34 protein-coding genes and 3 pseudogenes (1 of these 37 running past the window's edge) are annotated in these 57,671 nt (G+C 63.2%); 18 read left to right on the top strand and 19 right to left on the bottom strand.

Translation table 11 applies throughout. The features are described from left to right. A protein-coding gene (locus tag GV818_RS22585; protein WP_161759027.1) for a thioesterase II family protein crosses the window boundary here: on the top strand, positions 1 to 67 show its 3' end. Its footprint begins 677 nt before the window's first position; the window shows 67 of its 744 coding nt (coding positions 678–744); its start codon lies beyond the left edge, outside the window; the stop codon is at positions 65 to 67. A gap of 37 nt (positions 68 to 104) precedes the next feature. Here GV818_RS22585 and GV818_RS22580 read toward each other — a convergent pair whose 3' ends face one another. Next, positions 105 to 1,067, bottom strand: coding sequence for a siderophore-interacting protein (locus GV818_RS22580; protein ID WP_161777570.1), 963 nt, complete (start codon positions 1,065 to 1,067; stop codon positions 105 to 107). Between the two features lie 173 nt (positions 1,068 to 1,240). Here GV818_RS22580 and GV818_RS35320 point away from each other — a divergent pair. Further along, a pseudogene (locus GV818_RS35320) lies at positions 1,241 to 21,451 on the top strand (non-ribosomal peptide synthase/polyketide synthase); the annotation flags it as partial. Here the strand turns inward: GV818_RS35320 and GV818_RS34525 are convergent. From GV818_RS34525 to GV818_RS22555, 3 genes and pseudogenes are all read right to left on the bottom strand, one after another. Further along, positions 21,339 to 22,291, bottom strand: a pseudogene (locus tag GV818_RS34525) (transposase). The pseudogenes GV818_RS35320 and GV818_RS34525 overlap by 113 nt on opposite strands. Further along, positions 22,272 to 22,820, bottom strand: a complete 549-nt coding sequence (locus tag GV818_RS22560; protein ID WP_161759023.1) for an N-acetyltransferase — start codon at positions 22,818 to 22,820, stop codon at positions 22,272 to 22,274. The pseudogene GV818_RS34525 and the gene GV818_RS22560 overlap by 20 nt, the downstream one beginning before the upstream one ends. Before the next feature lie 28 nt (positions 22,821 to 22,848). Beyond that, positions 22,849 to 23,217, bottom strand: coding sequence for a hypothetical protein (locus GV818_RS22555; RefSeq protein ID WP_161777565.1), 369 nt, complete (start codon positions 23,215 to 23,217; stop codon positions 22,849 to 22,851). Positions 23,218 to 23,572: 355 nt separating this feature from the next. Here GV818_RS22555 and GV818_RS34145 point away from each other — a divergent pair, with 355 nt between their 5' ends. Further along, positions 23,573 to 23,812 (top strand): hypothetical protein, encoded by a 240-nt coding sequence (locus tag GV818_RS34145; protein WP_178125070.1) that lies wholly within the window; start codon positions 23,573 to 23,575, stop codon positions 23,810 to 23,812. A 34-nt stretch (positions 23,813 to 23,846) separates the two neighbouring features. Continuing rightward, entirely contained in the window at positions 23,847 to 24,278 is a 432-nt protein-coding gene (locus GV818_RS35110; protein ID WP_372242117.1) for a DUF6392 family protein, read from the top strand. 167 nt (positions 24,279 to 24,445) lie between these two features. On the opposite strand, the gene GV818_RS22545 is transcribed toward GV818_RS35110, so the two are convergent. After that, entirely contained in the window at positions 24,446 to 24,661 is a 216-nt protein-coding gene (locus GV818_RS22545) for a hypothetical protein (protein WP_161777564.1), read from the bottom strand. A gap of 66 nt (positions 24,662 to 24,727) precedes the next feature. Here GV818_RS22545 and GV818_RS22540 point away from each other — a divergent pair, with 66 nt between their 5' ends. Beyond that, on the top strand, positions 24,728 to 24,991 hold the full coding sequence (locus GV818_RS22540; protein ID WP_161777563.1) for a bacteriocin immunity protein: 264 nt from the start codon (positions 24,728 to 24,730) through the stop codon (positions 24,989 to 24,991). A 132-nt stretch (positions 24,992 to 25,123) separates the two neighbouring features. Then, positions 25,124 to 25,399, top strand: a complete 276-nt coding sequence (locus tag GV818_RS22535) for a bacteriocin immunity protein (RefSeq protein ID WP_161777562.1) — start codon at positions 25,124 to 25,126, stop codon at positions 25,397 to 25,399. Between the two features lie 219 nt (positions 25,400 to 25,618). Here GV818_RS22535 and GV818_RS22530 read toward each other — a convergent pair. The 3 genes and pseudogenes from GV818_RS22530 to GV818_RS22520 form a co-directional block, all read right to left on the bottom strand. Beyond that, positions 25,619 to 26,144: pseudogene (locus tag GV818_RS22530) on the bottom strand (transposase); the annotation flags it as partial. 95 nt (positions 26,145 to 26,239) lie between these two features. Next, entirely contained in the window at positions 26,240 to 28,606 is a 2,367-nt protein-coding gene (locus GV818_RS22525) for a TonB-dependent siderophore receptor (protein WP_161777561.1), read from the bottom strand. A gap of 153 nt (positions 28,607 to 28,759) precedes the next feature. After that, complete coding sequence (locus GV818_RS22520) at positions 28,760 to 30,418, bottom strand: cyclic peptide export ABC transporter (protein WP_161759019.1); 1,659 nt, start codon at positions 30,416 to 30,418, stop codon at positions 28,760 to 28,762. Positions 30,419 to 30,640: 222 nt separating this feature from the next. On the opposite strand from GV818_RS22520, the gene GV818_RS22515 reads away from it, so the two are divergent. After that, the gene (locus tag GV818_RS22515) at positions 30,641 to 31,468 is read left to right on the top strand and encodes a N(5)-hydroxyornithine transformylase PvdF (protein ID WP_161759018.1); all 828 of its coding nucleotides are present in this window, start codon (positions 30,641 to 30,643) and stop codon (positions 31,466 to 31,468) included. 42 nt (positions 31,469 to 31,510) lie between these two features. Here the strand turns inward: GV818_RS22515 and pvdO are convergent, their stop codons facing one another. From pvdO to pvdM, 3 genes are read right to left on the bottom strand one after another with little or no spacing between them, the layout of a single operon-like run. Continuing rightward, the gene (pvdO, locus tag GV818_RS22510; protein ID WP_161759017.1) at positions 31,511 to 32,401 is read right to left on the bottom strand and encodes a dihydropyoverdine dehydrogenase; all 891 of its coding nucleotides are present in this window, start codon (positions 32,399 to 32,401) and stop codon (positions 31,511 to 31,513) included. Between the two features lie 47 nt (positions 32,402 to 32,448). After that, a complete protein-coding gene (gene pvdN, locus GV818_RS22505) occupies positions 32,449 to 33,741 on the bottom strand; it encodes a pyoverdine-tailoring periplasmic protein PvdN (RefSeq protein ID WP_161777560.1) in 1,293 nt (430 codons plus the stop codon). A gap of 33 nt (positions 33,742 to 33,774) precedes the next feature. Then, positions 33,775 to 35,124, bottom strand: a complete 1,350-nt coding sequence (gene pvdM / locus GV818_RS22500) for a pyoverdine-tailoring dipeptidase-like protein PvdM (RefSeq protein ID WP_161777558.1) — start codon at positions 35,122 to 35,124, stop codon at positions 33,775 to 33,777. 174 nt (positions 35,125 to 35,298) lie between these two features. Here pvdM and pvdP point away from each other — a divergent pair, with 174 nt between their 5' ends. Beyond that, on the top strand, positions 35,299 to 36,930 hold the full coding sequence (pvdP, locus tag GV818_RS22495) for a pyoverdine maturation tyrosinase PvdP (protein WP_161759014.1): 1,632 nt from the start codon (positions 35,299 to 35,301) through the stop codon (positions 36,928 to 36,930). 51 nt (positions 36,931 to 36,981) lie between these two features. On the opposite strand, the gene GV818_RS22490 is transcribed toward pvdP, so the two are convergent. From GV818_RS22490 to GV818_RS22470, 5 genes are all read right to left on the bottom strand, one after another. Continuing rightward, positions 36,982 to 37,419, bottom strand: a complete 438-nt coding sequence (locus tag GV818_RS22490; RefSeq protein ID WP_161759013.1) for an SMI1/KNR4 family protein — start codon at positions 37,417 to 37,419, stop codon at positions 36,982 to 36,984. Positions 37,420 to 37,553: 134 nt separating this feature from the next. Beyond that, positions 37,554 to 37,892, bottom strand: coding sequence for a DUF7668 domain-containing protein (locus tag GV818_RS22485; protein ID WP_161777556.1), 339 nt, complete (start codon positions 37,890 to 37,892; stop codon positions 37,554 to 37,556). Between the two features lie 75 nt (positions 37,893 to 37,967). Continuing rightward, a complete protein-coding gene (locus GV818_RS22480; RefSeq protein WP_161777554.1) occupies positions 37,968 to 39,389 on the bottom strand; it encodes an efflux transporter outer membrane subunit in 1,422 nt (473 codons plus the stop codon). Between the two features lie 7 nt (positions 39,390 to 39,396). After that, a complete protein-coding gene (locus tag GV818_RS22475) occupies positions 39,397 to 41,370 on the bottom strand; it encodes a MacB family efflux pump subunit (RefSeq protein ID WP_161759010.1) in 1,974 nt (657 codons plus the stop codon). Continuing rightward, positions 41,371 to 42,543: an efflux RND transporter periplasmic adaptor subunit gene (locus tag GV818_RS22470; protein WP_161777552.1), complete on the bottom strand. Its 1,173-nt coding sequence runs from the start codon at positions 42,541 to 42,543 to the stop codon at positions 41,371 to 41,373. A gap of 327 nt (positions 42,544 to 42,870) precedes the next feature. Here GV818_RS22470 and GV818_RS22465 point away from each other — a divergent pair, with 327 nt between their 5' ends. From GV818_RS22465 to GV818_RS22445, 5 genes are all read left to right on the top strand, one after another. Further along, positions 42,871 to 43,353: a sigma-70 family RNA polymerase sigma factor gene (locus GV818_RS22465; RefSeq protein WP_161759008.1), complete on the top strand. Its 483-nt coding sequence runs from the start codon at positions 42,871 to 42,873 to the stop codon at positions 43,351 to 43,353. 135 nt (positions 43,354 to 43,488) lie between these two features. Then, positions 43,489 to 44,826 (top strand): lysine N(6)-hydroxylase/L-ornithine N(5)-oxygenase family protein, encoded by a 1,338-nt coding sequence (locus tag GV818_RS22460; RefSeq protein WP_161777550.1) that lies wholly within the window; start codon positions 43,489 to 43,491, stop codon positions 44,824 to 44,826. A 707-nt stretch (positions 44,827 to 45,533) separates the two neighbouring features. Further along, positions 45,534 to 48,299, top strand: a complete 2,766-nt coding sequence (mgtA, locus tag GV818_RS22455; protein ID WP_161759006.1) for a magnesium-translocating P-type ATPase — start codon at positions 45,534 to 45,536, stop codon at positions 48,297 to 48,299. Between the two features lie 171 nt (positions 48,300 to 48,470). Then, complete coding sequence (locus GV818_RS22450; RefSeq protein WP_161759005.1) at positions 48,471 to 49,187, top strand: MgtC/SapB family protein; 717 nt, start codon at positions 48,471 to 48,473, stop codon at positions 49,185 to 49,187. A gap of 405 nt (positions 49,188 to 49,592) precedes the next feature. Next, the gene (locus tag GV818_RS22445) at positions 49,593 to 50,045 is read left to right on the top strand and encodes a response regulator (RefSeq protein WP_161759004.1); all 453 of its coding nucleotides are present in this window, start codon (positions 49,593 to 49,595) and stop codon (positions 50,043 to 50,045) included. 72 nt (positions 50,046 to 50,117) lie between these two features. Here GV818_RS22445 and dkgB read toward each other — a convergent pair whose 3' ends face one another. Then, a complete protein-coding gene (dkgB, locus tag GV818_RS22440; protein WP_161759003.1) occupies positions 50,118 to 50,921 on the bottom strand; it encodes a 2,5-didehydrogluconate reductase DkgB in 804 nt (267 codons plus the stop codon). Between the two features lie 196 nt (positions 50,922 to 51,117). Beyond that, positions 51,118 to 52,026 (bottom strand): LysR family transcriptional regulator, encoded by a 909-nt coding sequence (locus tag GV818_RS22435; RefSeq protein ID WP_161759063.1) that lies wholly within the window; start codon positions 52,024 to 52,026, stop codon positions 51,118 to 51,120. Positions 52,027 to 52,122: 96 nt separating this feature from the next. On the opposite strand from GV818_RS22435, the gene GV818_RS22430 reads away from it, so the two are divergent. From GV818_RS22430 to GV818_RS22415, 4 genes are all read left to right on the top strand, one after another. Beyond that, positions 52,123 to 52,998: a pirin family protein gene (locus tag GV818_RS22430; protein ID WP_161759002.1), complete on the top strand. Its 876-nt coding sequence runs from the start codon at positions 52,123 to 52,125 to the stop codon at positions 52,996 to 52,998. Between the two features lie 145 nt (positions 52,999 to 53,143). Next, entirely contained in the window at positions 53,144 to 53,770 is a 627-nt protein-coding gene (gene ycaC / locus GV818_RS22425) for an isochorismate family cysteine hydrolase YcaC (protein WP_161777548.1), read from the top strand. Between the two features lie 246 nt (positions 53,771 to 54,016). Next, the gene (locus tag GV818_RS22420) at positions 54,017 to 55,459 is read left to right on the top strand and encodes a mechanosensitive ion channel family protein (protein ID WP_161777546.1); all 1,443 of its coding nucleotides are present in this window, start codon (positions 54,017 to 54,019) and stop codon (positions 55,457 to 55,459) included. Positions 55,460 to 55,585: 126 nt separating this feature from the next. Then, positions 55,586 to 56,026: a carboxymuconolactone decarboxylase family protein gene (locus tag GV818_RS22415; protein WP_161777544.1), complete on the top strand. Its 441-nt coding sequence runs from the start codon at positions 55,586 to 55,588 to the stop codon at positions 56,024 to 56,026. 12 nt (positions 56,027 to 56,038) lie between these two features. On the opposite strand, the gene GV818_RS22410 is transcribed toward GV818_RS22415, so the two are convergent. Continuing rightward, complete coding sequence (locus GV818_RS22410; protein WP_161777542.1) at positions 56,039 to 56,803, bottom strand: AraC family transcriptional regulator; 765 nt, start codon at positions 56,801 to 56,803, stop codon at positions 56,039 to 56,041. A 100-nt stretch (positions 56,804 to 56,903) separates the two neighbouring features. On the opposite strand from GV818_RS22410, the gene GV818_RS22405 reads away from it, so the two are divergent. Further along, positions 56,904 to 57,671, top strand: a 768-nt coding sequence (locus tag GV818_RS22405) for an MFS transporter (RefSeq protein ID WP_161777541.1), incomplete at its 3' end; no start/stop codon positions are given.

The raw sequence follows: 57,671 nt of genomic DNA, 5'->3' as shown, positions 1-57,671 counted from the left end.
GATCAAGGGGCACCTGGACGTGCATCGGCGGCGCCACCAGATACCGCTGGCTGCGGCAACCTGGTAGTCGCTGCCGCAGGTTCGGAGCGTGTTGCGTAGCCCTTTCAGCCCAGGGAGGTGCCCAGGCGCCAGTAGCCCATCAGGGTCAGGTTGCGGCGCTCCTGGCCGCGTTCGTTGATCAGGTAGCGGCGGATGCTCATCACCGTGGCGGATTCGCCGGCGACCCAGGCATAGAAACTGTTGTCCGCAGGTTTGGCGGTTTCCCACGGGCGCTGTTCCTCATGGCGTTCGGAGACCTTGATCGGCCGGCGTTCGGTGTTGGCCGGCGGCAGTTCCGCCAGCTCCCGGGCGGCATGGATCAGGGTTTCGCCGTGGCGCGCATTGAGCACGTCACGTGGCAGCCAGTTGACCCGGGTCTGCGGGTGGCAGCGCAGGTCGATACAGTCGCTTTCGTGGGGCACTTCGATGAATACCTGCACATCCGGATGGTCCGGGTATTCCTGCAGGTCTTCGAGAATCCCGGCAATTGCCGGCAAGGCGGTTTCGTCGCCGATCAGCAGCACTTTGCGAATCCCCGCCGGCGGCAGCCATTCATAACCGCCCGGGTCGCCGCTGAAGGCCTTGTTCGGCACCACCATCTGCAATCGATCGCCGGGTTGCGCGTGGGTGGCCCAGGACGAGGCGGGGCCATTGACCCCATGCAGCACGAAATCCACGTCCAGTTCCGCCGGCTGCATGCGCAGGGCGCGGATGGTGTAGGTGCGCATCGGCGGTTGCTGCTGCGTCGGCAATTTGCGCCGGGCGGCGTGCCAGTCGCCTTCCACCGGAAGTTGCGGCGGTGTGCCGTCGGCGCCGGGGAACAACAATTTGATGCGCTGGTCCGGGGCCAGGGTGCGGGCCTGGGCGATGTCCTCGCCGCCGAACACCAAGCGCACCATGGACGGGCTGAGGTCGATGCGTTGCTTGAGTTCGACGTTGATCACCCGGTAGGCCCGCGGCTTGTCCGCGCCCACCAGCTTGCGTAGGCCGTTGGCCAGGGAGAGGGTCAGGGATGTGGCTGATGACATGATCGCGACCTTATAAAAAAGCAGGTTCTGATTTGACGAGTCGCCACCCCGGGAATTTACCGTTGCAGCCCTGATCCGCGGCGCTGCGCGCAGTTAATTTTTCTCCTGGCCCATCCGTTTCGTAGGGATAGCCGAGCCAAAGCTCGATACCCAACATGTACGGATGAACCCAGATGAACGCTGAAAAGTCCCTGAAACTTGCTCGTCGGTTTATCGAGCTGCCGCTGGAAAAACGGCGGCTGTTCCTCGATAGCCTGCGGGCGGAAAACATCGACTTTGGGTTATTTCCGATTCCTCTCGACGTGGCTGCCGATGACCGTCAGGCCCTGTCGTATGCCCAGCGCCGCATGTGGTTTCTCTGGCAGCTCGACCCCCAGAGCGGTGCCTACAACCTGCCGGGAGCGGTGCGCCTGACGGGCGCGCTGGACCGTGTTGCACTGGAACAGGCCTTCGCCGCCCTGGTGGCGCGCCATGAAACCCTGCGCACGGTGTTCAAGCGCCATGCCGACGACCGCCTCGAGCAGGCGGCGGCGCAGGCCACGCTGGCGGTGGAACACCAGGATCTCAGCCAGCTGGCCGCACCGGCGCGCGAGCAAGCGGTGGCCGAAGAGGCCCAGCGCCAGTCGTTGCTGCCATTCGACCTGGGCACGGGCCCACTGTTGCGGGTCAAGCTGCTCAAGCTCGATGCCCAGGAACACGTACTGCTGCTGACCCTGCACCACATCGTCTCCGATGGCTGGTCGATGAACGTGCTGATCGACGAATTCATTCGCTGCTACGACGCTTTCGAACGGGGCGAGGCGCCGCAGCTGGCGGCATTGCCGATCCAGTACAGCGACTACGCCTTGTGGCAGCGGCGCTGGCTGGAAGCCGGCGAGCAGGCGCGGCAGCTGGAGTACTGGCAGGCACGCCTGGGCGATGAGCACCCGGTGCTGGAGTTGCCCACCGATCACTCGCGCCCGGCGATGCCCAGCTACCGTGGCCGCCGTCATGAGTTCGCTGTAGAGCCGGCCCTGGCCGAACAACTGCGGAGCTTGGCGAAAGCCCACAACGTCACCCTGTTCATGCTCTTGCTCGGTGCTTTCAATGTGCTGCTGCATCGCTATACCGGGCAGGGCGATATCCGCGTCGGCGTGCCCATCGCCAACCGCAACCGCGCAGAAGTCGAAGGGCTGATCGGCTTCTTCGTCAACACCCAGGTGTTGCGTACCGAGCTCACCGGCCAGACCCGGATCAGCGAGTTGCTGCAGGCGGTCAAGGAGGCGGCCCTGGGCGCCCAGGCCCATCAGGACCTGCCGTTCGAGCAACTGGTGGAAGCCTTCAAGCTGGAACGCAGCCTGAGCCACACGCCACTGTTCCAGGTGATGTACAACCACCAGCCCCAGGTCGCCGACATCAGTTCGGTGAAGACCGCATCGGGGCTGGAGCTGGGCATGGTCGAGTGGCAGAGCCGCACCACCCAGTTCGACCTGACCCTGGACACCTACGAGAAGTCCGGCAAGCTGCATGCCGCGCTGACCTACGCGGTCGACTTGTTCGATGCCCAGACCATCGCCCGCATGGCCCGGCACTGGACTGCGCTGTTGCAGGGAATGATCAGTGACCCGCAGCAGCGTCTCGGCGAATTGCCGATGCTCGATGCCCAGGAGCAGCAGACCCTGGTTCACCGCTGGAACCAGACTCAGGTGCAGACCTACCCGACCCAGCAGTGCATGCATCAGTTGATCGAGGCCCAGGCCTTGCGTACGCCGCAAGCCAGTGCCCTGGTGTTCGGCGAGCAGGTCCTCAGCTACCGCGTGCTGGATGCCCGGGCCAACCAGCTGGCGCGCCTGCTGCGTGAGCAGGGTGTCGGGCCGGACGTGCTGGTGGGCATCTGCATCGAGCGCTCCGTCGAAATGGTGGTCGGCCTGTTGGCGATCCTCAAGGCCGGCGGTGCCTATGTGCCGCTGGACCCGGAATACCCCCTGGACCGCCTGGCCTACATGATCGAAGACAGCGGCATCGGGCTGCTGCTCAGCCAGCGCTCGCTGTTGCCATTGCTGCCGGCTGATGCGGTCAAGGTCATCACCCTGGATCAACCGCCGGGCTGGCTCGACGCCTACAGCGACAGCCCGCTGGCGCTGTTGGGCGGGCCGTTGAACCTGGCCTATGTGATCTACACCTCGGGCTCCACTGGCAAGCCCAAGGGTGCCGGCAACAGTCATGCGGCGCTGGTCAACCGCCTGTGCTGGATGCAGGAGGCCTATGGCCTGGAGGCCAGCGACGCGGTGCTGCAGAAAACCCCCTTCAGCTTCGACGTCTCGGTCTGGGAGTTCTTCTGGCCGCTGATGACCGGTGCCCGCCTGGTGGTGGCCGCGCCCGGGGCACACCGTGAACCGGCGCAACTGATCGCCACCATCACCGCGCAACAGGTCAGTACCTTGCACTTCGTGCCGTCCATGCTCCAGGCGTTTATCCGCGACAGCGGCGTCGCTGCCTGCATCAGCCTCAAGCGCATTGTCTGCAGTGGCGAGGCCTTGCCGCTGGATGCTCAGCAGCAGGTGTTCGCCCAACTGCCGGGCGTCGGCCTGTACAACCTCTACGGGCCGACCGAAGCGGCCATCGATGTCACTCACTGGACCTGCGTCGACGAAGGCGCCGACAGCGTGCCTATCGGCCGACCGATCGCCAACCTGCGCACCCATGTCCTGGATGCCCAGTTGCTGCCCGTGCCGGCCGGGGTCGCCGGCGAGCTGTACCTGGGCGGTGCCGGCCTGGCGCGCAGTTACCACCGCCGTCCGGCACTGACCGCCGAGCGTTTCGTGCCGTGCCCGTTTCATCATGGCGAACGCCTGTACCGCACCGGTGACCGTGTGCGCCAGCGTGCCGACGGGGTCATCGAATACCTCGGGCGCCTCGATCACCAGGTCAAGCTGCGCGGCCTGCGTATCGAGTTGGGCGAGATCGAGACGCGCCTGCTGGAGCACCCGCAGGTTCGCGAAGCCACGGTGCTGGTGATCGACGGCAAGCAACTGGTGGCGTACCTGGTGCTGCAGGACGCCGCCGATGACTGGTCGGACGTGCTGGTGGCGCATCTGGGTCGCAGCCTGCCGGAGTACATGGTGCCGGCGCAGTGGGTGCCGCTGCAGCGGATGCCGCTGACGCCCAACGGCAAGCTCGACCGCAAGGCCCTGCTGAGCCAGGTCGGTGAAGTCCAGCAAGCGCCTTACAGCGCACCCCGTGAGGGCGTCGAGCAGACCCTGGCCGAGATCTGGCGCGGGGTGCTGACGGTGGAGCAGGTGGGGCTGGACGACAATTTCTTTGCCCTGGGCGGTGACTCGATCATTTCCATCCAGGTGGTCAGTCGCGCGCGGCAGGCCGGCCTGCTGCTGAGCCCGCGGGACCTGTTCCAGCATCAGACCCTGCGCAGCCTGGCCCAGGTGGCCAAGGCAGTGGCCGCCGAGCGTGTGGACAGCGGCCCGGCCAGCGGTGAGGTGGCGCTGACCCCGGTGCAGCACTGGTTCATGGAGCAGCCGGTGCCCCAGCGTCACCACTGGAACCAGTCATTGTTGCTGCAGGCCCGCCAGCCTCTGGATGCTGAGCGCCTGGGCCTGGCCCTGAGCCGCCTGGCGGCCCATCACGATGCCCTGCGCTTGCGGGTCCGGCAGACCAGCGACGGTTGGCAGCAGGCTTACAGCGAGGACATCGGCGAGTTGCTGTGGTTGCGCAACGCCGAGAATGCACAGCAACTGGGCGAGCTCTGTGAAGCCGCGCAACGCAGCCTGGACCTGCAACACGGCCCATTGCTGCGCGGCCTGTTGGTCAACCTGGCGGATGGCAGCCAGCGCCTGCTGCTGGTGATCCATCACTGGGCGGTGGACGGCGTGTCCTGGCGCGTGCTGCTGGAGGACCTGCAACAGCTCTACACCCAGCCGCAAGCGCCATTGGCGCCGCGCACCAGTTCCTACCAGGCCTGGTCCGAGCACTTGCAACTGGTAGCGGGCGAACGTGCTGCCGAGCTGGAGTATTGGCAGGCACAGATTCCGGCCCAACTGGCCGACCTGCCGGCTGACCGTCCGGCGGGCGCCCTGGAAAACCGTCATGAGCAAAAGATCACCCTGACCCTGGATGCCCAGCGCACCGGGCAGTTGCTGCAGCAGGCCGCTGGTGCCTATCGCACGCAGATCAACGACCTGCTGCTCACCGCCCTGGCGCGCACCCTGGGCCGCTGGACCGGCACCGAAGGCACTCTGCTGCAGTTGGAAGGCCACGGCCGTGAAACCCTGGGCAGCGACCTTGACCTGAGCCGCAGCGTCGGCTGGTTCACCAGCCTGTTCCCGGTGTACCTGCGTCCGGCCGGCGAGCCCGGCGCGGCGATCAAGGCGATCAAGGAACAACTGCGCGCCGTACCGGACAAGGGCCTGGGCTATGGCCTGTTGCGCTACCTGGGCGCTGACGCCACGCGCCAGGCCCTGGCGCATCTGGCGCAGCCCCGGGTCACCTTCAACTACCTGGGCCAGTTCGATCGTCAGTTCGATGCCGAGGCCCTGCTGGTGCCGGCGACCGAGAAGGCCGGGCAGACCCAGGACCCGCTGGCGCCACTGGCCAACTGGCTGGTGATCGAAGGCCAGGTCTACGGCGGCGAGCTGAGCCTGAGCTGGGGCTTCAGCCGCGAGATGTTCGATAGCGCGACCATCCAGCGCCTGGTGGATGATTACCAACAGGAACTGCTGGCGCTGATCGAGCATTGCATCGATACGCAGCACGGTGGCTTCACGCCTTCCGATGTGACCCTGGCACGCCTGAGCCAACAGCAACTGGATGACCTGGCGCTGCCGTCCCGGCAGGTGCAGGACCTGTATCCACTGTCGCCGATGCAGCAGGGCATGCTGTTCCACAGCCTGTACCAGCAAGGCCAGGACGAGGTCTATGTCAGCCAGTTGCGCGCGGACGTGCAAGGCCTGGACGTGGTGCAGTTCCAGCGGGCCTGGGAGCAGGTGCTGGCGCGCCACGACATGCTGCGTACCGGGTTTGTCTGGCAGGACGAGCAGGGTCAGGCCCTGCAAGTGGTCTATCGCCAGGTCACGCTGCCGTTGATCGAACACGACTGGCGCGGTCGCCAAGATCTCGAGGCGGCGCTCGACAGCCTGGCCGAAGAACAGCATCGACAGGGCTTCGAACTGGCCCGGCCGCCGCTGCTGCGGGTGGCCCTGGTACGCACCGGCGAAGACCGTTGGCACTTGCTCTACACCAGCCACCACATCCTGATGGACGGCTGGAGCAATGCGCTGGTCCTCAACGAGGTCCTGCAAGCCAGCAAAGGCCAGCCTTTGGGGCCGGTGGGCGCCGGCTTCGCCCAGCACATCGCCTGGCTGCAACAGCAGGACCCGGTGGTTGGCGAACGCTTCTGGCGCGAGCGTCTGGGGCAGCTGGACGAGCCGTCGTACCTGGCTCGCAGCGTTGCCAAGGCGGCGCAGTCCGTGGGGCAGGGCGAATACGGCGAGCTGCTGTGCCAGCTTGATGAAGCCCAGACCCGGGACTTGAGTGCCTTCGCCCGGGCCCATCAGGTGACTCTCAACACCCTGGTGCAATCGGCATGGCTGTTGCTGTTGCAGCGCTACACCGGGCAAGCCGCAGTCGCCTGCGGGGTGACTGTTTCCGGGCGGCCGGCGGAGTTGGCGGACGTCGAGCAGCAGGTCGGTCTGTTCATCAACACCTTGCCGCTGATTGTCGGCGCTGAACCGGCACAAAGTGTCAGCGACTGGGTCCGCACGGTGCAGGCGCTGAACCTGGAAATGCGCGAGCATGAACACACCCCGCTGTTCGATATCCAGCGCTGGGCCGGTTCGGCTGGCGAGGCATTGTTCGACACCCTGGTGGTGTTCGAGAACTTCCCGGTGGCGCAGAGCCTGGAGCAGGCCGGCGGTGCCGGGCTGCAGTTCAGCAACGTGCGCAGCCAGGAACGCACCAACTACCCGCTGACCCTGACCGTCCACGGCGGGCAGCGCTTGAGCCTGAACCTGGAATACCTGCAGGCGGATTTCGATGCCGTCACGGTGCAGCGCCTGGGTGCCTACCTGCAGGCGCTGCTGCAGCGTTTCGTCGAGTCCCCCGAGTCGGCGCTGGGCGCCTTGCCGTTGCTCCTGGAGCCAGAACAGCAACGCTTGCTCAGCGATTGGAATCCGGCCCATGCCACGCAACCGGCCAAGGCCAGTGTGCTGAGCCGCTTCGAGCAGCAGGTGCTGGCGCAGCCGGACCAGGTGGCGCTGATTCTCGATCAGCGCCGCATGAGTTATGCCGAACTCAACCGCCGGGCCAACCGCCTGGCCCATCACCTGATGGAGCAGGGCGTTACTGCCGACACCCTGGTGGGGATCGCGGTGGACCGCTCGCTGGAAATGATTGTTGGCCTGTTGGCGGTGCTCAAGGCCGGGGGCGCCTATGTGCCGCTGGACCCGCAATACCCTCAGGACCGCCTGCAATGCATGATTGAAGACAGCGGGCTGCAGCTGTTGCTGACCCAGCATGCGCTGCTGGAGCGCCTGTCGATCGCGCCCGGGTTGCCGCGCATCTGCCTGGACGACGATCCACAGTGGCTGGCCGGATACTCGGCGCAGAACCCCGTAGCCCGTGCGCAACCGGGCAACCTGGCCTATGTGATGTTTACCTCCGGTTCCACCGGCCGGCCCAAGGGCGTGGGCATCGACCACGCCGCGCTGGCCCGTCACGTCGAGGTGTTCACCGAGCTGTTCGAACTGACCGCCAGTGACCGGGTGCTGCAGTTCGGCACCTTCAACTTCGACGGTTTCGTCGAGCAGCTGTACCCGGCCCTGTGCTGCGGTGCCGGGGTGGTGGTGCGCGGTGGCGAGCTGTGGGACAGCGACACCTTCTATGAGCAACTGATCGAGCACCAGATCTCGGTGGTGGACCTGACCACCGCCTACTGGTACCTGCTGGTGCGCGACTTTGCCGACCGTGGCCCGCGTGACTACGGGCGCCTGCGCCAGGTGCATGCCGGTGGCGAGGCGATGCCGCCCGAGGGCTTGAGTGCCTGGCGTGAAGCCGGCCTGGCGCATGTGCGCCTGCTCAATACCTATGGCCCCACCGAAGCCACGGTGACCGCCACGGCATTGGACTGCGGCGGCTACGTCGACGGCAGCGAGGCGGTGCCGGCGATCATGCCGATTGGCCGGGTCCTCGATGGCCGTGCCATCTACCTGCTGGACGCCAGCCTCAACCCGGTACCGGTCGGTGTCGCCGGTGAGCTGGTGATCGGTGGGCCGCTGCTGGCCCGGGGTTACTTCAACCGTCCCGAACTGACCGCCGAGCGTTTCATTCCCGATCCGTTCGCGGTGGCTGGCCCGGGCCGCCTGTACCGCACCGGTGACCTGGCGCGCTACCGCGCCGATGGGGTGATCGAGTACATCGGGCGCATCGACCATCAGGTCAAGGTCCGTGGTTTCCGCATCGAGCTGGGGGAAATCGAAGCCCGCCTGCTGGCCCAGGCCAGCCTGCGCGAAGCCTTGGTGATTGCCGCCGACAACCAGTTGCTCAGCTACGTGGTGGCCAACGAGCCGCTGACGCCAGCCGGGCAGCTGGCATTGCGCGAGCAAATCAAGTCGGCCCTGCGCGACGCGCTGCCGGACTACATGGTGCCGGCGCATATCCTGTTCCTTGAACACCTGCCGCTGAGCCCCAACGGCAAGCTGGACCGCTCGGCGCTGCCCAAGCCCGATGCCAGCCAGTCCCTGGACAGCTGGATCGCCCCGGTCACCGAGCGTGAGCAGCAGATCGCGGACATCTGGTCCCAGGTGCTGGGGGCTGAACGCGTGGGCCTCAGCGACCAGTTCTTCGAGATGGGCGGGCATTCGCTGCTGGCCACCCAGATGGTCTCCCGGGTGCGCCACAAGCTGGGCATCGACGTGAGCCTCAGGACCCTGTTCGAGCACCCGGTGCTGGGCGATTTCGTCCAGGCCCTGGGCCAGTCCGGGATACCGGCCCCGGTGATCCAGCCGGTCGATCGGCAACAGCCGTTGAGCCTGTCCTACGCCCAGGAGCGGCAGTGGTTCCTCTGGCAACTGGACCCTGAAAGCGCCGCCTACCATGTGCCCAGCGCCCTGCGCCTGAAGGGCCGGTTGGATGTGACGGCGCTGCAACGCAGCTTCGACACCCTGGTGGCGCGCCACGAAAGCCTGCGCACGCACCTGCTGCAGGACGGTGAGCGCACGCTGCAAGTGATCAGTGCCCAGGCGCGGATCGAGGTGGTCCTGGCCGAGGCCGACGAGGCGCGGCTCAAGACCCTTGTGGAAGCCGAAATCGCCCAGCCGTTCGATCTCAAGCAAGGGCCGCTGTTGCGGGTCAAGCTGCTGCGCCTGTCGGAGGATGAGCACGTGCTGGTGCTGGTGCAGCACCACATTGTTTCCGATGGCTGGTCGATGCAGGTGATGGTCGATGAGCTGGTGCAACTCTATGCCGCCTACAGCCAGGGCCAGACGCTGCAACTGCCGGCCATGCCGATCCAGTACGCCGACTATGCCCTGTGGCAGCGTGACTGGATGGAGGCCGGGGAGAAGGTGCGTCAGCTGCACTATTGGTGCGGCCTGCTGGGCGGCGAACAGCCCGTACTGGAGCTGCCGTTCGACCATCAACGCCCGGCCCTGCAAAGTCACCGCGGTGCTCGCCTGAACATCGATCTGGCACCGTCCCTGGTGGCAGACCTCAAGGCCTTGGCCCAGCGCCAGGGCGTGACCCTGTTCATGCTGTTGCTGGCCTCCTACCAGACCCTGTTGCACCGCTACAGCGGCCAGCAGGACATCCGCGTCGGGGTGCCGATCGCCAACCGCAACCGGGTCGAGACCGAGCGCCTGATCGGCTTCTTCGTCAACACCCAGGTGCTCAAGGCCGACATCGACGGGCAGATGAACGTGGCCCAGCTGTTGCAACAGGTCAAGCAGCGGGCCCTGGAGGCCCAGGCTCATCAGGACCTGCCGTTCGAACAGTTGGTCGAGGCCTTGCAGCCCGAGCGCAGCCTGAGCCTGAGCCCGTTGTTCCAAGTGGTGTTCAACCACCACATCACCTTGGCCGACAGCCATCTGCAGCGCTTGGCGCAGTTGGACATGGCGCTGGTGACCTGGGATGAAGGGGTGGCGCAGTTCGACCTGACCCTGGATATCGAGGAGTCGGCCGCCGCAGTGCGTGCGTCCCTGAGCTATGCCACCGATCTGTTCCAGGCCTCGACCATCGAGCGCATGGCCCGGCATTGGCAGAACTTGCTGCGCGGCATGGTTGCCGACCCGCAGCAGAGCATCGGCCAGCTGAACCTGCTGGATGTCGACGAACAGCAGCACATCCGCCAGCTGTGGAACCGTACGGATTCGGGTTTTTCTGCCCAGCGCCTGGTACATGAGCGGGTGGCCGACCGTGCAAGGGAAACCCCCGAGGCCGTGGCGGTGATCTTCGACGATCAGCAGCTGACCTATGGCGAGCTGGAGCGCAGTGCCAACCGCCTGGCCCGGGCCTTGATCGCCCGTGGCGTGGGCCCGGAAGTGCGGGTGGCGATTGCCATGCCGCGCAGCGCCGAAATCATGGTGGCGTTCCTTGCGGTGCTCAAGGCCGGCGGCGTGTATGTGCCGCTGGACGTGGAGTATCCACAGGACCGCCTGCTGTACATGATGCAGGACAGCCGCGCCAAGCTGCTGCTGACCCACAGTGCGGTCCAGCAACAACTGCCGATCCCCGCTGGCCTGGATAGCCTGGCAGTCGACCAGGCCCAGGATTGGGCCGGCTACGCAGAGACGGCGCCACCGGTGACCCTGGACGGCGACAACCTGGCCTACGTGATCTACACCTCGGGTTCCACTGGCATGCCCAAGGGCGTGGCGGTGTCCCACGGACCGTTGGTGGCGCACATCATCGCCACCGGCGAGCGCTATGAAATGACCGCGGCCGATTGCGAACTGCACTTCATGTCCTTCGCTTTCGACGGCTCTCACGAAGGCTGGATGCACCCGCTGATCAACGGCGCCCGAGTGCTGATCCGCGACGACAACCTGTGGTTGCCGGAATACACCTACGCACAGATGCACCGCCATGGCGTAACCGTCGGGGTGTTCCCGCCGGTGTACCTGCAACAGTTGGCCGAGCATGCCGAGCGCGACGGCAATCCGCCGCCGGTGCGGGTGTATTGCTTCGGCGGCGATGCGGTGGCCCAGTCCAGCTACGATCTGGCCTGGCGTGCGTTGCGTCCGACCTATCTGTTCAACGGTTATGGCCCGACCGAAACCGTGGTCACGCCATTGTTGTGGAAAGCCGCTAAAGGCACTCCGTGTGGCGCGGCGTATATGCCCATCGGCACCTTGCTGGGCAACCGCAGCGGCTACGTGCTGGACGCCGAACTCAACCTGCAACCAATTGGCGTGGCCGGTGAGCTGTACCTGGGCGGCGAGGGCGTGGCCCGCGGTTATCTGGAGCGTCCGGCGCTGACTGCCGAACGTTTTGTGCCCGATCCTTACGGCGCCCCGGGCAGCCGTGCCTACCGCAGTGGCGACCTGACCCGTGGCCGCCCCGACGGCGTGGTGGATTACCTGGGGCGGGTTGACCATCAGGTGAAGATCCGTGGTTTCCGCATCGAACTGGGCGAGATCGAAGCCCGCCTGCGTGAGCAGGATTCGGTGCGCGAAGCGGTGGTGGTGGCCCAGGAAGGGCCGACCGGCAAACAGCTGGTGGGTTACCTGGTGATGCTCGATCCGAGCGTGGCCGGCGACCTGGCGCAGCAAGCGAGCTACCGCGACACCCTGCGCCGTGCCCTGCGCAGCCACCTGCCGGATTACATGGTGCCGGCGCACGTGCTGTTCCTCGAACAGATGCCGCTGACTCCCAACGGCAAGCTCGATCGCAAGGGCTTGCCGCAACCGGACGCGAGCCAGATGCAGCAAGCCTATGTGGCGCCCGAGAGCGAGCTGGAGCAACAGATCGCGGCCATCTGGGCCGAGGTGCTGCGCCTGCCGCGGGTGGGTTTGAACGACAACTTCTTCGAGGTGGGCGGCCATTCCCTGCTGGCGATCCAGATCACTTCCCGGGTTCAGGCCGAACTGGGGCTGGAAGTACCGCTGGCGGAGCTGTTCCAGACCGATTCGCTGCAGACCTATGCCCAGGCCGCAAGCGCTTGCCATGTCGGCACGGCGGCTGATTTTGATGATCTTCGTGAATTCATGAGCGAACTAGAGGCGATTTGAATAATGCTTTCCAACCCTAATATCGATCTGGTCTCGCGCTTTCTCCGACTGCCTCTGGAGCAGCGCCAGCAGTTCTATCAGCGCCTGCAAGCGCGGGGCATGAGTTTCGCTCAACTGCCCATCGCCCCGACCCGGCAAGACGCGCCAAGCCTGCCGTTGTCCTACGCCCAGGAGCGTCAGTGGTTTCTCTGGCAACTGGATCCGGACAGTGCTGCCTACCACGTACCGGCGGCGCTGCGCCTGAGCGGGCGCCTGGACAAGGGCGCCCTGCAGCGCAGTTTCGACACCCTGGTGGCCCGCCATGAAAGCCTGCGCACCCACCTGCATCTGGATGGCGAGCGCATGTCCCAGGTGGTGCTGGCCGAGACCGAGACCCGGATCAGCGAAGCGCAGATCGATGAGCCACAGCTGATGGCCCGGGTGGAGGAAGAAATTGCCCGGCCTTTCGATCTGCAGCGCGGTCCGCTGCTACGGGTCAGCCTGTTGCAACTCGATGCCGACGAGCACGTGCTGGTGCTGGTTCAGCACCACATCGTGTCTGACGGCTGGTCGATGCAAGTGATGGTCGAAGAGTTGGTGCAACTGTATGGCGCCTATAGCCAGGGGCAGGCGTTGCAACTGCCGGCCCTGCCGATCCAGTACGCCGACTACGCCCTCTGGCAGCGCAGCTGGATGGAAGCCGGAGAGAAGGCGCGTCAGCTGGGGTATTGGCGTGAACTGCTGGCCGGTGAGCAGCCGGTGCTGGAGTTGCCGCTCGATCATCCACGCCCGGCAGTCCAGAGCTTTCGCGGGGCGCGCCTGGACATGGCCCTGGAGCCGGCCCTGGTGTCGGGGCTCAAGGCTCTGGCCCAGCGCGAAGGCGCGACCCTGTTCATGGTGCTGCTGGCGTCTTTCCAGGCCTTTGTGTATCGCTACAGTGGCCAGCAGGACCTGCGGATCGGGGTGCCGATTGCCAACCGTAACCGGGTCGAGACCGAGCGCCTGATCGGCTTCTTCGTCAATACTCAGGTGTTCAAGGCCGATCTCGACGGGCAGATGACCTTCGCCCAGCTGTTGCAACAAGCCAAGCTCCGTTCCCTGGAAGCCCAGGCTCACCAGGACTTGCCCTTCGAGCAATTGGTGGAGGCCTTGCAGCCCGAGCGCAGCCTGAGCCACAACCCGTTGTTCCAGGTGATGTTCAACCACCAGGCCAATGCCTCGCCAGGTGGCGCAGAGAAGCAGTTGCCCGGCCTGCGGGTCGCCGGCCTGGAATGGGAGAACCAAACCGCCCAGTTCGACTTGAGCCTGGATACCCAGGAAGCCGGCGAAGGGATCTGGGCGTCCCTGACCTACGCCACCGACTTGTTCAGTGCCGCAACTGCGCAGCGCATGACCCGTCACTGGCTGAACCTGTTGCGGGTGGCGGTCGGGGACAGTGCCCTGGCACTGGATGACCTGCCGCTGCTGGATGCCCAGGAGCGGCAGCAGATCGTCTATCAATGGAACGCCACCGAACGCGATTACCCACTGCACGCCAGCGTGCAGCAGTTGATCGAAGCGCAGGTGATACGGGCTCCGGATGCACCGGCCCTGGTCTTTGCCGGGCAGTGCCTGAGCTATGCCGAGCTGAACCGCCGGGCCAACCGCCTGGCCCATCGCCTGATCGCGGCCGGAGTCGGCCCGGATGTGCTGGTGGGGCTGGCAGTTGAGCGCTCCATCGAAATGGTCGTGGGCCTGCTGGCGGTGCTCAAGGCCGGCGGCGCTTATGTACCGCTGGACCCTGAGTACCCTCGCGAACGCCTGGCCTACATGCTTGAGGACAGCGGCGTGAAACTGTTGCTGACCCAGGCGCACCTGCTGGAGCAACTGCCGATTCCCCAAGGGCTGCAAAGCCTGGTGCTGGAGCCGGGCGAGTCCTGGCTGCAAGGCCATGGCGAGCACAACCCTGGGGTCGAGGTGGTCGGCGAGAACCTGGCTTACGTGATCTACACCTCAGGTTCCACCGGGCAACCCAAGGGTGCCGGTAACCGCCATTCGGCCCTGAGCAACCGCCTGTGCTGGATGCAGGAGGCTTACCGGCTGGATGCCAGCGACACCGTATTGCAGAAGACCCCGTTCAGTTTCGACGTATCGGTGTGGGAATTCTTCTGGCCGCTGATGACCGGCTCGCGCCTGGTAGTCGCGGCGCCGGGGGATCATCGTGAGCCGGCCAAACTGGTGAGCCTGATCAATGCCGAGCAGGTCACCACGCTGCACTTTGTGCCATCGATGCTGCAGGTGTTCCTGCAGGATTCGAACGTGTCTTCCTGCCAGAGCCTGAAGCGAATCGTCTGCAGTGGCGAGGCGTTGCCGGTGGATGCCCAGCAGCAAGTGTTCGCCAAGCTGCCCCAGGCGGGTTTGTACAATCTCTACGGACCCACTGAGGCGGCCATCGACGTCACCCATTGGACCTGTGTCGACGAAGGGCGCGATGCGGTGCCGATCGGCGAACCGATCGCCAACCTGGGCTGCTACATCCTCGACCGCAACTTCGAGCCGGTACCGGTAGGTGTGCTGGGCGAGTTGTATCTGGGGGGCGAGGGCCTGGCCCGTGGTTATCACCGTCGCCCGGCCCTCACGGCCGAGCGTTTCGTGGCCCATCCATTCGTGGCCGGGGAGCGCCTGTACCGTACCGGCGACCTGGCGCGCTATCGCGAAAACGGCGTGATCGAGTACGCCGGGCGTATCGACCATCAGGTCAAGCTGCGCGGCCTGCGGGTCGAGCTGGGAGAAATCGAGGCTCGTCTGCTGGAGCATGACTGGGTATGCGAGACCGCGGTCCTGGCCGTGGATGGCCAATACCTGGTGGGCTACCTGGTGCTGCAAGGCGAGGGCGATGACTGGCGCGATGTGCTGAGTGCACACCTGGCGGCTCATTTGCCGGACTACATGGTCCCGGCGCTGTGGCGGGTGCTGGAGCAGATGCCCTTGAGCCCCAATGGCAAGCTGGACCGCAGGGCCCTGCCCAAACCGGATGCCAGCCAGTTGCAGGCGCAGTGGGTGGCGCCGGTCAGTGCCATCGAGCAACAGGTGGCGGCTATCTGGGCTGACATTCTCGGGGTCGAGCGGATCGGCCTGACGGATCATTTCTTTGAATTGGGTGGCCACTCGCTGTTGGCCATGCAGGTGGTCTCACGCCTGCGCCAGGGCCTGGAACTGGAGGTGCCGTTACGCGTCCTCTTCGAGCAACCGCGACTGGGCGGTTTCGCTGCGGCCTTGCAGGCGCTGGACGCCAGTGCCGGCCAAGCGGTGCCGGAGATTGTCGCGGTGTCCCGGGACCAGCCCCTGGCCTTGTCCTACGCCCAGGAGCGGCAATGGTTTCTCTGGCAACTGGAGCCCGAAAGCACGGCCTATCACGTACCGGGTGCCTTGCGCTTGAAGGGAAACCTGGACCAGGCGGCCCTGCAGCGCAGTTTCGACACCCTGGTGGCGCGCCACGAAAGCCTGCGCACCCATCTGCGGCAGGACGCCGAGCGCGCGGTCCAGGTGATCTGTGGGCCTCAGGCATTGCCGATCCCGTGTGTCGACATTACCGAGGACCGGCTCAAGGCCGAGGTGCAAGCGCAGATCGGCCGTCCTTTCAACCTGGAGCAAGGGCCGTTGTTGCGGGTCCAACTGCTGCGCCTGGCGGCCGATGATCACGTGTTGGTGCTGGTGCAGCACCACATTGTTTCCGATGGCTGGTCGATGCGGGTGATGGTCGATGAGCTGGTGCAGTTGTATGTCGCCTACAGCCAGGGCCAGGACCTGCAATTGCCGGCCCTGGCGATTCAGTATGCCGACTACGCCTTGTGGCAGCGCAACTGGATGGAGGCTGGGGAAAAACAGCGTCAGCTCGATTATTGGGTGCAACTGCTGGGCGGTGAACAGCCGGTGCTGGAGTTGCCCCTGGACCACTTGCGTCCGGCCGCGCAAAGCCATCGCGGGGCGCGTTTGAATGTGCCACTGCCAGCGCCGCTGACCGAGGATCTCAAGGCCCTGGCCCAGGCTCAGGGCATGACTCTGTTCATGCTGTTGCTGGCTTCGTTCCAGACCCTGTTGCACCGCTACAGTGGCCAGCAGGACGTGCGGGTCGGGGTGCCGGTGGCCAACCGCAACCGCATGGAAACCGAGCGTCTGATCGGCTTTTTCGTCAATACCCAGGTGTTCAAGGCCGATATCGACGGGCAGATGACCGTGGCCCAGTTGCTGGTCCAGGTGAAGCAGCGGGCCTTGGAGGCCCAGGCGCACCAGGACCTGCCTTTCGAACAACTGGTGGAGGCCCTGCAGCCGGAGCGCAGCCTGAGCCTCAACCCGCTGTTCCAGGTGATGTTCAACCACCAGACCGACAACCAGCGCAAGGAGTCCGGGCAACCGCTCAGCGACCTGCGGGTGGAAGGCCTGGAATGGGACAGCCAGACCGTGCACTTCGATCTGGACCTGGATGTACATGAGTCGGCCGATGGTCTCTTGGCTTCGCTGGGCTATGCCACCGATCTGTTCGAGGCCTCGACCATCCAGCGCATGGCCCGTCACTGGCAGAATCTGTTGCAGGCCATGGTGGCCGATCAGCAGCAGAGCATTGGCCAGTTGAACCTGTTGGATGTCGATGAGCAGCAGCACATCCGTCAACTCTGGGACCGCAGCCAGTCGGGCTTCCCGGCCGGGCGCCTGGTGCACCAGCTGGTGGAAGACAGTGCCCGGCGTACCCCGGACGCGGTGGCGGTGATCTTCGATGACCAGCACCTGACCTACGATCAGCTCAACAGCAGCGCCAACCGCCTGGCCCGGGCCCTGATCGCCCGTGGCGTGGGACCGGAAGTGCGGGTGGCGATCGCCATGCCGCGCAGCGCCGAGATCATGGTGGCGTTCCTGGCGGTGCTCAAGGCTGGCGGCGTGTATGTGCCGCTGGACGTGGAATACCCCGAGGACCGCCTGCTGTACATGATGCAGGACAGCCGTGCCCGGCTGCTGCTGACCCATACCGCCGTGGCGCACAAACTGCCGATCCCCGAGGGACTGGCGAGCCTGGCGGTGGATCGCCGCGAGGACTGGGACGGTTACAGCGACACGACCCCGGCAGTGGCCCTGGACGGCGACAACCTGGCCTACGTGATCTACACCTCCGGCTCCACTGGCATGCCCAAGGGCGTGGCGGTGTCCCACGGGCCGCTGGTGGCGCACATCATCGCCACTGGCGAACGCTATGAAATGACCCCGGCGGACTGCGAGCTGCACTTCATGTCCTTCGCCTTCGACGGTTCCCACGAAGGCTGGATGCACCCGCTGATCAACGGTGCGCGGGTGCTGATCCGCGATGACAGCCTGTGGCTGCCGGAATACACCTACGCGCAGATGCACCGTCACGGGGTGACCGTGGGCGTGTTCCCGCCGGTGTACCTGCAACAGCTGGCCGAGCATGCCGAGCGCGACGGCAACCCGCCGGCGGTGCGGGTGTACTGCTTCGGTGGTGATGCGGTGGCGCAATCGAGCTATGACCTGGCTTGGCGCGCCTTGCGTCCGACCTACCTGTTCAACGGCTACGGCCCCACCGAAACCGTGGTCACGCCGCTGTTGTGGAAAGCCCGTGCCGGCGATCGCTGTGGCGCGGTCTACATGCCGATCGGCACCTTGCTGGGCAACCGCAGCGGCTATGTGCTGGACGCCGAACTCAACCTGCAGCCGATTGGCGTGGCCGGCGAGCTGTACCTGGGGGGCGAGGGTGTGGCCCGCGGTTACCTGGAGCGTCCGGCGCTGACTGCCGAGCGTTTTGTGCCCGATCCGCATGGCGCCCCGGGCAGCCGCGCCTATCGCAGCGGCGACCTGACCCGTGGCCGTGCCGACGGTGTAGTGGATTACCTGGGCCGGGTCGACCACCAGGTGAAGATCCGCGGTTTCCGCATCGAACTGGGCGAAATCGAAGCCCGTCTGCGTGAGCAGGAATCGGTGCGCGAAGCGGTGGTAGTGGCCCAGGAAGGGCCGAGCGGTAAACAGTTGGTGGCTTACCTGGTGCCCCTGGACCCCACTCAGGTCGATGACCTGCAGGCCCAGGCCGATTGCCGTGAAGTGGTACGCCAGGCATTGAGAGCGCGGCTGCCGGATTACATGGTGCCGGTGCACTTGCTGTTCCTGGCGCAGATGCCGCTGACGCCTAACGGCAAGCTGGACCGCAAGGGCCTGCCGCAGCCGGATGCAAGCCTGATGCAGCAAGCCTATGTGGCGCCGCAGAGTGAGTTGGAGCAGCAGATCGCGGCGATTTGGGCCGAAGTCCTGCGCTTGCCCCAAGTGGGCTTGAACGACAACTTCTTCGAGCTGGGCGGGGACTCGATCATTTCCATCCAGGCGGTCAGCCGGGCTCGTCAGGCGGGTATCCGCTTCAGCCCCAAGGACCTGTTCCAGCACCAGACCGTGCACAGCCTGGCGGCTGTGGCCCGCCAGGGCGAGGAGGGGCTGGTGATCGATCAGTCGCCGTTGAACGGCGAATTGCTGTTGTTGCCGATCCAGCAAGCGTTCTTCGAGGACGATATCGTCGAGCGTCATCACTGGAACCAGTCGGTGGTGCTGCGGGCCCATGAGCGCCTGGACCCGCTGTTGCTGGCGCAGGCACTGCAGGCGTTGATCGTGCACCACGACGCCTTGCGTTCGCAGTACATCCAGCAAGACGGCACCTGGCAGGCCAGTTATCGTCCAGCCCAGCAGCACCAGGCCGAGCAGGTGTTGTGGTGCCGGACATTGGGCGATGCCGAGGAACTCGCGGTGCTGGGCGAGGCCGCCCAGCGCAGCCTTGATCTTGGCCAGGGCCCGTTGCTGCGGGCGGTCCTGGTGGACCTGGCGGACGGTTCCCAGCGCTTGCTGTTGGCGATTCACCACTTGGTGGTGGATGGCGTGTCCTGGCGGATCCTGCTGGAAGACTTGCAGAGCGCTTATCGCCAACTGGCCCAGAGCCGCCCGGCGGTATTGCCGGCCAAGACCAGCTCGACCCGGGCCTGGGCCCAGCGCTTGCAGAGCCATGCCCAGGGCGAGGCCCTGCAACGGCAACTGGGGTGGTGGCAAACGCAGCTGCACGGGGCCGAGGCCGATCTGCCGGGAGTCAATCCGGCGGCCAGCCTGAGCAACCGCTACGCCTTGAACGTCACCACGCACCTGGATCAGGCCTATACCCGCAAGTTGCTGCAAGAGGTGCCGGCGGCGTATCGCACGCAGATCAACGATGTGCTGCTGACCGCCCTGGCGCGGGTCATGGGGCGCTGGACCGGCCACGCCTCGACCCTGATTCGCCTGGAAGGCCACGGCCGTGAAGACCTGTTCGATGACGTCGACCTGACTCGCACCGTGGGCTGGTTCACCAGCATCTATCCGGTGCAGCTGGTGCCCGCCTCGACGCTGGCGGACTCGCTCAAGGGGATCAAGGAACAGCTGCGCAGGATTCCCGATAAAGGCATCGGCTTTGGCGCCCTGCGCTACCTGGGCAGCGCCGAGATCCGTGAGGCCCTGAGTCGGTTGCCACGTCCGCGTATCACCTTCAACTACCTGGGGCAGTTCGACGGCAGTTTCGACGATGGGCAAAGCGCAGGCTTGTTTGCGCCCTCTGGTGACTACAGCGGGGCGGACCAGAGTCCTGATGCGGACTTGGGCAACTGGCTGGAAATCAACGGCCAGATCTACGCCGGCGAATTGAACCTGAACTGGAGCTTCAGCCAGCAGATGTTCGACGAGGCAAGCATCCAGCACCTGGCCGATGACTACGCCCGGGAACTCAAGTTGCTGATCGAGCACTGCTGCCAACCGCAGCACCACGGTGCGACCCCGTCCGACTTCGCCCTGGCCGGATTGCCTCAGGAACAACTGGATGCCTTGCCGCTGGCGCTGGAGCAGGTCGAGGATCTGTACCCGCTGGCGCCGATGCAGCGGAGCATGCTCAATCAGGTGGTGCACAAACCGCGCGCCGGTGACTACATCAACCAGATGCGCATCGATGTCCAGGGCCTGGACGTCGAGCGTTTTTGCGGGGCCTGGCAGGCCGCCATGGACCAGCATGCAATTCTGCGTACGGGGTTCCTCTGGCAGACCGGCCAGCAGCCGCTGCAAGTGGTCTACAAACATCGGCAACTGCCTTGGGTCGAGCATGACTGGCAGGATCGGGCCGATCAGGTACAAGCCCTGGAAACCCTGGCCCAGGCCACCCGCATCCAGGGCTTCGCGCTCGACCAGGCGCCGCTGTTGAGTCTGGTGGCGGTGCGTACCGGTGCCAACCGCCATCATCTGATCTACACCAGCCACCACTTGCTGCTGGATGGCTGGAGCGGTTCGCAACTGTTTGGCGAGGTGCTGCAGCACTACGCGGGTGAGAGCTTGCCGGCGCGCATCAGCAGCTATCGCGATTACATCGCCTGGCTGCAACGCCAGGACCGTGACGCCAACCAGGCCTTCTGGACCGAGCACCTGGCGCCATTGCACGAGCCGACGCGCTTGCCGGGCAGCGCCGTGGTCGTGTCCGGGCAAGCGCGTACGGCCAATGCTGATCACCGCTTGACGTTCGACCTCAAGCAGACGGCCTGGCTCAAGGCTTCGGCGCAGCGCCACAAGGTCACCCTCAACACCCTGGTACAGAGTGCCTGGCTGTTGTTGCTGCAGCGCCACAGCGGGCAGGACAGCGTGGCCTTTGGGGCCACTGTGTCGGGTCGCCCGGTGGAGTTGCCTGGGATCGAACAGCAGGTCGGGCTGTTCATCAACACCCTGCCGGTGGTGGCTTCACCCCGTGGGCACATGGCCGTGGGCGACTGGCTGCAGCAGGTACAGGAACAGAACGTACGCTTGCGCGAGCAGGAACAGACTGCGCTCTCGGACATCCAGCGTTGGGCCGGTCGGGCCGGCCAGGAACTGTTCGACAGCGTGCTGGTGTTCGAGAACTACCCGGTGTCCGAAGCGCTGGAGCAAGGGGCACCTTCGGGCCTGCAGTTCGTTGACGTGCAGAGTCTGGAGCAGACCCACTATCCATTGACCGTCATGCTCTGGTCTGCGGACACCCTGCGGCTGGAGTTCAACTATGACCGCGAGGTCTTCACGGCGGCGGACATGGGCTACCTGGCCGGGGATTTCCAGCAGTTGCTGCTGGCCCTGGCCGACGAGACGCTGCAACGCCTTGGCGATCTGCCTGCAGCGGAGAGCGTCGAGCCTGAGCCGCTGCTGCAGGTGTAAGGTCGCAAGCGGCGCCGGCGGATGTTCGCCTGGCGTCGGCTGCGGCGATGATGCACAAGCCCCCGGTCACGGACAGTGACCGGGGGCATAACGAGCAACTGTCTTGCCAGTCAAGCCGTGTGGATGGGTTCATCCCACGGCTTTCCTGTTTTGCGACGGCGTTGAGAATGGTCACCAGCTTTCGCATACAGGCAACCAGAACAACTTTGTTCGGCTTACCTGTGGCGACGAGTCGTTGATAGAAGGCCCCGATTACTGGGTTGAAGCGAACAGCCGCTAACGTCGCCATATGCAGCATGCGCCTGACCGCTGCATATCTACCGAAGATCATTCGCTTGCCGCGAAACGTTCCTGAGTCGCGGTTAAAGGGGCTACCCCGATCAACGCATTGACCTTCCGTCGTATCAGTTTGCCAAGCTGCGGCAAGTCGGCGATCTCCGGGCACTTGACACTGTGCACCGGGTTGCCACCGGCGATGGCATTGTTCTCCAGGAGGTGATCGAACACGCTGGCCAGTGCCGCCAGTTTGCGGCGGATGGTGGCCCCGGCCAGGCTGGGGTTTTCGAGCTGGGCGCACCAAGCCAAGACGTGGGCCCGGGTCACGGCACGAAACTCATCGGCGCCGGTGAGCCCGACAAAACCGCAAAAGTCCTCCAGGTCGTTTGGATAGGCGCGCCGAGTGCGCGGGTTGTCGATATTTACTAACCACTCCACCGCTGCCGGCACGACGGCCAGTTGCTGAAACTGGGATGCGGTTAGACGGTGCTCAGCGGCGTCGCCTGCGGTATTAGCTGATTCATGATTGCTCCCGGGCAGCCCACGCGCTCTGGATGGCTGGCCATTCGGGTGATGCCTCGATTTCCCGAATCTTGGCCAGGTGTTCGGGCTCGGGAATCAGGTGCCTCCAGCGGTCTTGCTCGGCGTCCTGATCGCCGGTACGGATATCGCGCGTGAGCTCGACGCCGGCGCCGGCGAAGCGCCTGCGGACCTTGTCCCAAAAATCGACCGAGGTAGCAACTTCGTGCATGGGCGTCAGCGGTACCTGGTACAGACACCAGATCCGCCACAGCGCGGCCTGGCCACTGCCCTGCCGGCGCTGTGTGTCGCTGATCTTGAAGTCGCTGATGTAGACCCGATCCTGGAGCGGGCTTTGGCCGTAGCGGATGGAGCCGACAGGTTGGCCATCACGCAGGATCGAAGCGGTAATGGTGGGCCCGGGGAAAAAGAAATTGTCCCGCACTACTGCGTTGTGCTCGATCTGGATCTGCAGGCCCAGGGCGGACTGATCGAGCTTGGCCGCCTTGCGGCGCTGGAAGAAGTCGCGGAGGGGGTCGAACAGGGGCATGGGGCTATCCGTTGGCTGGGTCATGGTGTTAGGGCACGCGGTTGAAATAGCGATCGGGCTCGACGGTCATACTGCCGAAGCCCTGCAGGCCCAGGTACCACTTGTTGCCTTTGCCCATGGCTTTGTTGGAGCCCATTACCCGCAGGACGCCGCCGTCCAGGTCATGCTCTTGGTAGATGTAGTCGCCGGGTTCCAGGTGTTGGGCCTGGTAACGCACCACCAGGGCGGTATTGCCGGCGTCGTCGGCCAGAGCGATCAGCACGGGGTGGCCGCAGGCAGAGCACGTCCAGTCGCGTTCGTTGAGGTCCTGGTCGAAATCGAGGTTTTCGGTGTCGCAGGTGCTGCAGGCGTAGGACTGGTCGAATCCGGTGGTGATACGAGGGGTGCGGGGGGCCATCAGTCATCCTTGGTTGAAAGTGGTAATAACGGCTTTATCACCAAGTTATAACAAAATGAGCAGCGCGAGGTGATTTGTTGTTTAGTGACCAGGAATCTAACGTTGTTCACAATACGATCAAGTCTGTTGAGTAACTCCGGTTGATCAATGTGACGCCGGCAAACGCAGGAATGCCTCCGGTCTACTTGGCATTTTCCAAGCCGCCAGTGAAGGCACTAGAAGTCGATATCTATGGTGGTTTTACCGGAAGACCTCGCGCTGAAACCATCTTGACTATATGCCAGCACAGGGAGCACTAGATACTTATTTACGATTAAATGTGCCTGGTATTCGAGAGAAAAAAATCTGAGAGCTGATGAAAAAAGAAGCCAGCATTGCAATGCCAGTACGTATGCATCAAAAATATAGTGAAACTTACAGTGGGCGCAACACTAAGGAAAAACAGCGCAAAGACGCTGCCGACCTAAGAGGAATAGTAGGCAGCAATTTTAATGCTATAAAAAGCGCCATGCTGGAAGAAGGTTTTTCCGAAAAAGACATTGAGGGCGCACGAACAACTCTTCATAAAATCAACGAAGAACAGGGCTGGTATTAATGAACTCTTCAATCATTGAAAGTCTAATAAAAAAATTGGAAGCAACTACAGCAAGCTGCTTGAGAATAATACCATCCCAAGCACTCCCTTAGAGAAGCAGTATGAAGACTCTGACTGGCTCACTCTAGATATTGATGTCGGTATTGACTTAGAGTTCTGGGCGGAGAGTCGAGTCTTCGGAAAACTCCATATAGTTATTAAACAAACGATGGAAAACATTCCAGCCTATCAAGGTGAGCTACCCTCGCCTTTTTATAGAGAAATGGATAAGCCCCATGTTCGCTCTCTACTTGGCGCTCCTAGGGAAACTAGAGAGCCATTTAAGATGCCAGTAATCGGTCTGGTCGGTGGCTGGGGCTCTTACGTGCATCCCGAACGTCCCGAGATTAGAGTTTTCCTTAGTTACACCGCCGACATGAAGGTTGATACGCTTTCTTTCATTCTTCACAACCCTGAGCATACCTGATCTAAAATATGCTGCCCGGTACATAGGAAGCCCTCAAGAGGGGCTTCCTATGCTATTAAATGCTTTCACCCACTAACAACTCTCTTAGCTCTGCGCTCTCGCGACCTCTTCCTTTCACTTCGTTGAAATGACTTCGTTGAGGTAGTCCTGGCATGCGGCCAGGGCGATCAATCCTTCGTCACCGTCCCCAGTAATGGCGACAAATCATTGAGCAGCCGCTGGGTCAAGTTCGGCTCGCGTTCCTCCATGAACCACGCCGCAGGTGCCGGCAGCGCCTGGCAACCCACCGCCACTACCCGAGGTGGCGGCATTGAGTCGGACTGACAGCCGGAGCTCAGCAGTAGCAATCCGATCACGCATGCGAGCCCGCTTTTTCTGTTCATCAGTCAGATCCTTGTAAAGCACGGGGTCGAACACCGCGACCTTGAGACCCTGGTAGCCTTGCTGCGATGAGAAAGGGATATTCAGCATTCGTCAGGAAGACTGAGCGTGTGGGGGGACGCATAAAATACGAACTACACCATAAGCAATATCTCTCTCTAGAGCAGGCGCATACTAACGCTGTTCTGGAGTTTGAAGAGATTTCTGAATATCCAGCTGGGTCAGATCTATTGTATTATCCTGAGCCTGGGAAAAGTGGTCCTGAAGCCGTAGTTAAAGAAGTAAAGGAGTGGCGAGCAGTTAACGGTAAAGCCGGCTTCAAACAGTCCTAATAGTTAGTGGTCGTACACAGTCGCCGAATTATATCGGTAACTGGTTTTTATTTTCCATGTCGCGATCAAGCTGATCAATTTATAATTCCTGGGTTACACATTGAAGGTCGCTCGAGAGATATTGGGGTTGAGATGGAGCTTAAGAGTAAGTTAGAAGATTATACAGAGTCTGAATTCAAGGATTTTTTGGCCGAATTCTTTGAGAATAAACAAGGACTTAAAGGCGATGATCTTGGAAGATATATTCAAAAACTTGCAAAGCATTTTGATGAGGTGACCGAGCATCCAGAAAAAAATGGACTAATTTTCTATCCTGCGGAAGGGGTCGAAGACAGTCCGGAAGGAGTTTTGGAAGTTGTCAAAAAATGGCGAGCCGCAAATGGTAAGCCAGGCTTTAAAAAGGCTTAATCATTGTCAAAAAACTCAGTCACCGAAGAACATCGATGGCTGAGTTTTTCGATTTTTGAAGCCCTTGAATACGTCATGACAGATCCCTGTTTTTATGCATAAGTGCATGGTATAGACTTTGTTGGAACGTACGACCGAGACGCACCAGTTGCAACATGACGGTATCTTTTCAAGGTGGTTGTCGCATCAACCGTCTAACTATGCTGCTCTTTTATCGACCTATTGCTCTCGATCTGGGTTCAACAGCACGGTGTCGATCGGCCCCCAGTTACGTGTTCGACCCTACCACCGATCCGGCTTTTTCTTTTTGGCTCGTTTGTACAGCTCATGTTGCTGGGCCAAAACCTGACGGTCCAGTCCTTGATGCCGCTCAGCCGGTGTGACGAAGCGGATCCGGCTATGCCGATGTTCGTTGTTGTACCGGCGCATGAAACCCCTCACCCAAGCCCGTGCGGTGTCCAAACTGGCAAAGCCATCCTGCGGCCATTGTGGGCAGTATTTCAGTGTTCTAAACAGCGACTCCGAGTAGGGATTGTCGTTGCTGACCCGTGGTCGGCCCCGCAAGGGCGTGATGCACAGTTCGTACATCTTGCTCAACAACGTTACTGATTTCATCGACGCTCCGTTGTCCGAGTGCAGCACAGCGGTTCGTGTAAACACTGCTCGCCGATCACGCTGCGTTGCAGCAGCGCGCAGCGGCATTCTCACCGCTTTCCGTGCCGTAGACCTCCCAGCCCACGGCCTTGTAGCCGCCGGTATTGAGGGTCAGAGAGGAAAGGGGGGGAACGAGATGCGCCGCTGCACAAGAGCCTTGTCCAGCGGCGCGGGGAGAATTCGGGATCAGAAGTCCCAGCGGGTGGTGACCATGAAGCTGCGGGGTTCGCCGTAATAGGCGGAGTTGAAGAAGCCGGTGTTGGAGTAGTAGGTCTTGTCGAACACGTTGTTGACGTTGAGCGTGGTCGAGACGTTATCGGTGACCTGGTAGCGGGCCATCAGGTCCACCACCGAGTAGGGGTCCTGGCTGACCTTGACGTCGTTGCCGTTGACTTTGAGGATGTTCCACGCTGTACCCTGCCAGCGCAGTCCGCCACCCAGGGTCAGGCGGTCCAGATCGCCGGTCAGCTTGTAGCTGGTGTAGAGGCTGACCAGGTCCTGGGGTTCCCAGGTAGAGACCTTGGTTCCGGTTTCGTCACGGATCACCTTGTGGGTGTAGCCGGCCTTCAACTGCCAGCCGGGAGTCAGCTCGCCGGAGATTTCCGCCTCGTAGCCCTTGGTCTTGGCGGTGATGGCCTTGGATGCATAGGCAAACGGATGGATAGCGTTGTAGTCGACATCGTCTACGGCACGGTTTTCCTGGTGCAGTTCGAAGTAGGCCAGGCTGGAGTTCAGGCGGCCTTCAAAGAACTCGCCCTTGATCCCCAGTTCGTAGCTCTTGCCTACATCGGGCTCCAGCACCTTCTTGTCGGCGTCACGAGCGCTCTGTGGATTGAAGATCTCGCTGTAGTTGGCGTAGGCAGAGAAGTGCTCGTCGATGTCGTAGATCAGGCCGGCATAAGGCACGACCTTGCCGGTGTCCTTGAGGTCGCTGGTGCCGGTCAGGCTGTAGTAGACCACACGGCTGCCGAGCAACAGCTTGAGGTCATCCATCAGGCTGAACTGTGCGGTGATATAGCCAGCATTCTGACGGGTTGTTTGATCGGTCTTTTCGTCCAGTGGACCCCAGTCCGACGGCTTGCCCGCTTTACCATCCCAGTTGTAGAAGTCGTAGCGGTTGGTTTCGACGAGGGTCGGCCTCCAGTAGTCGTAGCCCTTTTTGTGGGCGTTGGAGCTGGCCGCACCGATCACCAACTGGTGCTCGCGCCCCAGCAGGCTGAAGGGGCCGCTGACATACATGTCGAGGCTGTCGCTCTTGGTCTCGCCATCGAAGCTGTTGATGTTGATGGTGGTCATGCCGTCCGCGGTCGGCTGCTTGAGGGTGTTCACGTGGGCGTCATAGCCGCTGATCATGTGGCTGTACTGGCCCTTGGCGACCCAGCCGTTGGCAAAGCTGTGCTCCAGGGTGGCGAACACGTTGCGCGTGTACTGCTCCCAGGAAGCCCAGCGGGCGCCGCTGTTGAAGGAGCGCGGAAGATCCATGCGATTGCCGGCCTTGTCGAACAGCGGCGCGGCACCGGCCCAGCTGGAACCCTTGGGAATGCTGTCCTGGTAGTCGACGCCGACGCTCAACTGGGTGTCCGGCGACAGGTCGAAGTCGAGAATGCCGTAGTAGACATTGGTCTTGTTCGAGAAGTGGTCCATGAACGAGTCTTTCTGCTGATACGCCGCCACCGCCCGGCCACGGACGTTGCCGGTTTCGGTCAAGGGACCGCTGACATCGACCTCGGTACGGTAGTTGTTCCAGGAGCCGAACCCCTGGCTGGCATGGCCCTGGAATTGGCTGGTGGGTTTCTTGCGGATCAGGTTGATGGTGCCGCCGGGGTCGCCGGCGCCGGTCAACAGGCCGCTGGCGCCCTTGAGCACTTCCACCCGGTCATAGATCGCCATGTCGCTCAGGGTCTGGCCGCTGGCATAGACCGCGTCGCGGATGGTCGGGATGCCATCGATCTGGAAGTTCTGCACCGAGAAACCACGCGAGTAGTAGTCACTGCGCTGGGTGTCGTAGGCGTTTACGGTGATGCCCGGGGTGTGGCGCATCACGTCGTTGATCGAGGTGAGGTTGAAGTCGTCCATCGCCTGGCGGGTGGTCACCGAGATCGACTGCGGGGTTTCCCGCGGGCTCAGCACCAGGCGCGTGGCGGTGGCGATGGTGCCCGGGGTATAGGAGCCCGAGCCTTCGGTGATGGTGCCCAACTGGTCAGCGCTGACTTTGGTGACACCCAGCTCCACGCCATTGGCGGTCGCGGCATTGATGGTCAGCGAATTGCCGTTGAGGCTGTAGGTGGTGCGGGTGCCATTGAGCAGGGTCTTGATTGCCTGCTGCGGCTCCATCTTGCCCTTCACCGAGGTGCTGCGCTGGCTCTGGATGTCTGTCGGGTTGTAGAGAACCTGCAGGTTGGCCTGGCGACCAAACTCCTGCAAGGCGCTGCCCAAAGGCTGCGCAGGAATGTCCAGCTCGATCTCCTGGGCCTGGACGTAGCCCGCCACCGGTAGCGATACCGCAAGGGCGAGGGCGCTCGGCAGGAGGTTGATGTGCAGGGCCCGTCGCATGGATAGCGCTTTACTCAGGGGACTGAGACCGAGTAGTGCTGACATGGATGCTTTCTCTTCTATGTATTAGGTTGGCTGTTATGGGTATCTATTGCGTTTAATTCTCATTACCACTAGTGAGACGTTCTTCCTTGAACAAACCGGAAAAAAAACTCAGGCCGATTCCAATGCGTGTTCGTGCACGACCTTGCCGGCGCGCAGGCGCACCAGTTGGTCGGCAATGTCGAAATAGCGATCGTCGTGACTGATCACGATGATGGTCTTGCCCAGGCGCTTGAGGTCCGGCAGCAGCTCGGTGTAGAAAATCCGCCGGAAGGCCGGATCCTGGTCCGCGGCCCATTCGTCGAACACCAGCACTGGGCGTCCTTCGAGCCAGGCGTTGACCAGGGCCAGGCGCTTGCGTTGCCCGGTGGACAGGTCGGTGGTGCTGAAGGCGCCGTCCTTGATGCTGACCTTGTGGGCGATTTCCAGGCGGTCCAGGTATTGCGCGGCGTTGTCCAGCGAGCCCTGGCCGCTGCCCTGGACCATATCGTCGAACAGGAAGTAGTCGGAGAACACGGTGGTGAACAGCTGGCGGTAATCGTCCCGGGTGCGCGCGACCACAGCCTCGCCATTGAGGTGGATGTCTCCTGACTGGGGTTGGTAGAGGCCCAGCAGCAGTTTGATCAGGGTGGTCTTGCCGCAGCCGTTTTCACCGACGATGAACACGATGTCGCCCTGCTTGATGCTCAGGTTGATCGGCCCCAGGTGGAACGGTTCGCTACCTTCCACTGGCGGCGGACTGTAGCTCACGCCGCGCAGCTCAAGGCTGTTGACCACCGGAGTCGGGGCCTCGGCGTCGTCCATCAGCAGATGCGGTTCCGGGGACGAGAAGCGCTCGGACAGTTCGCGGATGCGGTCGAAGGCGATCTTGGCCCGGCCGATGATCGGCAGGTAGCCGACCACGTGTTCCAGGGGGCCTTTCATGTACAGCAGCACCAGGACGAAGCCGGTGATCACCGCAGGATCGGGATTCGGGTTGTAGGCCTGCATGGCCAGGGCCAGGCCGATGACCACGAAGAACAGCATCGAGCCGAAGGTCTTGGCCATGATGTAGATGTTCACCGAGCGCACCTGGATGTCACTGATGCGATCCGCGGTTTCCTGGATGCGGTGGGTGTTCATCCGATAGCGTCGAGGCCGGTGCATGCGCAACTCCTTGGCCCCCGAGGCGATGGCCGAGTAGTAGCGCTGCAATTCGTCTTCCTGGTCGCGGGCCTCATCGAAGCCCCTGATGCCCTTGGCGCCGGCGATGAACTGCACACTGCTGCCGATGATGATGGCCACGATCATCAGTACGAACATCGGCACCGACAGGTAGGCCAGATAGCCCAGGCAGCCCAGGGTGACCGTGAACGCGATGGCCAGTGGGGTGAAGGCAAAGGAAAACTCGCTGATGGTGTCGACATCGTGGGTCAGCACGGGAATCAGTCGATGGCTGCGATAGCGCTCGATCTGTTCGATCGGTGCGCACAGGACCCTTTCGCCCAGGTCTTTGCGCAGCGCGGCAATGATCCTCTGACCGACGTAGTTGGTGCCGATGTCGGAGACGATCGAGCTGGTCAAGGCCAACAGGCACAGGCCGGCGAAGGTCAGGATCACCGCCTGGTTCATGCCTGTGGGCGAGTGCAGGGCATTGTTGATGGTGGCCAGCAACAGGGTAATAGCCAGGCCGCCGGCCATCCCTAAGGCAACGGAGATCACCACGGTGGTGCGAAACGGCCTGAGCAATGCGAGCAGCCCGCGAGATGCGCCGCGCTTAGGGTCGGTCATAAGTACTTCCCAAAATTGTGGATAGAGGGTCGAGGCATGCAGACCCTTACCCATGACAAACGAAACATTGGCGCGAGTATTTAGCTCGGCATGCAGGCATTGCCGGGGGAGGCCCGGGAAGCGGCGCGGGGACCGATAAATTGCCCGCTGCCTGGTTCGTTCTTGTTCTGTGGGCGCACGTGTATCGACGCAGTGCCTGATCCATTCAGCGAGAGCGAGCAAATGACGAAGAAGAATTTGGTGTATGTCTGGTCCCTGAGAAATGCCGCTGCCGACAAGGCTGGGCAGCCAGTGGCCTACAAGGACCACGAGCGCTACATGAAATCGGTGCTGGAGTTCCTGGCGGAGTCGTTGAACCAGACGCCGCTGGGCGATCTGTACAACCTGGTGGGCGTGGTCTATGACGACGATCCGCAGTCGCCACGGGACCAGCAGTTGGTGGCCGACTATGGCTTCGCCTATCAGCCCGGCCGCCAGTGGCTGTACCCGGCGGACCTTGCGGTGCAGGGGCGCAAGGTCAATGACCTGCTGCTGAGCGTGCCTTCCACCTATCGCCGTCACCCGCGGGGCACGGCCGAGCACATTGCCGGCAAGCAGGATTTCGAACGCCGCCTGCATGACACGCTGGTGGAACTCAAGGCCGATATCGTGGTGCTCGATGGCCTGCTGGTGATCCTCGACGAGCTGGTGCGGCCTGGTGCGCCATTCGCCCGGCGGATCATGAATATTCACCCGGGCATCACCCGGATCGAATCGCCTTACGAGCGTCGCGGTGCCTACGCCACCTGGAATGCCTTGTACGGTGCCCGCGGGCAGAAGGTGGTGGACTGGGCGACCAAGGCAACCGTGGCGGTGGAGCCGCTGTATCTCACCGGTGCGTCCTTCCACTACGTGGACAATGGCATCGACTCCGGTGAAGTGTTCCATGACGTGCTCAAGACCGAGATCGGCCCTGAAGACAGCATCCTCGAACTGCGTTGGAACAACTTCAACAACAGCCTGTTCCCGGCCCTGCACGAAGGCCTGGAGTTGCTTGCCAAGCAAGGCTGAATCAGCGTCAGCCGGGGCTTCGGGCCCCGGCTGTCGGAGGACTTACAGGCTGCGCACTACGCGAAAACCGATCCAGTCGCCGCGCGTCTCCGGGTAGATGTTGTTGCGGTTGCCGGAACGCGAGAACACCGGTGCTTCGCCCCAGTCATTGCCGCGGATCTGCAGTGATTTGCAACCAGGCTCGACCCAGGCGCTGCCGTCAGTGGGGGCGCCGACATAGTTGGGGTGTTCGCAGTCGGCGAGCCATTCATAGACGTTGCCGTGCATGTCGTACATGCCGAAGGCGTTGGCCGGGTAGCTGCCCGCCGGGGAGCTGTAGCTGTAGCCGTCGGCCGGCCCGTAGGTGTTGGCGTGCTTGGCGATGCTGTATCCCTTGCCTTCATCGAAAGGAAAGGGGAACGGCCCGCTGGAGCCAGCGCGGGCGGCGTATTCACGCTGCGACTCGCTGACCATGCGGTAGTCGTGGCCGGTCTTGTGTGACAGCCAGGCGACATAGGCCTGCACTTCCGGGAAGTTCATGCACACCGCCGGCTGGCGCGGGCCTTGTGCATAGCGCGGCTTGCTGGCCACGCACTCACGGCCGGGGCGGGTGTCGCCGTTGGGAATCTTGACCCCGGTCTGGCGAATGTAGCTGTCCCATTGCGCCGCGGTGATCTGGAAGCGGCTCATGGCGAAGGGCTTGGCAAAGGTCACGTCGTGCATCGGGCCTTCATCGGGCTCGCGGCCGACTTCATCGTCCGGGGTGCCCATGGTGAACGTGCCGGCCGGCAGCACGACCATTTCCGGGCAGTCCTTGCAGTCTTTGAAAACCTTGCCCGGTTGCGGTTCGCCAGCCTGTGCGAGATTGGGCAGCAGGCCGCCGAGCAGCGCCACCAGGGCAACGCTGGCCAGGGGCTTGAAGGGGAAGCCGGCAGGGGGAAGAGCCTGGTTCATGAATGATCTCGTTCAAGGGGTTTGGGCGCAGGCGGCTGCCTGCGCGGTCAGAGTCTTTTGCTCAGCAGGGCCATGAAGCGTTCGATTTCGTCTTCGTTGTTCAGCAGGCCCGGCGCGGTGCGCACCACCGGGCCGACATCGCGGTCCACGGCATCGGCCACCACCCGGTTGTGCATCAGGTAGGCCGCCACCTGGTCGCAGTTCTGCCCCTTGACCCGGAAGAAGGTGAAGCCCGCCGACAGCTCGGGGCTGGGCGGAGTCACCAGCTCGATGTTCGAGTGCGCCTGCAGGCGTTGCTTGAGTTCGCTGTTGAGCTGGTGGATGCGCGCCTGGACCTTGGCCTTGCCCAGTTGCAGGTGCAGCTTGAAGGCTTCGTCCAGGGCCCAGCGGTGCTCGAAGGCGTGATAGCCGCCAGGGGTCATGGAGGTGGCGAAGCTGTGGTCTTCGGAGAAGGTCGGGATGGTCGGCGTCAGGTCCTTGAGCTGTTCGGAGCGAGCGCAGATGATCCCGGTGCCGCGCGGGCCGAACATCCATTTGTGGGTGCCGGCAATGAAGTAGTCGCAGTGCATGTCGGGGAAGTCCAGGTTGTCCACGCCGAAGCCGTGCACACCGTCGACCACGTAGAGGATCCGGTCCTTCTCGTCACGGTTGCGGTTGAGTTCCGCCACCAGCTTGCCGATCTCGCCGATGGGCAGTTTCACTCCGCTGCCGGACTGCACCCAGGTCATGCCCAGCACCCGGGTGTTGGGGCGAATGCTGCGCTTGATCGCCCCCAGCACTTCGTCCACCGAGACCCGGTTGGGGTTCTCGAACAGCTTGATCTTGCGCACCTGGGTGCCTTGCTTCGCGACGCGGAAGTTCAGGCTGTATTCGGTGGCGTAGTGTTCATGCTCGGTGGTGAGGATTTCCTGATCCGGGCGCACGTGCAAGCCGCCGTAGATCATCGCCAGGCCCTCGCTGGTGCTGCCGGTGAGGGCAATCTGCCCGGGCTTGGCCTGCAGGTAACGGCCCGCCCAGTCGCGCACTTGCGCCTCGCGCTTCCAGGTTTCCTGCAGGTCCCAGTCCATGGCCAGGCCCGGGTTGCGATCGATGCGCGCGCGGTGCATTTCAATGGCATCGCGCACCGGCTTGGGGTGCGAGGTCACCAGGAAATTGGAGAAGTGGATGTAGTCCGGGTCCTGGTTGAACAATTGGCGAAACGCCGGCCAGGAGTCCGTGGCAGCAGCCTGCGGCGCTGTGCCGTTGGCTGCCAGTGCCTGGCTGTTGAGGGCGGCGGCGCCCAGGGGCAGGCCTGCAACGAGGACGCCGGCCTGCTTGAGAAAACTACGACGATCAGTCATGAATGCATTTCGCTCCTGGGCAGTGAAGGAAGGTCAGCGCTGGGTCACGGGCTTGGAGGATTTTTGCACCTGCTCCCAGACCCGCAGGAAGTTGCCACCCCAGAGCTTGGCGATATCGGCTTCGCTGTAGCCGCGGGTCAGCAGTTCGGCAGTGACGTTGCGGCCCTCGCTGACATCCTTCCAGCCATCGATGCCGCCACCGTCGTTGAAGTCCGAGCTGATGCCGACGTGGTCGATGCCGATCTTCTTCACCGCGTAGTCGATGGCGTCGCCGTAGTCCTTGAGGGTGGCCTTGGGCTCTTTCTCGACGATGCCGTACAACGCACCGGCGTACTCGCCGAAGCGCTGCTCGGGCCACACGGTGATGATCGCGTCGCCGGGCATCAGGGCCATTTCCAGGCCGGTCAGCGGTTGCAGGTCAAAGCGCGTGCGCAGGGCGTTGAGCTTGTCGCGGCTGGTCTGGCTCAAGGGGCGGATATAGGTGGCGAAGCCGACGATCTGCACCACGCCGCCGCTGTCCTTGATCAGCTGCATTTCCTTGTCGCTGAGATTGCGCGGGATATCCACCAGGGCCCGGGGCGCCGAGTGCGAGGCCACGAAGGGCGCCCGGCTGAGCTGGCTGACCTGCTCCAGGGCCTTGGTCGACATCTGCGACACGTCGATGATGACCCCCAGGTCATTGAGGCGGTGTACCGCCTGCTTGCCGAGGTCGGACAGGCCGCCGAGGGCGTCCGGGGTGTCGTTGAAAAATGGCAGCGGACGCGACGAGTCGGACCAGGCGTTGTTGCCCACATAGCTGAAGCCGAACATGCGCATGCCGCGGTTTGCCCAGAAGTCCAGCTGGTTGAGGTCGGTGCCCAGGGGGTAGGCGTTGAGCATGCTGAGGAACACCGCGAACTTGCCTTCGCCATTCAGGCGCCTGAAATCGTCCGGGGTGTAGGCGATGGCCACCTGGTTGGGGAAGTCGCGGACCATGCCGGTGATGATTTTGTAGCGCGCTTCCTGTTCGTTGCGGGCGGCGTCGACAAAACCCGCCGTGGGGCGGTGCGGAGCGTTCGGGCCGTTCCAGATTTCCGGCCAGCCGAAAATCGTCAGTGCGGCACCGGACAGGCGTCCGCGGCCGGCCTTGGCCAGGTCGAACTGGCCCGAGCCGTCCTTGTCGGCTTCGTTGCCGGCGCTGCCAAAGTCCAGGGGCACGGTGACGTGGCTGTCGAAGGAGAGGAGGCGCTCTTGCAGTTCTTCGGCCTGCTTCATCACCTTGATCGGGTAGCCGGGGTTGTTCCTGAAGCCGTAGTCCCAGGCCAGAAAGCCCGCGCCGGCGGTCAGCGCCAGGGCCAGCGGCAGGCCGATGTAAAGAGCCTTTTTCGAACGTGGTTTGGTCATTGCCATCTCAGTCGCAGTTGCGGTCAAAGTGCAGGCACAGGGGGCCTTTGCTATCTGGGAAGAACGAGCGACGCAGCGGAAAATTTAAGCGCGCTGCGGCAACGGTAAATTTCTTCCTGCAACATACGTTCTAGCTTGGATAAAGCCTGCTTCAGGGCTGACACAGGTAGGGCAATGACGATTTCTCGACGAGGGTTCATGGCGGGCTTGGCGCTGACCGGCGCTGCAGTGCCAGCAGCGTTTTATGTGCATCGCAAGTTGACGCGTGAGGAAGAGTTTCCGATCACTCCGGGCGAGGCCACGGTGGATCTGGCGGACACCGCCGGGCAGCAGCTGGCGGACCAGTTGCGGGGCATCTGGAGTATTCGTTTCCTGGGGCGTGATGCCGGCCTGGAGGGCCTGCCCCGGCAAGGCCTGGAGCTGTTCATCGACATCGCCCAGCGTGGCCGTGGCCTGCGTGGTTATCTGGACACCCCCCAGGGGTTGCGTGCCGCGGCAGCCCCGCGTTATCAGATCATCGGCGACCTGGTCAGCCCGAAACCGGCGCAGATGTACTGGCGGCTGATCAGCAGCGCCGCGCCGGACGGGGTTGCCGCCTATGAGTTCAAACTGACCCTGGACGAGGTCTGGGCCGATTTTGGCAACGCCGGCAGCGGTACCCTGAGCGGCAGTGTGCAACGCCTGGACCGGCCTTTGGGGCTGGCGGAACTGGACAATCGGTTTGTCGCCACCAAGCAGCGCTTTCCTGAAGCACGGGAGCGGATCGGCCTCAATCCGACCCTGCAGGCCTGGCTGATTTCCCCCGAGCACCGGTTGTTCCACCAGCTCTGGCACGCCACCCGGGACAAGTGGCACCGGCTCTCCGAAGAGAAGCGCGATGCCTTGCGCGGTATTGGCTGGCAACCCGGCCCGCGCGGTCAGGAGCGTGATGCTCGTGGGCTGAAGAAAGACCGCAACGGTTCCGGTATCGACTTCTTCTTCATGCACCGGCACATGCTGGGTACGGCGCGCTCCATGCAAGACCTGCCGTCCTGGGCGCATTTTCCCATGCCTGCACCGGAGCTGCAGCGCGACCGCCTGGGTTTTGCCCGTTACTTCGATAACCACGACGGCGGCTCGCTGCCGCCAACCTGGCTGGCCCACGGCGATGACGAATACAGCCAGTGGGTCAGCGATATCAAGGCGGGCGAGACCTACCACAGCAACTTTGAAGTCTGGGAGTCCCAGTACCGTGACCCGCGCTACCTGGCGAAGCTGACCCTGGGGCAATTCGGTTCGGAAATCGAACTGGGCCTGCACGACTGGCTGCACATGCGCTGGGCTTCAGTGCCCCGTGATCCTTCCAGCGGCGCGCCGGTGCCCCTGGCCCGGGATCCGGCAGATTTCGCTGCGCGCTGGTACCAGCCGGAAAACGATTTTCTCGGTGACCCGTTCTCGTCCCATGTGAGCCCGGTGTTCTGGCGTTTCCATGGCTGGATCGACGATCGCCTGGAAGATTGGTTCCGCGCCCACGAGCGCTTTCATCCCGGTGAACTCAAGCGCCAGGAAGTCAACGGCGTGCCCTGGTTCGCCCCGGGGCGTTGGGTCGAGGCGGGCGACCCCTGGCTGGGCCCGCTGACCCATGGTTGCAGCACCATTCCCGGTTTGCAGATGGGCAAGACGGTGGAGATGGACCCGGAAACCATGAAGCTGGCGCTGCGCATCACCTTTATCGATGACGAGAAGCAGCTGGCCGATCTGTTCCGCAAAGTGCCGCGTCGACCCTGGTATGCGCGGCATTTGAAGCTCAGGGAGCGGCTGCTGTAGCCACGTCGGACCTGCCACTGCCTGTGGGGCTGAAGACCGCGGGCAGGACCTTCAGTTGGACAGGGCAACCTCGGCTAGAAAGCTCAACAGGTTGCGGTATCCGGTTTCCTGCCACTCTGCGCTCGCGTGATCGAAACAGAAGATCTCTGCCCGGCATTGGTGGTTTTCTATCTTGAAACCGTAGAAATCGCCGCAGCCGTTTTCCGAAAACAACAGATGGTCCTGGGCAATCACCGGGTGTGCCCGATTGATGCGGGGCAGATTCAAGTCGCTGGCTTCATCCAGCGAATAGACGATTCCCAGTGCAAAGTAGCCGCCGCCAAATGCCTTGAGAAACTGCCTGTAGTCGCCAGGAAGTTGCAGCCCCCACGCTTGTTCAAATCCACTGATGTCGTCTTCGCTGGCGCAGCGGTCCGCAGGCAATGCAAACCAGATTGGCTGGTCGCATTTGCGCTTGGCCAGCAGTTGTTTGAAGTCGCTGTCGTTCATGGCTCGGTGCTCTTGAGGCGTTGGATAATCAGCAGTGTCAGGATTTCACTGGCAGCGTGCCGCTTCAGCAGTGCTTGCGCGCATCCACTGCGGTAGCTTGCGGCTTGTTGTTGGTCACGGCTTCAGGGGGGGGCTCAGAGTACCCGAAGGTCGGTCATTTGCAGCCTTGATCCGCGCGGATCCACGAGCAGTTCCAGAGACAGGGTCAGATCGCTGATTCCTTCCTCTTCGGTCCACAAGGGGATATCCAATGCCCAGCCGGAGCCGTCGCGGTATTCATGGAGGTCGACATTTTGCAGAAAGGGGGTAGGTGGCAGGAGCAGTCTTTTCCCATACTCGTCAATTCGCTGCGCGACATCCTGTGCGGCCAGTCTGCCAAGCCACTGGTTCGCTGAAAGCTTGTCGAAGTCGGCGCAGGACAATGCCTCGATCAGTTCAAGAATTTCCAGTTCGAAGCGCTCGCTGATGGGCAATTCGGTCTTCCAGGTTTAGGGGTGAGTGCTCGGCATAGTACGGGTTGGCGCCAGGAAGACCTACCGGTCATGAGCCTATAGCGGCCTGTGTGCCGGAGTATTATCGGGTTCCTGCCAGCCACCCCCCAGGGCTTTGTACAGGGCAATGCTCGACTGCAATCGCGATAACCGCAGTTGCACGTTCTGGTCCTGGGCCGCGTACAGGGTGCGCTGGGTTTCCAGCACGCTCAGCAGGTCTTCGGCGCCGGACTGGTAGCGGCTCTGGGCGATCTCGAAGGCCCGTTGCGCCTGGTTCAGCTCTTCACCCTGCCACTGCCGTTGCAGGTCCAGCCCGCGAATGCTGGTGAGGGCTTTCTCCACATCGGCAAAACCGTTGATGACCGCCCCGCGATAGGTTTCCAGCAGTTCCTCCTGGCGCGCCGTGGCCTGGTCGCGCTGGGCGCCCAGGCGGCCGTTGTTGAAGATCGGCGCCACCAGGCCGGAGGTGAGGCTGTAGAAGGGGTTGCGTAACACGTCCCCCAGCTTGTCCGCACCCGAGCCGAGGTTGGCGGTCAGGGTCAGGGTTGGCAGCATCGCCGCTCGCGCTACGCTGACATCGGCCTGGGCTGCGGCCAGCCGGGCCTCGGCGCTGGCGATGTCGGGACGCCGAAGCAGCAGGTCGCTGGGCACCCCAGCGTCGATGCTCGGCCAGTTCAACTGGGCGAAGGGCTGGTCGTTCAGGGTCAGGCTTTGTACTGGCCGTCCCAGCAGTGCGGCGAGGGTAATCAGGGTCTCTTCGGCCTGTTGCCGCACCTGTGGTACTTGGCGCTGCTGGGCGGCGACCAGGCTTTTTTGCTGGGCCAGTTCCAAGGCCGTGGCCGAGCCCGAGTCGTAGCGGGTCTGTACCAGTTGCAGGACATGCTGCGCATTGGCCAGGTTGAGTTCGGCGATCCGGCTCTGCTCTCGCAGCGACAGGACCTGGGCATAGCTGTTGGCCACGCCGCTGAGCAGGGTCAGCTCCACCGTCGACTGGTCGAATGCGCTGGCCTGGAGCCCTAGCACGGCGCTGTCGCGGGCGGCGCGGCGGCCGCCCCAGAAGTCCACTTCATAGGTGGCGCTGAGGCCGACATTGAAGTAGTCCACGGTCTTGTTGTTGCTGTTGGCGTCCAGTTGGCTGTAGCCGTTGCTGCGCAGGAGCTTTTGGCGGCTGGCGTTGAAGGTGCCGCTGACTTCCGGCAGCAGCGGCGCACCGGCAATAATCGCCGTGGCCTGGGCCTGGCGCACCCGGGCCATGGCGGCTGCCAGGTCGTGGCTGCCGTTGCGGGCTTCGGCGATCAGGCGGTCCAGCTCCGGGCTGCCGAACCGGGCCCACCAGCGCGGGTCCTGTTGCCGGTCGCTGTGGCTGGCGGGTGAATGCCAGGCTGGCGGTGCTTGCAGGCCGCTGTCCGGGCGCGGCTGGGGGCTGCTGCAGGCCGCTAGCATGACGCCGGCGGCCAGGAGGGTCAGGTGCACTTTCATAGATCGATCATTCACTGGTAAGGGCCGTGACCGGGTCGAGCCGGGCAGCCTTGCGGGCGGGCATGAAGCCGAAGATGACGCCGGTGACCAGGGCACAGGCAAAGGCCCCGGCCACTGCGATCAGGGAGAAGGCCACGGCTACTTCGCTGAGGATCAGCACGCCACCGATGAGCAGCGCCAGGGCGATGCCGGTCAGGCCGCCGACCACCGAGAGCATCACCGCTTCGGTGAGGAACTGGCGCAGGATGTCGCGCTGGCGGGCACCGGTGGCCATACGGATACCGATCTCGCGGGTGCGTTCGCGCACGGTCATGAGCATGATGTTCATCACCCCGATACCGCCCACCAGCAGCGAGATCGCGGCAATCGCGCCGAGCATCAGTGACAGGGTGTTCTGGGTCCGGGCCTCGGCCTGGATCATTGCCGCATTGTTGGTCAGCTGGTAATCGCGCTTGCCGTTGTGCAGGTGCAGCATCAGCTCATCGATGGCCTGTTCGGCTTCCTTGACCTTGCTCGCGTCGGCGGCGGCGATGGCCACGTATTCGGGGTTGCGGCTGCCAAACAGGCGGGTGCTGGCGGCGGAGTAGGGCACGGCGATGCGGTCGTCGCTGTCCTGGTCACCGGAGCTGGCGCCCTTGCCAATCAGTACGCCCACCACCTGGAAGGGCACGTTCTCGATCAGGATGTATTGGCCGATGGGATTGGCGACGTCGTGCAGGAGCTTTTCCCGGACTTTGCGGCCGATCACCGCCACGGCCGCCGCCGAGTGTTCGTCGGCATCGCTGAAATAGCTGCCCTCGACCACTGGCCAGTTGAAAATGTGCGGAAAGTTGGTGTCGTTGCCGCCGACGTAGGCCATGTAGTCGCGGTTGCCGTAGCGCACACCGGCTTCGGCGCCATTGACCGGCATGATGCGCTTGACCTGGGGCAGGGCGGCCACGGCGGCGACCTCGTCCAGGGTAATGATGCCCATGGGCGCACGCGGGTTGGGCGAGTGTCCGCTCAGGTAAATGATGTTCGAGCCAAAGGCTCCCATCTGCGCCATCACCTGGCGCTTGCTGCCTTCGCCCACCGCCAGCATCACCACCACCGAGGCCACGCCGATGACGATCCCCAGCAGGGTCAGGGCGGTGCGGAAGCGGTTGATCCACATCACCCGCCAGGCGGCCTGTATCGCTTCCAGCAGTTCGCCTTTCCAGGCCCCGCTGGCTTCGCTGCCATCTACCAGGCGCTGACGCAGGTCCACGGCTTGCAGGGCGCCGCTGTTGGCGCTGGTTTGCACCGACGGATCGTGGTCGGCGGTGTCGCTGATGATCTCGCCGTCGCGGATCTCGATGATGCGCTTGGCCCGGGCTGCGACTTCGCGGTCGTGGGTGATCAGGATCACCACGTGGCCCTGGCTGGCCAACTCGTCCAGCAGGGTCATGACCTCGGCGCCGCTGTGGCTGTCGAGGGCACCGGTGGGTTCGTCGGCGAGGATGATATGGCCGCCGTTCATCAGCGCGCGGGCGATGGACACCCGCTGTTGCTGGCCACCGGACAGCTGGTGCGGGCGGTTGCCGGTTCGGTCGCTCAGGCCCAGGCGCTCCAGCAGAGCGGCGGCGCGGGCGTGGCGCTCGGCGGGTGGGGTGCCGGCGTAGATGGCCGGCATTTCGACGTTTTCCTGGGCCGAGGCCGAGGGAATCAGGTGGTAGCCCTGGAACACGAACCCGAAGGCCTCGCGGCGCAGCCAGGCCAGTTCGTCGCTGTCCAGTTGGGCGACGTTTTCCCCGGCGAACAGGTAGTCGCCGGAAGTGGGGCGGTCGAGGCAGCCGAGAATGTTCATCAGGGTCGACTTGCCGGAGCCCGAGGCGCCAACAATGGCGACGAATTCGCCGGCGTGGATCGACAGGTCGATACCGCGCAGCACATCGACTTGCGGGGTATCGCCACCACCGTAGGACTTACGGATGTTCCTGAGGTCGATCAGCGGAGTCTGCATTCAACCCCCGCTGCTGTTGGCCGGGCCGATCAACAGGTGATCGCCTTCGCTCAGCCCGTCCAGTACCTGGATGCGCAGGCGATCGCTGATGCCGACCCGCACTTCGCGTTCATCGATCGAGCCGTTCTTGGCCACTACCCGGGCGACCTGCCGGTCCGCCGTGGTGCTGCCCTGCAGGGCGGCGATGGGCGCGGTGAGGACGTTTTTCGCCTGGCTGGCAACGAAGAACACCTGGGTGGTCATTTGTGCCATCAGCGCGTTGTCGGCGTTGTCCACGTCCAGCAGCACGGTGTAGAGCACCACCCGGCCGCTGCCGCTCTTGCTGGTGCTGGCGGGGCTGCCACCGCCCTGGCTGGTTTCATTCAGGGGCTTGGGCGGGATCGGCAGGATTTGCCGCACGGTGCTGGTCCAGCGCCGACTGCCACCGCTCAAGGTGGTGAAATAGGCGCTCATGCCGGGTTTGACGTGGCCAATGTCGGCTTCGGAAACCTCGGCCCAGACGGTCATCGGCGAGAGCTTGGCGATGCGCAGGATCAGCGGCGTTTGTTGCTGGGCGTTGAGGGTCTGGCCTTCACGGGCGTCCACCGCCACCACGGTGCCGGACATCGGCGCGTAGATGCGCGTGTAGCCCAGTTCCGCCTGGTCGCTGCGCAGGCTGGCCTGGGCCTGGCGGATCTGGGCCTTGAACATGTCGATCCGCGCGTGGGTGGCCTTGAGCTCGGCCTGGGCGGCCTGTACGTCTTCTTCGCGGGTGGCGCCACCGGCGGCGAGGTTCTGCTGGCGCTGGTATTTTTGCCGCGCCAGCTGGTTCTGCGCGTGCTGCTCCTGCAGCTGGGCCTGCAGGTTCTCGATGGAGAAGCGGCTGGCGTCGAGTTTTGCCTGCTGGGTGGCTGGGTCGATTTCCACCAGTAACTGGCCTTCCTTCACCGTGTCGCCGGCTTCCACGTGGATCTTGCGGATCTGCCCGGAGGCCTGGGCACCCACATCCACATAGCGCCGCGGTTGCAGGGTGCCCAGGGCGGTGACGCTGCTTTCGATATCGCCTCGGCTGACTTGCACGGTGGCGAACTGATTGCGATCGGGAGGAATGAGTTTCCAGGCCGTAATGGCCACAACGGGGAGCAGACACAGTGCGACAAGCAGGGCGCGTCGGGTGGGTCGAGGACGTTTCATGCAGGGTTCCGGCCAGGGGATATCGGCCCGTCACCGCCGCCGGGTCACGTGAGGTACGCCAGGCTTGCGACTGCCGCGGGAGCGGCAGAGACGGGGAGCTGTCAGGTAAACGAGATGACGCGGGGTGAATTTAAGTGTCGACACATGGCGTTACAGCTGTCGAAACATTGAAAATAAACCCTGCGCGACACTGCGGTACTTTAAATCTATATGAGAATTACTATAAATTACGCTGCGGTTCTAAACTGCCATCATTGAATCATCGGGCGTAACCGGCCATCGCCGGTCTTGCTCAAGGACAGAATCGCCCTGTGGCGGTCGGGAGCCATGTTGGAAAGTTACTATCGCGAGCTGATGGGCTTCCTCAATGCCAAGCTGGGCAATCGCCAGGTGGCCGAGGATGTGGTGCACGACGCGTATGTGCGGGTGCTGGAGCGCTCCAGCGCTACGCCGATCGAGCAGCCGCGAGCGTTTCTTTATCGCACGGTCCTGAACCTGGTGATCGATGACCATCGGCGCAACGCCTTGCGCCAGTCCGAGCCCCTTGAGGTGCTGGACAACGAAGAACGCTATTTCAATCCGTCGCCGCACACCTCTCTTGATCAGGGCCAGCGCCTGGAAATGCTCCAGCGGGCATTGGCCGAGCTGCCTCGGCTGTGCCGCGAGAGTTTCCTGCTGCGCAAGCTCGAAGGCCTGTCCCATCCGCAGATTGCCGAGCAACTGGGGATTTCCCGCAGCCTGGTGGAAAAACACATCGTCAACGCGATGAAACACTGCCGGGTTCGACTCCGTCAGTGGGACAGCCACTGAGTCTTATTTCGTTAAATTTTTTTTCATTGTCCTCGTCCCTACTCAACAGACGATCTGCTGTGCTGCACGGGCCAGTCGGGTCACCGAGACACTTTATCCCCCGCGTTGAGGCGGTTTATCCAGAGGACACTGGAAATGACACAGGCAATTGCATCGGCCAACGTTCACGATTTGATCGGTATCGGTTTCGGCCCCTCGAACCTGGCGCTGGCCATTGCGCTGGAGGAGCGCGGGCAGGAGCACGGTCCGCTGGACGCGCTGTTCCTCGACAAGCAGGCCGACTATCGCTGGCACGGCAACACCCTGGTGACCCAGAGCGAACTGCAAATCTCCTTCCTCAAGGACTTGGTGACCCTGCGCAACCCCACCAGCCCCTATTCCTTCGTCAACTACCTGAAACACCACGGGCGCCTGGTGGACTTCATCAACCTGGGCACCTTCTATCCTTGCCGCATGGAGTTCAACGACTACCTGCGCTGGGTGGCCGGGCATTTCCAGGAACACAGCCGCTACGGTGAAGAAGTGCTGGGCATCGAGCCGGTGCTGCACAACCAGCAGGTCGAAGCCCTGCGAGTGATTTCCCGCGACGCCCAGGGCACCGAGTTCGTGCGCACCGCCCGTTCGGTGGTGGTCAGCGCCGGCGGCACCGCACGGGTTCCGGAGACGTTCAAGGGGCTCAAGGACGATCCACGGGTATTCCACCACTCCCAGTACCTGGAGCGCATGGCCACCCAGCCGTGTGTCAACGGCAAGGCGATGAACATCGCGATCATCGGTGGCGGGCAAAGCGCTGCCGAGGCCTTCATCGACCTTAACGACAGTTTCCCTTCGGTACAGGCCGACATCATCATGCGCGGCTCGGCGCTCAAGCCTGCCGATGACAGCCCGTTCGTCAACGAAGTGTTCTCCCCGGCCTTTACCGACCGGGTGTTCCAGCACAACGGCAGCGAGCGCGAGCGCCTGGTCAGCGAATACCAGAACACCAACTACTCGGTGGTGGACATCGACCTGATCGAGCGCATCTACGGGATCTTCTACCGGCAGAAGGTGTCGGGCATTCCACGTCACACCTTCCGCACCATGACCACGGTGGAAAAGGCCACGGCCACGGACCTGGGCATCGAGTTGATCCTGCGCAACAGCGCCAGCGGCGAGCGCGAAGTGCGTCACTACGACGCGGTGATCCTGGCCACCGGTTACGAGCGGCAGATGCATCGCCAGTTGCTGGCACCGCTGCAAGCCTACCTGGGTGATTTCGAAGTGGACCGCAACTACCGCCTGTTGACCGATGAACGCTGCAAGGCGGGGGTCTACCTGCAGGGCTTCAGTCAGGCCAGCCATGGCCTGAGCGATACCTTGCTGTCGGTGCTGGCGATCCGCGCGCAAGAGATCGCCGACTCGCTGTACGAGCACGGCAAGACCCGCGGCCAGAGCCGCTCGGTGCGTGACATGCTGCTGGCTACCGCCAGCTGATGCGCTGCTAGGCGCCGCTTGCCGGTGAAGGAGGCTCTTGCGGGCCGCTTCGCCGGCAGTCCAGTACCTGTACAAGCGGCTGGGGCGAGCATTCCTGAACCTCGGCTGAAGAAGTTTTCAATTCCCCCCGGCCGGGGTTTTTCAGCGGTTTACTCTGCAAATAGTGCGGCGTAAGCTGCGCGCGTTTTCAATCAGTGGAGACCCAGTGTGGGTACTTGTTCGAGTGACAGGAGTCAGCCGGTTTTCATAGCCGGCGCAGTCTCGGCAAGATAACGCGCAGCCTTTTCCTGCCGTTGTCTCGCCGTCCAGCGAGATGCGGCATCCCGATCGCGAGCTTTACGGTTCGCCTCCCGACGTCACTTCTTGATGACTCTCAATTGCCTGCGATCCGGCTTTGCGCCGCGTCGTGGCTGCACCGATGCGCGGCTCTTGCGACCCGCGTGCCAGGCTGGCCGGGAGGATTCATCGCCTTCAGCAGCCCCGGCCGTACCTGCCTGCGGATTTCCCAGCGCCGTCCATCCGGGGGAACAGCCATGGGTTACATCAGCCTGCGTCACCATCGCCAGCAACATCGTCCATCACTGACGGTGCGATTGCTTCGGGCGTAAGCCCAGCCCTGTCCTGCTGTCTCTCCACCCCGCCTGTTTCGTTGCAACGCTGGTGCCCCTTGAGCCATTGCTCGGGGCGCCAGTGCAGGAGTCATCACCATGAAGCTCAGCTTGTTGAAAGAGTTCTTTGCCGGCTTTCTGCGGACCCGGCATTTCGCCCGGCACTTCCGCCGCCTGGCCCTGTTGGAAAGTTTCAGTGATGCCAGTGTCAGCCGCGATGTGCCGCCCACCCTGGCACAGACCCTGGTGGCTGCGGCCAACAGCGACGCCGCGCACATGCTGGACCAGCTTGGCAGCCACACCGATGGCTTGAGCACCCAGGAAGCCGAAGCCCAGCGTGAGCGCTACGGCCTCAACGAAGTCGAGCATGAGCAGGCGCTGCCCTGGTGGACTCACCTGTGGCACTGCTACAAGAACCCCTTCAACCTGCTGCTGACCCTGTTGGCGCTGATCTCCTGGTTGACCGAGGACATGAAGGCCGCCACGGTGATTTTCTCCATGGTGGTGCTCTCGACCCTGCTGCGCTTCTGGCAGGAGGCCAAGTCGAACAAGGCCGCCGACGCGCTCAAGGCCATGGTCAGCAACACGGCCACGGTGATGCGCCGGGACACGCCGCCGCAGGAGGCACCGATGCTCGGGCGCCTGCTGGGCGCGGCTGCCGAGGCCAAGGGCGCGCAGCGCATCGAACTGCCGATCAAGGAACTGGTGCCCGGTGACCTGATCGTGCTCTCGGCCGGCGACATGATTCCCGCCGATTGCCGGGTGCTCAGCGCCAAGGATCTGTTCGTCAGCCAGGCGGCCATGACCGGTGAATCCATGCCGGTGGAGAAGTTTGCGCGCCAGCAGGACAGTGACACCAGCAACCCCCTGGACCTGGACAACATTCTGTTCATGGGCACCAACGTGGTTTCCGGTGCCGCCACGGCGGTGATCCTGACCACCGGCAACAGCACCTATTTCGGCACCCTGGCATTGCGTGTGAGCGCCACCGACCGCACGCCGACCTCATTCCAGAGCGGCGTCAACAAGGTCAGCTGGCTGCTCATCCGCTTCATGTTCGTCATGGCCCCGCTGGTGTTGTTCATCAACGGTTTCACCAAGGGCGACTGGATGGAGGCGCTGCTGTTCGCGCTGTCGGTCGCCGTCGGCCTGACCCCGGAAATGCTGCCGATGATCGTCACCTCGACCCTGGCCAAGGGCGCGGTGTTCCTGTCGCGCAAGAAGGTCATCGTCAAGCGCCTGGACGCGATCCAGAACTTCGGTGCCATGGACGTGCTGTGCACCGACAAGACCGGCACCCTGACCCAGGACAAGATCTTTCTCGCGCGGCACGTGGACGTCTGGGGCGAGGACTCCGATGACGTGTTAGAGATGGCCTACCTCAACAGCTACTACCAGACCGGGCTGAAGAACCTACTGGACGTGGCGGTACTGGAACACGTGGAAGTGCACCGTGAGTTGAAGGTCGGCACGGCGTTCCAGAAGGTCGACGAGATCCCCTTCGACTTCAACCGCCGACGCATGTCGGTGGTGGTGGCGGAACAGGAGCGTCCGCACCTGCTGATCTGCAAGGGCGCGGTGGAAGAAGTGCTGGCGGTGTGTCGCAACGTGCGCCACGGCGAAGCCGAAGAGGCCCTCACCGAAACCCTGCTGGCGCGGATTCGCCAGGTCACCGCCGACCTCAACGAAGAGGGCCTGCGGGTGGTGGCGGTGGCCGCGCGGCCGATGATCGAGGGCCGTGATACCTACAGCCTGGCGGACGAGCACGAGTTGACCCTGATCGGCTACGTGGCGTTCCTCGATCCTCCCAAGGAAAGTACCGCGCCGGCGCTCAAGGCCCTGGCCGAGCATGGCGTGGCGGTCAAGGTGCTGACCGGCGACAACGAGTTGGTCACCGCGAAGATCTGCCGTGAAGTGGGCCTGGAGCAGCAAGGGCTACTGATGGGCAATGACATCGAGCGCATGAGCGATGAGCAACTGGCCAAGGCGGTGGAAACCACCAACGTCTTCGCCAAGCTGACCCCGACCCACAAGGAACGCATCGTCCGCTTGCTCAAGGCCAACGGCCACGTGGTGGGTTTCATGGGCGACGGGATCAACGACGCGCCGGCACTGCGCACCGCTGACATCGGCATTTCCGTGGACAGTGCGGTGGACATCGCCAAGGAAGCGGCGGACATCATCCTCCTGGAAAAAAGCCTGATGGTGCTGGAGGAGGGCGTGCTGGAAGGGCGCCGGACCTTCGCCAACATGCTCAAGTACATCAAGATGACCGCCAGTTCGAACTTCGGCAACGTGTTCTCGGTGCTGGTGGCCAGTGCCTTTATCCCGTTCCTGCCGATGCTGCCGATGCACCTGCTGGTGCAGAACCTGCTGTACGACATTTCGCAGATCGCCATTCCCTTCGACAACGTCGATGACGAGATGCTGAAGAAGCCCCAGCGCTGGCAGCCGGCGGATGTGGGGCGTTTCATGGTGTTCTTCGGGCCCATCAGCTCGATCTTCGACATCGCCACCTTTGCCTTGATGTGGTACGTGTTCGATGCCAATACCCCGGACCACCAGACCCTGTTCCAGTCCGGCTGGTTCGTGGTGGGGCTGCTGACCCAGACCCTGATCGTACACATGATCCGCACGCCGAAGATTCCGTTCCTGCAGAGCCGTGCGGCCACGCCGTTGCTGGTGATGACCGGGATCATCATGGCGGTGGGGATCTTCCTGCCGATGGGCCCGCTGGCGCACTACTTCAAGCTGCAGGCGCTGCCCTCGCTGTACTTCGTGTTCCTGCCGTTCATCCTGCTGGCCTACATGGCCCTGACCCAGGCAGTGAAGGGCTACTACGTGCGGCGTTTCGGCTGGCAGTAATGCTGTCCTGTAGGAGCCAGCTTGCTGGCGAAGGCGTCCTGACGGGCCTCTTCGCTGGCAAGCCAGCTCCTACGCAAGCCGCCAGGTAACGCGTGGTTCGACAGACCTTCATAGACCGCTGCTAGAGTCCTCGGGTGCCATTTATGCCATCCCGCTCAAGGACCCGTCCCCATGCAAGCCATCCACAACATCAACCTGGACTCGTTGGTCGACACCCTGGTCAGCCTCAGCGCGGCTTTTATCCTCGGTGGCCTGATCGGCTTCGAGCGCCAGTACCGGCAGCGCACCGCCGGCCTGCGCACCAACGTGCTGGTGGCAGTGGGGGCGGCGATCTTCGTCGACATGGCCAACCGCCTTGGCGGTGCCGACGGTGCGGTACGCGTGGTGGCCTATGTGGTCTCGGGCATCGGTTTTCTCGGCGCCGGGGTGATCATGCGCGAGGAGGGCAATGTCCGTGGCCTGAACACCGCCGCAACCCTCTGGGCTTCGGCGGCGGTGGGGGCCTGCGCCGGTGCCGACCTGATCCTCGAGGCACTGCTGGGGACCTTGTTCGTCCTGGCGGCCAATACCTTGCTGCGGCCCATCGTCAACAACATCAACCGCCAGCCCCTGGACGTGATCTCCGCCGAGGTCACCAACATCGTCTATGTGATTGCCCATCGCTCGAAACAGAAAGCCGTGTTTGCGTTGCTGGAAGCCGAACTGGAGCGCAGCAACTACCCGGCCAGCGACGTCGACGTGCATGCCTTTGGCAATGAGGACGTGGAGATCGAGGCGACCCTGGCCACCACCTCGGTGGACGGCGACGAGCTGGATGCGCTGGTGGCTCGGTTATCTGCTTCGGCGCTGGTGCAGCAGGCTTTCTGGAGCCCGAGCACCACCGAATGACGGCGTGTGCTGGCGAGGGAGTTGTTGCGGTATCGCCAACTTCGAGCGCTGCCGTCAGCACCTTGGCCCAGGCTCAGGGTAAAACAAGCCCTTTGTGCCCGCTCCTGTAGGACGTGATAAGCCTCGCGTGGGAAAGAGCTTGTGCTACGACGAGAGCTTTCTCGCCTGCTCCCCTCTGCTAAAAACCATGCGTGACAATTAAGATAGGGCAGTGTTTTGCGGCTGACTTAGAGACATTACTGAGAGCACTAGCTGATGAGTCCGAAAAATGGGCTGCCAGGCTTACCGTGTTTAGAATTTCAGAATAATCCTACAGAAAACCCATGAGCACTTCCCTAGCCTTCTACCGATCTAGGAGGATAAGACTGGTATTCACCGGTCCGTCTCATTTGCAGGATCAGGAACATGCCCAATAGAGCGCTGCGTATATTGATTGCCGATGATCAGCATTTTCACCGGATGCAGATTGAGAGAACGCTGAACCAACTGAGTTATTACCGAGTGGCTCCCGTGCATCGGCTGGAAGAGCTGCTGACCTTGGTGGAATACGCTTGCGACCCATTCGACCTGTTGATCATCAACGGCGGCTTGGCCACTCACAGCGGTTTTGACCTGCTGGCTTTCTGCTTGGACAACCCGCAGATCGATCACGCACTGATCTACGGCAACCAGCGTTTCCCAGAGATCCCCAGTAGCCGCCGGCACAAGGTCCAGTGCAGTCGCGCCGAGTCGCTGGACAGTGAGGCCGTCAAGCGCCTGATGCTGTTCATCGATCCACCGCAGTTCAAGGCCCCCAGGCCAGGTATCCAATGGCTACCCGACCTGCCGCAGGGCAACTGGAGTGCCAGCGCCAGTTGAACGTCCCGCGCACTCTTTAAAACGGCATCCCTCGAGGGTGCCGTTGTGCTTTCTGTCTCAGTCAATCACCACTCAGTCCCACTGCGGCGCAATACCCGCGGGGCTGGTCAGGCGCTGGCCGCGCTCCAGGCTGGCGATACGTTGCAGGTCGTCGGCCCCCAGGGTCAGGTTGCAGGCCAGCAGGTTGCCTTGCAGGTTGGCGCGGCGGGTCGAGGAGGGGATCACCGCGTAGCCCGATTGCATGGCCCAGGCCAGCACCACCTGGGCCGGCGTGGCCTGGTGGGCCTTGGCGATCTGGGCGATCAGCGGGTCCTTCAGCACTTCGCCGTAGGCCAGGGTCATGTAGGAAGTGATGTGGATGCCCTGGCTGCGGGCGAACTCCACCACCTTGCGGTTTTGCAGATAGGGATGCAGCTCGACCTGATGGCTGGCGATCTGCTCGGCGCCGACGGCATCGATCGCTTCCTGTAACAGCGCATTGGTGAAGTTGGACACCCCGATCTGCCGGGTCAGGCCCTGGGCCTTGGCCTCCAGCAAGGCTTGCATGAACTCTGCCACGGGCACCTGGTTGTCCGGCGACGGCCAGTGGATCAGGGTCAGGTCCAGGTAGTCGGTGCGCAGCTTGCGCAGACTGTCCTTGAGGCTGGGGATCAAGCGCTCGCGGGAAAAGTTGGCGACCCAGATCTTGCTGGTGATGAACAGTTCTTCACGGGGGATCGCGCTGTCGGCGATGGCCTGGCCGACATCGGCTTCGTTGTCGTAGATCTGCGCGGTGTCGATGGCGCGATAGCCCAGTTCAAGGGCCGTGCTCAACGAGTCGATGAGTACCTGGCCCTGCAGGCGAAAAGTGCCGAGGCCAAAGGCGGGTACAGACATGGATAACTCCGGACATTGCAGTGGGAATGGCCCGCAGTATCCGCGCCCGATCGTTGCAGAAAAACCGTCGTTGGCACAAAGGAATATTGCTTCCCGGTCACGAATCTTCCTGCCTGTTAAGCGCGCAGAGGCTAGTCGACTTCCGGGTTTGGCGAGGGCCTGGGTGAGCCCTCCAAGCCCTGGTATGTCGCGGCCCTCAAGCCATGTCGCTGTGATTGAATTCCTCGCCCAGGAAATCGATCAGGCTGCGCACCGACGGCAGCAGGCCACGGCGCGAGGGGAAGATGGCATGCACGATCCCGCAGCGCGGCGCCCAGCCGGGCACCAGTTCTCGCAGGCGTCCCGCCTCCAGGTCTTCGCGCACCACCACTTTGGGCAGATGCGCGATGCCGATGCCTGCCAGCACCGCGTGGCGCAAGGCGAGCAGGTCGTCGGTGACCATGCGCGGGCGATGACGGATCTGCGCTTCGGCCCCGTCGGGGCCCAGCAGTTGCCACTGGTACTCGCGCTGCGCCGCTCCCCAGTGCAGGCTCGGCAGGCCGCTGAGATCGGCCGCCGAAGCGGGGCTCGACAGGCGCTGCAGAAAGTCTGGATGCCCCACCAGGCACTGGGTGCTGTTGCCCAGCACTTTCATCACCAGGTCGGTGCTTTCCAGGGGCGGAAAACGCACCCGCAGGGCAATGTCGAAGCCTTCGTGGATCAGGTCGACCCGGCGGTTGGTGCTCTCGATGAACAGTTCCACCAAGGGGTACTTGAGCATGAAGCGGGTGAGCATCGGCCCGACCCAGGAGTTGAGCAGGGCCGTGGGGCAGGCCACCCGCACCAGGCCCTGGGGTTCGGAGCGGTTGCGCTCGATGACTTCCGCCGCGCCCTCGGCTTCCACCCGCATGGCCAGGCAGCGCTGGTAATACGCCTGGCCGATCTCGGTCAGCGAACAGTGCCGGCTGGTGCGCTGGATCAGGCGCACGCCGAGGCGTTCCTCGAGCTGGGAAATCCGTCGGCTGAGCTTGGACTTGGGCATGTCCAGGGCCCGCCCGGCAGCGGCAAACCCTCGGTGTTCCACCACCTGGGTGAAGTAGTAGAGGGTGTTCAGGTCTTCCAAGATCGTTCTCCAAATAGAACGCTAAGGGCGATTTTTGCAGTCTAGCGCAGCAAAGGTGTGAGATTTAAGGTGGTCCATCAGAAAGTTCTGGAGGACGACATGAAAAACATCATCGGCATCTACACCAGTCCACGGCCCCATTGGGTGGGCGACGGCTTCCCGGTACGCACCCTGTTTTCCTACGACAACCTGGGCCAGCACATCAGCCCGTTCTTGCTGCTGGATCACGCCGGCCCCGCACAGTTCAGCCCTACCAGTGCCCGCCGCGGGGTTGGCCAGCATCCGCACCGCGGTTTTGAAACCGTGACCATCGTCTACGACGGTGAAGTGGAACACCGTGACTCCACCGGCAGCGGCGGCAAGATTGGCCCCGGCGATGTGCAGTGGATGACTGCGGCCTCGGGGATTCTCCACGAGGAGTTTCATTCCGCCGACTTCGCCCGGCGTGGCGGCAACCTGGAAATGGTCCAGTTGTGGGTCAACCTGCCGGCCCGGGACAAGCTTGCGGCCCCCGGTTACCAGACGATTGTCGCGGCCGAGATTCCGCAGATCCCGTTGCCGGGCAATGCCGGCAACCTGCGCCTGATCGCCGGTGAGTTCGCCGGCCAGCAAGGACCGGCCCAGACCTTCACCCCGATCGATGTATGGGACATCCGCCTGCACGCCGGCAAGCACCTGGACCTGGAGCTGCACGCGGGTCGTAACACAGCGTTGGTAGTGTTGCGCGGCACCGTGCAGGTCAATGGTCTGGAGCCGGTGCGTGAAGGCCAGCTGGCGTTGCTGGCCAGGGACGGTGAGCGCATCAGCCTGGAAGCCAACAACGACGCGATTGTGCTGTTGCTCAGCGGCGAGCCTATCGACGAGCCCATCGTCGGCCATGGCCCGTTCGTGATGAACAGCGAAGAGGAGATTCATCAGGCTTTCGTCGATTTTCAATCGGGACGTTTTGGCCGGATGGACGCCGCCGATCACTGATCGGCAGCGCTGGCGCGACGCGTTTGGGCAACTAGGCTCTGCGAGTCGCGCGCTACACCTTGGCGCCTGCCGTTACGGCGGCGGTGCGTGCAACGGATTTCACTCAAGCCGGGTTCCGGCATCGATCATTAGCGAGGACTTCACCATGACTAACGCCTACAAACGTCTCGACAAGGATAACGCTGCCGTTCTGCTGGTTGACCACCAGGCCGGCCTGCTGTCGCTGGTCCGCGATATCGAGCCCGACCGCTTCAAGAACAACGTGCTGGCGCTGGCCGACCTGGCCAAGTACTTCAAGCTGCCGACCATCCTCACCACCAGTTTTGAAACCGGCCCCAACGGCCCGTTGGTGCCGGAGCTCAAGGCCCTGTTCCCCGACGCTCCGTACATCGCCCGCCCCGGCCAGATCAATGCCTGGGACAACGAAGACTTCGTCAAGGCGATCAAGGCCACCGGCAAGAAGCAGTTGATCATTGCCGGGGTGGTCACCGAAGTCTGCGTGGCGTTCCCGGCGTTGTCGGCCCTGGAAGAAGGTTTTGAAGTGTTCGTGGTCACCGATGCTTCCGGCACCTTCAACGCACTGACCCGCGACTCGGCCTGGAACCGCATGTCCAATGCCGGCGCCCAACTGATGACCTGGTTCGGCCTGGCGTGCGAGCTGCACCGCGACTGGCGCAACGACATCGAGGGCCTGGGCACGCTGTTCTCCAACCACATCCCTGACTATCGCAACCTGATGACCAGCTACAACACCCTGACCCAGGGCAAGTGACTCCCCTGGCGGCGCCAATCGGCGCCGCCACTTTGCTGTCGTTTGCCCTGGGTCCTGGCCACTCGGGTCCAAGGGCGTGCGGGCTGCTCGGGCGGCTGTGGCCTGACGCGGGGCTGGCCGAATCCGACCTGGATTTGCGGCGACGACAAACACCCTGGCCAGGCTCCGGCGTTGGTCTTTTCCAGCTATACCTGCTCCTGCATCTTTTGTGCGATCTTGCCGTCTTCGTCCTGCCGGAGCTTCTTGATGTTCGCCCTGTTCGCCAATCACCCGCTGTTGGCCGCACTGTTCCTGTTGCTCCTGGATGTCGTGCTCTGGCGCCTGATCGGCGGTCGCGGCGAGCACTGGAAACTGGCGGTGCGGGTACTGATTTTTTCTCTCTACAGCCTGATGCTGTTCAACCAGGGCATGAACCCCATGCAGCCTGCGCCCTGGCCAGACGATGTGCCCCTGCATCTGGCGGCTACGGGATTGCAGATCGGCTGGTGGCTGTTTGGCGCGCGGACCCTGACGGTGCTCCTGGGCACCCTGATGATGCAGCGGGTCGGGCACACCGGGCGACTGCTGCAAGACTTGATGGGCGCGCTGATCTTCCTGATCGCGATCATTGCCGCCCTGGCCTATGTGCTGGACCTGCCGGTCAAGGGCGTGCTGGCCACCTCCGGAGCCCTGGCGATCATTGTCGGCCTGGCGCTGCAAAGCACCCTCAGCGACCTGTTCTCGGGCATCGTGCTCAATACCACCAAGCCGTATCAGATCGATGACTGGATCGCCATCGACGGCACCGAAGGCAAGGTGGTGGACATCGACTGGCGCGCGACCCGCTTGCAGACCTCCCAGGGCAGCATGGTGGTGATCCCCAATTCCCTGGCGTCCAAGGCCAAGATCACCAATTTCAGCCGGCCCAGGGACCTGTACGGGATTGCCGTGAGCTTGCAGCTCAGCCCCCACGCGCGCCCGCAGAAAGTCATCGAGGCGCTGGAGCGGGCGATGCTCGGCTGTCGGTTCCTGTTGAGTGTCCCAGCCCCCAGCGTGGCCCTGAAAAGCTCCGGCAGCAGTGGCGTCGAGTATGAGATCAGCGGTTTCGTCGCGCAGATGGGGCACAAGCGCGAGGTGCGCAACCAGCTGTTCGACCTGGCGTTCCGGCATCTGCAGGCCAGCGGCATCAGCCTGCTGTCCACGGGCGAGGCGACGCAGTCGACGAACCTGTCGCGACCCAGGGCGTTGCTGGACCGCTCGAGCATCTTTTCCACCTTGCGCCAGGAGGAGAAGGACACCTTCAGCCAGAACATGCAGCTGCAAACCTTCCGTGCTGGCGAAACCATCCTGCCCGCAGGCGAGGTCAGCGATCACCTGTTCATCATCGAGTCCGGCGTGGTGACGGTCAGCATGCAACGCGACGGCAAACCCTTCGAAGCCGGGCGCATGGGCCCGGGCGAAGTGATTGGCGAAGCGGGCCTGGTGGCCGAGCAGGCCACCGTGGCGGAGTTCTCGGCGAAGACGTTCTGCAGTCTGTACCGCATCGACAACGAGTTCCTCAAACTTTGCCTGGATGCCCGCCACGACATCGGCGACGCGATGAAGACCCTGCTGGATTTCCGCCAGCACATTGCCTTGAGCCTGGCCCAGTCCTCACCCAAGCCAGTGGCCAAGAAGGGCTTTATGCAATGGCTGCGCAGCCGCACCTGATCCGTGCCCTCGCCGCCGGCGGCAGCGGCTGCATTGGTCTATTGAAGTTCTGCGGGATTGGTCATTGGTCAGCGCACGGCCGGGACGTAAGGTGGCAGCATCTCGACTGATTCCGGAGCTTGAACCTTGCAACCTCGTCTCGATTTCTATACCGCCTCCCCAGAGGCCCTGAAAGCCATGATCGCCCTGGAAACTGCGGTATCCAGGCTGCCCCTGGAAAAATCCCTGGTCGAACTGGTCAAGCTGCGGGCGTCCCAGATCAATGGCTGCGCCTTCTGTGTCGACCTGCACAGCCTCGATGCCCTCAAGCACGGGGAAACCGAGCGCCGCCTGTTTGCTGTAGCGGTGTGGCGCGAGAGCCCGTTCTTCACCCCGCGCGAACGTGCGGCCCTGGCCTGGACCGAAGCCCTGACCCGGCTCAGCGAAACCCATGCGCCGGATGCCGATTATGAATGGTTGACCAGCCAGTTCAGCGCCAGTGAATGCGTCGACCTGAGCATGGCGATCTCCACCATCAACAGCTGGAACCGCCTGGCGGTGGGCTTTCGCAAACTGCCTCAGGACTGAAGCCGGCGCCCGTTACTTGAAGTAGGCGCGCGGCGTGGTGCCGGTCATGGCCTTGAAAAAGGCGATGAAGATGCTGTCGCTGGCAAAGCCCAGTGCGAAGGCGCTGTAGCCGATGCTGCGGCCGGTGGACAGCAACTCGATGGCACGCATCAGTCGCCACTGTTGGCGCCACTGCTGATAGCCGAGGCCGGTTTCGCGCTGGAAAATCCGGCCGATGGTGCGGCTGCTGGCGCCGACCCGGGTGGCCAGTACCTGCAATTCTGGCGGCAGCTGCTGCAGGTCTTCCAGCAGGGGTTGCAGACGTTTGTCCCGGGGCAGCGGCAGGGACAATGGCTGCTGCACGGCCTCGCGGATTTCTTCCAGGCACAGCCCCAGCAAATGGGGGTAGCGGCCCTGGCTCCAGTCGCTGTCGAATGGCGCCAGGGCCATGGGTTCCAGCACGGCGCGCAGCAGCGGGCTGACGTCGATCACCGCCACCTGCTGCGGCAGGCTCGCCGACAGTTCGGCGCTGAAGTACAGCGAGCGGTAGTCCACGTTCTGTTGCATCTGCGCCCGATGCCGGACCTGGGAAGGGATCCACGCCGCGCGTGACGGCGGCAACAGGCACAGGCGATCGGCCAGGGTGATGCGGGTGCAGCCCTGGCGGGTATAGAGCAATTGCCCGCGGCGGTGCTGGTGTAGACCTGAGTCGTGGTCGCCCAGGGTCGCGGCGATACCGATCACCGGTACCTGGAAGCTGTCGGGATCAAAACGTGCCTGAGCGTCGAGCCATGCCATGCTTGTCCGATTTCCACTGTTAGTTGGCAGGGTTGCGATAATACGCCACGAGCAGGTGCCTAGAATCGCCGGCATCGTTTTTTTGCCGAGTGTGTAGCTGATGAAATCCCATCCCTTGTTGCTGTTGGCCATGGCCCTGCTGATGTTTCCGCAGCTCGCCCAGACCCTCTACAGCCCGGCCCTGGTGGATGTTGGCCGGGCGTTTGGGGTGACCCCGGAGCAGGCCGCCCAGAGCCTGTCGGTGCTGGTGTTTGGCTTCGCCCCCGGGGTCGTGCTCTGGGGCTGGCTGAGTGACCGCTGGGGCCGGCGCCCGGCGCTGCTGGGAGGGTTGGCGCTGTATGCCTTGGCGACGCTGCTGGCGTTGGGGGCGAATAGTTTTGCCGGTTTTTTGCTGGCCCAGGCCCTGGCGGCGCTCGGGGTCGCGGCGGCGTCGGTGGTGACCCAGACCCTGTTGCGGGACTTGTTCAAGGGGCAGGCGTTGATCCGGGTGTTTTCCCTGGTGGGCATGGTCCTGGCGGCCAGCCCGGCCATTGGCTTGTGCGCCGGGGCTGGCCTCAGCCGGGCCTGGGGCTATTCGGGCGCATTGGCGGGCTTGCTGGTGCTGGCCCTGTTGCTGTTGGGCTGGTGCGTCCGTGCGTTGCCGGAAACCCGCCCGGCGTTGCAGGTTCCGGCGCCTCTGGGGGCGACCCTGAAGCAGATGCTCGGGGATCGTGGGATCTGGTGTTCGGCGCTGTTGGTGGCGTTGTTCAATGTTGCCCTGCTCAGTTACTACAGCCTGGGCCCTTTCCTGTTCCGCAGCCTGGGGCAGGGCGAGGCCTGGTTCGGCTACAGCGGCGCCTTGCTGGCCCTGGGCTCCGGTTTCGGCGCC

Origin of the sequence: Pseudomonas sp. Fl4BN1 (assembly GCF_009908285.1) — a bacterium.
GTDB lineage: Bacteria > Pseudomonadota > Gammaproteobacteria > Pseudomonadales > Pseudomonadaceae > Aquipseudomonas.
Note: the sequence above shows the minus strand (reverse complement) of the source record. Positions and strands in the feature narration are given on the sequence as shown.

Excerpts from the sequence above, each read along its gene's own strand:
- GV818_RS22430 (WP_161759002.1), top strand. The coding sequence starts at position 52,123 with ATGAAAAACATCATCGGCATCTACACCAGTCCACGGCCCCATTGGGTG.
- GV818_RS22445 (WP_161759004.1), top strand. The coding sequence starts at position 49,593 with ATGCCCAATAGAGCGCTGCGTATATTGATTGCCGATGATCAGCATTTT.
- GV818_RS22515 (WP_161759018.1), top strand. The coding sequence starts at position 30,641 with ATGACGAAGAAGAATTTGGTGTATGTCTGGTCCCTGAGAAATGCCGCT.
- pvdO (WP_161759017.1), bottom strand. The coding sequence starts at position 32,401 with ATGAACCAGGCTCTTCCCCCTGCCGGCTTCCCCTTCAAGCCCCTGGCC.
- mgtA (WP_161759006.1), top strand. The coding sequence starts at position 45,534 with ATGAAGCTCAGCTTGTTGAAAGAGTTCTTTGCCGGCTTTCTGCGGACC.
- GV818_RS22480 (WP_161777554.1), bottom strand. The coding sequence starts at position 39,389 with ATGAAAGTGCACCTGACCCTCCTGGCCGCCGGCGTCATGCTAGCGGCC.
- GV818_RS22545 (WP_161777564.1), bottom strand. The coding sequence starts at position 24,661 with ATGAACAGAAAAAGCGGGCTCGCATGCGTGATCGGATTGCTACTGCTG.
- GV818_RS34145 (WP_178125070.1), top strand. The coding sequence starts at position 23,573 with ATGAAAAAAGAAGCCAGCATTGCAATGCCAGTACGTATGCATCAAAAA.
- GV818_RS22465 (WP_161759008.1), top strand. The coding sequence starts at position 42,871 with ATGTTGGAAAGTTACTATCGCGAGCTGATGGGCTTCCTCAATGCCAAG.
- GV818_RS22560 (WP_161759023.1), bottom strand. The coding sequence starts at position 22,820 with ATGCCCCTGTTCGACCCCCTCCGCGACTTCTTCCAGCGCCGCAAGGCG.
- GV818_RS22410 (WP_161777542.1), bottom strand. The coding sequence starts at position 56,803 with ATGGCATGGCTCGACGCTCAGGCACGTTTTGATCCCGACAGCTTCCAG.
- GV818_RS22535 (WP_161777562.1), top strand. The coding sequence starts at position 25,124 with ATGGAGCTTAAGAGTAAGTTAGAAGATTATACAGAGTCTGAATTCAAG.
- pvdP (WP_161759014.1), top strand. The coding sequence starts at position 35,299 with ATGACGATTTCTCGACGAGGGTTCATGGCGGGCTTGGCGCTGACCGGC.
- GV818_RS22580 (WP_161777570.1), bottom strand. The coding sequence starts at position 1,067 with ATGTCATCAGCCACATCCCTGACCCTCTCCCTGGCCAACGGCCTACGC.
- GV818_RS22470 (WP_161777552.1), bottom strand. The coding sequence starts at position 42,543 with ATGAAACGTCCTCGACCCACCCGACGCGCCCTGCTTGTCGCACTGTGT.
- pvdM (WP_161777558.1), bottom strand. The coding sequence starts at position 35,124 with ATGACCAAACCACGTTCGAAAAAGGCTCTTTACATCGGCCTGCCGCTG.
- GV818_RS22525 (WP_161777561.1), bottom strand. The coding sequence starts at position 28,606 with ATGCGACGGGCCCTGCACATCAACCTCCTGCCGAGCGCCCTCGCCCTT.
- GV818_RS22540 (WP_161777563.1), top strand. The coding sequence starts at position 24,728 with ATGAGAAAGGGATATTCAGCATTCGTCAGGAAGACTGAGCGTGTGGGG.
- GV818_RS22555 (WP_161777565.1), bottom strand. The coding sequence starts at position 23,217 with ATGGCCCCCCGCACCCCTCGTATCACCACCGGATTCGACCAGTCCTAC.
- GV818_RS22475 (WP_161759010.1), bottom strand. The coding sequence starts at position 41,370 with ATGCAGACTCCGCTGATCGACCTCAGGAACATCCGTAAGTCCTACGGT.
- dkgB (WP_161759003.1), bottom strand. The coding sequence starts at position 50,921 with ATGTCTGTACCCGCCTTTGGCCTCGGCACTTTTCGCCTGCAGGGCCAG.
- GV818_RS22520 (WP_161759019.1), bottom strand. The coding sequence starts at position 30,418 with ATGACCGACCCTAAGCGCGGCGCATCTCGCGGGCTGCTCGCATTGCTC.
- GV818_RS22490 (WP_161759013.1), bottom strand. The coding sequence starts at position 37,419 with ATGAACGACAGCGACTTCAAACAACTGCTGGCCAAGCGCAAATGCGAC.
- GV818_RS22450 (WP_161759005.1), top strand. The coding sequence starts at position 48,471 with ATGCAAGCCATCCACAACATCAACCTGGACTCGTTGGTCGACACCCTG.
- GV818_RS22460 (WP_161777550.1), top strand. The coding sequence starts at position 43,489 with ATGACACAGGCAATTGCATCGGCCAACGTTCACGATTTGATCGGTATC.
- GV818_RS22420 (WP_161777546.1), top strand. The coding sequence starts at position 54,017 with ATGTTCGCCCTGTTCGCCAATCACCCGCTGTTGGCCGCACTGTTCCTG.
- ycaC (WP_161777548.1), top strand. The coding sequence starts at position 53,144 with ATGACTAACGCCTACAAACGTCTCGACAAGGATAACGCTGCCGTTCTG.
- pvdN (WP_161777560.1), bottom strand. The coding sequence starts at position 33,741 with ATGACTGATCGTCGTAGTTTTCTCAAGCAGGCCGGCGTCCTCGTTGCA.